At 70.0% G+C, this 42282-nt stretch carries 36 protein-coding genes; 15 read left to right on the forward strand and 21 right to left on the reverse strand.

The features are described from left to right. Window positions 1-37: 37 nt before the first annotated feature. Genes gatB through gatC form a run of 3 tightly spaced genes read right to left on the reverse strand, consistent with a single transcriptional unit; the run spans window position 38 to window position 3317 of the window. Window positions 38-1531, reverse strand: coding sequence for an Asp-tRNA(Asn)/Glu-tRNA(Gln) amidotransferase subunit GatB (gatB, locus tag ACFVDI_RS22515; RefSeq protein ID WP_378910481.1), 1494 nt, complete (start codon window positions 1529-1531; stop codon window positions 38-40). After that, window positions 1528-3021 carry an Asp-tRNA(Asn)/Glu-tRNA(Gln) amidotransferase subunit GatA gene (gene gatA, locus ACFVDI_RS22520; RefSeq protein ID WP_378910487.1) on the reverse strand — a complete coding sequence of 498 codons (1494 nt, stop codon included), beginning with the start codon at window positions 3019-3021 and terminating at the stop codon, window positions 1528-1530. Before gatA ends, gatB begins: the two co-directional genes overlap by 4 nt. Continuing rightward, window positions 3018-3317: an Asp-tRNA(Asn)/Glu-tRNA(Gln) amidotransferase subunit GatC gene (gene gatC / locus ACFVDI_RS22525; RefSeq protein WP_008358461.1), complete on the reverse strand. Its 300-nt coding sequence runs from the start codon at window positions 3315-3317 to the stop codon at window positions 3018-3020. The genes gatA and gatC overlap by 4 nt, the downstream gene beginning before the upstream one ends. 142 nt (window positions 3318-3459) lie before the next feature. Here gatC and ACFVDI_RS22530 point away from each other — a divergent pair, with 142 nt between their 5' ends. Further along, window positions 3460-3969 (forward strand): SigE family RNA polymerase sigma factor, encoded by a 510-nt coding sequence (locus ACFVDI_RS22530; RefSeq protein ID WP_378910491.1) that lies wholly within the window; start codon window positions 3460-3462, stop codon window positions 3967-3969. Next, a complete protein-coding gene (locus tag ACFVDI_RS22535; RefSeq protein WP_378910493.1) occupies window positions 3966-5084 on the forward strand; it encodes a hypothetical protein in 1119 nt (372 codons plus the stop codon). Before ACFVDI_RS22530 ends, ACFVDI_RS22535 begins: the two co-directional genes overlap by 4 nt. 12 nt (window positions 5085-5096) lie before the next feature. Here ACFVDI_RS22535 and ACFVDI_RS22540 read toward each other — a convergent pair whose 3' ends face one another. Together ACFVDI_RS22540 and ligA are read right to left on the reverse strand one after the other, a co-directional pair. Beyond that, on the reverse strand, window positions 5097-7373 hold the full coding sequence (locus tag ACFVDI_RS22540) for a glycosyltransferase (protein WP_378910496.1): 2277 nt from the start codon (window positions 7371-7373) through the stop codon (window positions 5097-5099). 25 nt (window positions 7374-7398) lie between these two features. Next, the gene (ligA, locus tag ACFVDI_RS22545) at window positions 7399-9516 is read right to left on the reverse strand and encodes an NAD-dependent DNA ligase LigA (protein ID WP_378910582.1); all 2118 of its coding nucleotides are present in this window, start codon (window positions 9514-9516) and stop codon (window positions 7399-7401) included. A 241-nt stretch (window positions 9517-9757) separates the two neighbouring features. On the opposite strand from ligA, the gene ACFVDI_RS22550 reads away from it, so the two are divergent. Continuing rightward, window positions 9758-11245: a hypothetical protein gene (locus tag ACFVDI_RS22550; RefSeq protein ID WP_378910499.1), complete on the forward strand. Its 1488-nt coding sequence runs from the start codon at window positions 9758-9760 to the stop codon at window positions 11243-11245. On the opposite strand, the gene ACFVDI_RS22555 is transcribed toward ACFVDI_RS22550, so the two are convergent. Genes ACFVDI_RS22555 through ACFVDI_RS22570 form a run of 4 tightly spaced genes read right to left on the reverse strand, consistent with a single transcriptional unit; the run spans window position 11224 to window position 15682 of the window. Beyond that, window positions 11224-12351: a hypothetical protein gene (locus ACFVDI_RS22555; protein ID WP_378910501.1), complete on the reverse strand. Its 1128-nt coding sequence runs from the start codon at window positions 12349-12351 to the stop codon at window positions 11224-11226. The two genes, ACFVDI_RS22550 and ACFVDI_RS22555, sit on opposite strands and share 22 nt — an antisense overlap. A gap of 9 nt (window positions 12352-12360) precedes the next feature. Then, window positions 12361-13359 carry a methionine synthase gene (locus ACFVDI_RS22560; protein WP_378910503.1) on the reverse strand — a complete coding sequence of 333 codons (999 nt, stop codon included), beginning with the start codon at window positions 13357-13359 and terminating at the stop codon, window positions 12361-12363. Next, window positions 13356-14483, reverse strand: a complete 1128-nt coding sequence (gene mnmA / locus ACFVDI_RS22565) for a tRNA 2-thiouridine(34) synthase MnmA (protein WP_378910586.1) — start codon at window positions 14481-14483, stop codon at window positions 13356-13358. The genes ACFVDI_RS22560 and mnmA overlap by 4 nt, the downstream gene beginning before the upstream one ends. Before the next feature lie 5 nt (window positions 14484-14488). Further along, the gene (locus tag ACFVDI_RS22570; protein ID WP_378910505.1) at window positions 14489-15682 is read right to left on the reverse strand and encodes a cysteine desulfurase family protein; all 1194 of its coding nucleotides are present in this window, start codon (window positions 15680-15682) and stop codon (window positions 14489-14491) included. Window positions 15683-15762: 80 nt separating this feature from the next. On the opposite strand from ACFVDI_RS22570, the gene ppk2 reads away from it, so the two are divergent. After that, window positions 15763-16653: a polyphosphate kinase 2 gene (gene ppk2 / locus ACFVDI_RS22575; RefSeq protein WP_378910508.1), complete on the forward strand. Its 891-nt coding sequence runs from the start codon at window positions 15763-15765 to the stop codon at window positions 16651-16653. A 7-nt stretch (window positions 16654-16660) separates the two neighbouring features. Here the strand turns inward: ppk2 and ACFVDI_RS22580 are convergent, their stop codons facing one another. Next, window positions 16661-17479 (reverse strand): phosphotransferase enzyme family protein, encoded by an 819-nt coding sequence (locus tag ACFVDI_RS22580; RefSeq protein ID WP_378910511.1) that lies wholly within the window; start codon window positions 17477-17479, stop codon window positions 16661-16663. Window positions 17480-17544: 65 nt separating this feature from the next. Continuing rightward, window positions 17545-18816 carry a DUF222 domain-containing protein gene (locus tag ACFVDI_RS22585; RefSeq protein WP_378910514.1) on the reverse strand — a complete coding sequence of 424 codons (1272 nt, stop codon included), beginning with the start codon at window positions 18814-18816 and terminating at the stop codon, window positions 17545-17547. A 530-nt stretch (window positions 18817-19346) separates the two neighbouring features. Between ACFVDI_RS22585 and ACFVDI_RS22590 the strand changes: the two genes are divergently transcribed. Continuing rightward, window positions 19347-19886, forward strand: coding sequence for a GNAT family N-acetyltransferase (locus ACFVDI_RS22590; RefSeq protein WP_378910518.1), 540 nt, complete (start codon window positions 19347-19349; stop codon window positions 19884-19886). 12 nt (window positions 19887-19898) lie between these two features. Here ACFVDI_RS22590 and ACFVDI_RS22595 read toward each other — a convergent pair whose 3' ends face one another. The 3 genes from ACFVDI_RS22595 to obgE all read right to left on the reverse strand — a co-directional run bounded on the left by ACFVDI_RS22595 (window position 19899) and on the right by obgE (window position 23617). Then, window positions 19899-20873, reverse strand: a complete 975-nt coding sequence (locus ACFVDI_RS22595) for an endonuclease/exonuclease/phosphatase family protein (RefSeq protein ID WP_378910522.1) — start codon at window positions 20871-20873, stop codon at window positions 19899-19901. Further along, a complete protein-coding gene (gene proB / locus ACFVDI_RS22600; protein ID WP_378910525.1) occupies window positions 20870-21982 on the reverse strand; it encodes a glutamate 5-kinase in 1113 nt (370 codons plus the stop codon). Before proB ends, ACFVDI_RS22595 begins: the two co-directional genes overlap by 4 nt. A gap of 72 nt (window positions 21983-22054) precedes the next feature. After that, the gene (gene obgE, locus ACFVDI_RS22605; RefSeq protein WP_378910528.1) at window positions 22055-23617 is read right to left on the reverse strand and encodes a GTPase ObgE; all 1563 of its coding nucleotides are present in this window, start codon (window positions 23615-23617) and stop codon (window positions 22055-22057) included. Between the two features lie 88 nt (window positions 23618-23705). Between obgE and ACFVDI_RS22610 the strand changes: the two genes are divergently transcribed. Next, window positions 23706-24560 carry an LLM class flavin-dependent oxidoreductase gene (locus ACFVDI_RS22610; protein ID WP_378910531.1) on the forward strand — a complete coding sequence of 285 codons (855 nt, stop codon included), beginning with the start codon at window positions 23706-23708 and terminating at the stop codon, window positions 24558-24560. Between the two features lie 153 nt (window positions 24561-24713). Here the strand turns inward: ACFVDI_RS22610 and rpmA are convergent, their stop codons facing one another. Together rpmA and rplU are read right to left on the reverse strand one after the other, a co-directional pair. After that, the gene (gene rpmA / locus ACFVDI_RS22615; RefSeq protein WP_008358497.1) at window positions 24714-24971 is read right to left on the reverse strand and encodes a 50S ribosomal protein L27; all 258 of its coding nucleotides are present in this window, start codon (window positions 24969-24971) and stop codon (window positions 24714-24716) included. 36 nt (window positions 24972-25007) lie between these two features. Further along, entirely contained in the window at window positions 25008-25310 is a 303-nt protein-coding gene (gene rplU / locus ACFVDI_RS22620; RefSeq protein ID WP_008358499.1) for a 50S ribosomal protein L21, read from the reverse strand. Between the two features lie 319 nt (window positions 25311-25629). On the opposite strand from rplU, the gene ACFVDI_RS22625 reads away from it, so the two are divergent. The 5 genes from ACFVDI_RS22625 (at window position 25630) to ACFVDI_RS22645 (ending at window position 31186) form a co-directional block, all read left to right on the forward strand. Continuing rightward, a complete protein-coding gene (locus ACFVDI_RS22625) occupies window positions 25630-26412 on the forward strand; it encodes a DeoR/GlpR family DNA-binding transcription regulator (RefSeq protein ID WP_378910535.1) in 783 nt (260 codons plus the stop codon). A 178-nt stretch (window positions 26413-26590) separates the two neighbouring features. Further along, a complete protein-coding gene (locus ACFVDI_RS22630; RefSeq protein WP_378910539.1) occupies window positions 26591-27910 on the forward strand; it encodes an ABC transporter substrate-binding protein in 1320 nt (439 codons plus the stop codon). Next, a complete protein-coding gene (locus ACFVDI_RS22635; RefSeq protein WP_378910546.1) occupies window positions 27910-28860 on the forward strand; it encodes a carbohydrate ABC transporter permease in 951 nt (316 codons plus the stop codon). Before ACFVDI_RS22630 ends, ACFVDI_RS22635 begins: the two co-directional genes overlap by 1 nt. Further along, the gene (locus ACFVDI_RS22640) at window positions 28860-29696 is read left to right on the forward strand and encodes a carbohydrate ABC transporter permease (RefSeq protein WP_378910552.1); all 837 of its coding nucleotides are present in this window, start codon (window positions 28860-28862) and stop codon (window positions 29694-29696) included. The genes ACFVDI_RS22635 and ACFVDI_RS22640 overlap by 1 nt, the downstream gene beginning before the upstream one ends. A gap of 14 nt (window positions 29697-29710) precedes the next feature. After that, window positions 29711-31186, forward strand: a complete 1476-nt coding sequence (locus tag ACFVDI_RS22645) for a mannitol dehydrogenase family protein (RefSeq protein WP_378910556.1) — start codon at window positions 29711-29713, stop codon at window positions 31184-31186. 66 nt (window positions 31187-31252) lie between these two features. On the opposite strand, the gene ACFVDI_RS22650 is transcribed toward ACFVDI_RS22645, so the two are convergent. The 3 genes from ACFVDI_RS22650 to ACFVDI_RS22660 form a co-directional block, all read right to left on the reverse strand. Continuing rightward, a complete protein-coding gene (locus tag ACFVDI_RS22650; protein WP_378910590.1) occupies window positions 31253-34777 on the reverse strand; it encodes an Rne/Rng family ribonuclease in 3525 nt (1174 codons plus the stop codon). Window positions 34778-35188: 411 nt separating this feature from the next. Beyond that, a complete protein-coding gene (locus ACFVDI_RS22655; RefSeq protein WP_378910558.1) occupies window positions 35189-36385 on the reverse strand; it encodes a winged helix DNA-binding domain-containing protein in 1197 nt (398 codons plus the stop codon). Window positions 36386-36409: 24 nt separating this feature from the next. Then, window positions 36410-37150 carry a TIGR03936 family radical SAM-associated protein gene (locus tag ACFVDI_RS22660; protein WP_378910593.1) on the reverse strand — a complete coding sequence of 247 codons (741 nt, stop codon included), beginning with the start codon at window positions 37148-37150 and terminating at the stop codon, window positions 36410-36412. 88 nt (window positions 37151-37238) lie between these two features. On the opposite strand from ACFVDI_RS22660, the gene ACFVDI_RS22665 reads away from it, so the two are divergent. Then, window positions 37239-38237 carry an endonuclease/exonuclease/phosphatase family protein gene (locus ACFVDI_RS22665; protein WP_378910562.1) on the forward strand — a complete coding sequence of 333 codons (999 nt, stop codon included), beginning with the start codon at window positions 37239-37241 and terminating at the stop codon, window positions 38235-38237. Window position 38238: 1 nt separating this feature from the next. Here the strand turns inward: ACFVDI_RS22665 and ACFVDI_RS22670 are convergent, their stop codons facing one another. Continuing rightward, window positions 38239-38607 carry a nuclear transport factor 2 family protein gene (locus ACFVDI_RS22670; protein WP_378910564.1) on the reverse strand — a complete coding sequence of 123 codons (369 nt, stop codon included), beginning with the start codon at window positions 38605-38607 and terminating at the stop codon, window positions 38239-38241. A gap of 48 nt (window positions 38608-38655) precedes the next feature. Here ACFVDI_RS22670 and ACFVDI_RS22675 point away from each other — a divergent pair, with 48 nt between their 5' ends. Genes ACFVDI_RS22675 through ACFVDI_RS22685 form a run of 3 tightly spaced genes read left to right on the forward strand, consistent with a single transcriptional unit; the run spans window position 38656 to window position 40001 of the window. Continuing rightward, a complete protein-coding gene (locus ACFVDI_RS22675; RefSeq protein ID WP_378910567.1) occupies window positions 38656-39078 on the forward strand; it encodes a GNAT family N-acetyltransferase in 423 nt (140 codons plus the stop codon). Between the two features lie 46 nt (window positions 39079-39124). Continuing rightward, on the forward strand, window positions 39125-39508 hold the full coding sequence (locus ACFVDI_RS22680) for a RidA family protein (RefSeq protein ID WP_378910572.1): 384 nt from the start codon (window positions 39125-39127) through the stop codon (window positions 39506-39508). Between the two features lie 55 nt (window positions 39509-39563). Further along, complete coding sequence (locus ACFVDI_RS22685; protein WP_378910575.1) at window positions 39564-40001, forward strand: GNAT family N-acetyltransferase; 438 nt, start codon at window positions 39564-39566, stop codon at window positions 39999-40001. Between the two features lie 4 nt (window positions 40002-40005). Here ACFVDI_RS22685 and ACFVDI_RS22690 read toward each other — a convergent pair whose 3' ends face one another. Further along, entirely contained in the window at window positions 40006-41976 is a 1971-nt protein-coding gene (locus tag ACFVDI_RS22690) for a TIGR03960 family B12-binding radical SAM protein (protein WP_378910578.1), read from the reverse strand. Window positions 41977-42282: the final 306 nt, after the last annotated feature.

Raw genomic sequence — 42282 nt, forward strand, 5'->3', positions numbered from 1 at the left:
GGGTTCAGGTGTCAAGACGGACCGACTCGGCAACGCCTCAGGCGAGCTTCTCCAGGATCAGCTCGCGCACACGCTTGGCGTCGGCCTTGCCGCCGGTCGCCTTCATGACGGCGCCGATGAGGGCGCCGGCGGCGGCCTGGTTGCCACCGCGGATCTTCTCGGCCACGGCGGGCTGGGCGGCGATGGCCTCGTCGACGGCCGCACCGAGCGCACCGTCGTCGGAGACCACGGCGAGACCGCGGGCGTCGATGATCTCGGAGACCGTGCCCTCACCTGCGAGCAGACCCTCGAACACCTGGCGAGCGAGCTTGTCGGTCAGCGAGCCGCCGTCGACCAGCTTCTGCACCTCCGCGACCTGGGCCGGGGTGACCCCGACCTCGGCCAGCTCGACACCCCGGTCGTTGGCGGCCCGGGAGAGCTCTGCCATCCACCACTTGCGCGCGGCCTGGGCGGAGGCGCCCTCGGCGACGGTCGCCTCGATCAGCGTCATCGCGCCGGCGGCCCAGACATCACGCATCTCCAGGTCGGAGTAGCCCCACTCGGCCTGCAGCCGCGCCCGCTTCTCGGCCGGCGGCTCGGGGAGCGTGCCACGCAGCTCCTCGACCCACTCGCGGCTCGGAGCGACGGGGACGAGATCGGGCTCGGGGAAGTAGCGGTAGTCGTCGGCGTCCGACTTCGGCCGTCCGGCCGAGGTGGTGCCGGTGTCCTCGTGGAAGTGGCGGGTCTCCTGGAAGATCGCCTCCCCCGCGTCGAGGATCCCGGCGTGGCGCGACATCTCGAAACGTACGGCCCGCTCGACCGAGCGCAGCGAGTTCACGTTCTTCGTCTCGGTCCGCGTCCCCAGCATTCCAGAGCCCTTCGGGGACAGCGACAGGTTGACGTCGCAGCGCATGGAGCCCTGGTCCATGCGTACGTCCGAGACACCCAGACCCAGCAGGATCTCGCGCAGCGCGGCGACGTAGGCCTTCGCCACCAGCGGTGCCTTGGCACCGGCGCCGAGGATCGGTCGGGTGACGATCTCGATCAGGGGGATGCCCGCGCGGTTGTAGTCGACCAGCGAGTAGTCGGCGCCGTGGATGCGGCCGGTGGAGCCACCGATGTGGGTGGTCTTGCCGGTGTCCTCCTCCATGTGGGCGCGCTCGATCTCGACCCGGAAGGTCTCCCCCTCGACCTCGACGTCGAGGTAGCCGTCGTAGACGATCGGCTCGTCGTACTGCGAGGTCTGGAAGTTCTTCGGCATGTCCGGGTAGAAGTAGTTCTTCCGGGCGAACCGGCACCACTCCGCGATCTTCCCGTTCAGGGCCAGCCCGATCCGGATCGCCGACTCCACGGCCTTGGCGTTCACGACCGGCATCGAGCCGGGCAGGCCGAGGCAGGTCGGGCAGACCTGCGAGTTCGGCTCGCCGCCGAAGGTCGCCGGGCAGCCGCAGAACATCTTGGTGTTGGTGTTGAGCTCGACGTGGACCTCCAGGCCCATCGCCGGGTCGTAGCGCTCCAGCACCTCGTCGAACGCGACAAGAGTCTCGCTCATCGGGCCACCTCCAGCTTGTCGATCGAGAGCACCGGACCGATGGCGCCCTCGAGCGCGGCACCGACACGGTAGAGACGAGCGTCCTCCAGGACCGGCGCCAGCAGCTGTACGCCGACGGGCAGCCCGTCCGCGTCGGAGACCCCGGCCGGGATGGAGATGCCGGGCGTGCCGGCCAGGTTGGCCGGGATGGTGGCCAGGTCCTGCATGTACATCGCGAGCGGGTCGTCGAGCTTCGCGCCCAGCGGGAACGCGGTCGACGGCGAGGTCGGCGAGACCAGCACGTCGACCTGCTCGAAGGCCTTCTTGAAGTCCTCGATGATCAGCGTGCGGATCTTCTGCGCCTGGCCGTAGTAGGCGTCGTAGTAGCCGCTGCTCAGGGCGTAGGTGCCGAGGATGATGCGGCGCTTGACCTCGTCGCCGAACCCGGCGTCACGCGAGGCCTTCATCACGTCCTCGGCGCTCGGGTCGCCGTCGGGGGTGACCCGCAGGCCGTAGCGCATCGCGTCGAACTTGGCCAGGTTGGAGGAGCACTCCGCCGGCAGGATCAGGTAGTAGGCCGCCATCGCGTGCTCGAAGCTCGGGGTGGAGACCTCGACGACGTCGGCACCCAGCTTGGTGAGCAGGTCGACCGACTCGTTGAACTTGGCCATGACGTCCGGGGCCCAGCCCTCGCCGGCCAGCTCCTTGATGACCCCGACCTTGACGCCCTTGAGGTCGCCGGTCGCGCCCGCACGGGCGGCGTCGACGAGCCCGGTCACCGGGGTGGTGGTCGAGGTGGAGTCGAGCGGGTCGTGACCGCCGATCAGCTCGTGGAGCAGGGCGCTGTCGAGGACCGTGCGGGTCACCGGACCGACCTGGTCCAGCGAGTTGGCCAGGGCGACCAGGCCGTAGCGCGAGACCGAGCCGTAGGTCGGCTTCACGCCGACGGTGCCGGTGACGGCACCCGGCTGGCGGATCGAGCCACCGGTGTCGGTGCCGAGCGCGAGCGGCGCCTCGAAGGCGGCGACGGCCGCGGCCGAGCCACCGCCGGAGCCGCCGGGGATCCGGTCGAGCTTCCACGGGTTCTTCGTCGGACCGTAGGCCGAGTGCTCGGTGGAGGAGCCCATCGCGAACTCGTCCATGTTGGTCTTGCCCAGGATCGGCAGACCGGCGGCCTTGATCTTCTTGACCACGGTCGCGTCGTAGGGCGGGATCCAGCCCTCGAGGATCTTGGAACCGCAGGTCGTCGGCAGGCCGGTGGTGGTCAGCACGTCCTTGACCGCGATCGGTACGCCGTCGAGAGCATGCAGCGCGTCGCCGTTGGCCCGGCGCGCGTCGGAGGCGGCGGCCTGGGACAGCGCACCCTCGGCGTCGATGTGCAGGAAGGCGTGGACGTCGCCGTCGACCGCCGCGATGCGGTCGAGGTGGGCCTGGGTCAGCTCGACCGAGGTGGTCTCGCCCGCGGCGAGCGCGTCGATCAGCTCGGCGGCGGTCTTCTCGATGAGAGTCACTGCTCGTCCCCCAGGATCCTCGGCACGGCGAAGCGCTGCTCCTCGACACTCGGCGCACCGGAGAGCGCCTGCTCCGGCGTCAGGCCGGGCACGACGACGTCCTCACGGAAGACGTTGGTCAGCGGAAGCGGGTGGGAGGTGGCAGGCACGTCGTCGCCGGCAAGCCCCTGGATCGAGGCGACGGACTCGAGGATCACCTGCAGCTGTGGGGCAAGGTGATCGAGCTCGGCGTCGCTGAGGTCGATGCGGGCGAGGTCGGCCAGGTGCGCGACCTCGTCGCGGGTGATTTCTGGCATGCCGCACATCCTAGGCGGCCGAAGCCTCAACTCTCACCTCGGTGAGGCCCGCGCCGGACCGGAGTTCGACGCACATACAACCGATCGGTGGCCCCACCGCGTCCTCAACCCTGACAATCGGCTCGAGAGATCGGATGGATCGATGGCGAGACCCCCAACCCAGGAGCAGTTCGACGAGTTCGCCCAGGTGGCCTGGCCGCGGCTCTATCGTTCGGCCTACCTGCTCGTCGGGGACCATGCCAGTGCGGAGGACCTGGTCCAGACGGCGCTGGCGAAGACCTACGGCAACTGGGGCCGGGTACGCACGCTCGAAGCCGCCCCCGCCTATGCCCGGCAGGTCCTGTTCAACACCGCGATGAGCTGGTTCCGGAAGGCGTCGTGGAACCGCGAGCAGCCCACCGAGGTCCTTCCGGACCTCGCTCACGAGAACGATCCGACCACCCGCTCGGTGCTGCTCGACGCGGTCGCCGCGCTGCCTCCGCGCCAGCGCGCCGTCGTGGTCCTCCGCTTCTACGAGGATCTCGACGTACGCCGGACCGCCGACCTCCTCGGCTGTTCGGAGGGCACGGTGAAGAGCCAGACCTCCTTCGCCCTCGACAAGCTCCGCACCATCCTCGGCGACCCGACTCTCACCCTGGAGGTGACCCAGTGACCGACAACGACCTGCGTACGCTGCTCCGCGACGCCGCCGACGAGGTCGTCGTGCCTCGTCTGGCCACCGACGAGCTCCACCTCCGCGCCCGCGCCGTCCGCCGGCACCGGCGCACCCGCTGGGTCGCCGGTGTGGCAGCCCTGGCGATGGCCGGCGCGCTCGGGACGTACGTCCTGGGCGGGACGCTCGGCGACGACGGTCCCCACATCGCCGCGGCCGAGGGGGATCCCCGGGGCTGGGCGGTCGCGGAGGGCAACAGCGTCCACTTCGGTGACGGGAGCGTGGTGACGTACGGCGGCCGCGTGAACGACCTGCGCTACACCTCCGTCGGCCTGCTCGCCAGGAGCACGGATACGAACGCTCGCCTCTCGCTGATCACGACGGCCGGCGTCCAACCGCTCGACCTCGGTGACGTGAGCGACCGGCTGATCGGCACCGACCCCGACTCGCCCTATGTGTCCTGGACCGTCGAGGACGGTGACGGCTGGCTGGTGCGCGTCGTCGACCTCGGCACCGGCGAGAAGGTCGCCGACGTCCCGATCTCCGGGAAGTACACCTGGGCCGGCTGGACGACTCCGCCGGTCGCGGTCGACGGCGAGCACGCCTACATCGCCCTCGACGACCGCACCCTCGACGTCGCCTGGCGTTCCGGGCAGGTCTCGACCTCGAAGGGGCTCCCGGGCGGCTACACCACCGAGGTGATCGACGGCCGCGCGGTGACCCAGGATGCGACCGGCGAGACCCAGAGAGTGGTCGAGGTGGCCACGGGCCGGGTGCTCCTGACCACTCGCTCCTCCGACTACCCCGACGACCTGATCAGGCTCGAGCTCTCGCCCGACAGCAACCACGCCCTGGCGGCTCCCTACGCGATGTGCGACGAGAACGACAACTGCCGCTATGACACCCCTACCGCGCCGATCCACGACCTCGGCCAGGGCACCGAGACCGCCGTCGAGCTCGGCGACCACCTCGGCTGGACCCCTGAGGGGCAGCTGATCCGGGCGTCAGGGACGAAGGTGGAGATATGCGACGAGGTCGGCCAAGGGTGCGCCGATACGCCGGTCACCTTGAAGAAGCGCGCCGACACGATCAGCGGGACGATGAACCAGTCCTGACCCCTCGCGGGCCTACTGCGCCTTGTTCGGGCCGCCGCCGTTGGACGGTTTGTCGGTGGGTCTGCCGCCCGAGCCGGGTTGGGTGGGCGCCGCCTGGGTCGGGTCGGCCGCTCGGGTGGGGGCGGTGGAGGGCGTCGGGTCGGTGGCCTGGGTGGGCCGGGTGCTGGCGGTCGCGCCCGCCTGGCTGGGCGTGGTCTCCGGAGCCCGGGTCGGGTCGGTGGCCGGGTCCTCCTCCGCCTCAGGTCCCGGGCTCCGTTCGCCCGACGGCTCGGGGTCCTCGCCCTGCGACTTCTTCTCGAGCGCTCCGGGGACATCGCCGACCTCGGGTACGTCCGGGCTGCCCACCGGCGCCGCGATGGCGACCAGCCCGGCAAGCATCACCGAGCTGAAGGCCAGCACCAGTCCACCGCGCCGAGCCGCGGGCGCAGCGGCCGCGCTCCACGCCCAGAGCCGCTCCCGGCGGCGGCGCAGGTCGGCGGGCAGGTCGCTGCGGATCGCCGCCCAGCTGTTGATCGGGGCCAGCGCGTAGCCGAACCCCTGGAAGCCGAGCAGCGCCGCGAGGGCGATCCCCGTCGCCCCTCCGCTCACCGCGACCGCGAGCGCCAGGACCAGGCAGACGGCTGCCGCGACGGTCTCGACCAGGTTGCCCCGCACCACGTCCCGCACCCGCGGGCGCCCCTTGATCTTCGGCGTACGCAGGAACGTGCCCTCACGCGAGACCAGCCCGAGCCAGGAGGCACGTGCGACGGTGACCCCGAGCGCCAGCCAGAGCCCGAAGGCACCGAGCGCATCGCGCCAGGACGCCCCACCCCGGAGCCGGACGAGCGCGATCGAGCGGGCCGCACCGAAGAGCACCAGGGCGACGGTGGCGAACAGCAGGAGGCCGGAGAGGCGGCGTACGACCAGTCCCCCACCCAGCATCAGGTCGAGCGCGCCCGAGACGAGGAAGAAGGTGAACAGCGCGCCCGCGAGGTCGCCGAACCACTGCAGCCCGCCGACGAGGTAGGCCCAGCGCTGCGCCAGGGTCATCTGGTTGTCCTCGGTGCGGCGACCGGGCAGCAGCGAGCGCCAGTGCATCCGGAGGATCTGGACGCCGCCGAAGCACCACCGGAACCGCTGCTTCTTGAGCGTCTCGAAGGTCAGCGGCATCACGCCGCGGCCGTAGGAGCGGTCGACGTGCATGCCGTTGTAGCCCATCTTCAGCAGCCGCAGCGACAGCTCGGCGTCCTCGGTGATGCACCACTCGTCCCAGCCGCCGGACCGGACCAGCGCGGAGGCCCGGATCAGGCCCATGGTGCCGCCGAAGATGGCCCCGTTGCGCTCGTTGCGCGAGACCTGGCTGACGTCGAAGAAGTAGCCGTAGGAGTGGTAGAGGCGGCGGAAGTAGGGCGAGACGTCCCAGTCCCGGTAGTCCTGCGGCGTCTGCACGAAGGCGACCGACTCGTCGGTGAACAGCGGGGCGTTGTGGGCCAGGAAGTCGGGGGCGACGTGGTAGTCTGCATCGACGACTCCGACGACCTCGGTCAGCGGGTTCATCCTGGTCAGCGCGTAGTTGAGGGCCCCGGACTTGAACCCGGGCCAGTTGGTCAGATGGATGAAGGTGAGCCCGTCGTACTGCTCGCAGAAGTCCTGCACCGGCCGCCACAGCGCGGGATCGTCGGTGTTGTTGTCGATGACCAGGATCTCGTAGGCGTCGTAGTCCAGCTTCAGCATCCGCTCGAGCGTCTCGATGACCATCTCAGGCGGCTCGTTGTGGGTGGGCACGTGCAGGCTCACGAACGGCCGGCGCCAGCCCGGGTGGTACTCACCGCGTGTCGGCCACCCGCGCCAGCGTCGCCGGGCGAGCACGTCGACCATCTCCCACAGGTAGCCCACGCCGATCACGAAGACGAAGACCTCGAGCAGCCACAGCAGGCCCGACAGCGTCGTCGTCCACGCTCCGGGGTGGACGGTGACCGTCCACAGACCCACGTAGGTCAGGTAGAGCAGGCCGACGTCGATGGTGAGGGCCCAGGCCACCAGACCGCGTACGTCCCAGTCCCGCGCCGCGGGCAGCCAGGCCAGCAGGGAGGCACCGAGGACAGCGCCCCCGATCGCCGCCGGGACGGCGTCCTGGCCGAGCAGCATGCCGACCACCAGCGCAGCCAGAGCGGTGAGGGTCGCCGCGAGGACCGCCGTGCCCGCGGAGAGCGAGCCGGTGCGCGGCGTACGGATCAGGAAGAGCAGCACGGTCGCCGGGACCAGCAGGATCGCGGCGACCGTGAGGAGTGGGGGAAGGGCGTCGAGCACGGCCCCACACTATGGGGGGTATTTCCTAGCCGAGTCCAGTCGGCCCGGCCTCCAGCAGCACCTTGAACCCCGCCTCGTCCAGGATCGGCAGACCCAGCTCCTCTGCTTTGGCCGCCTTGGAGCCGGCGTTGTCGCCGACCACGACGTAGTCGGTCTTCTTGGAGACCGAGCCCGCCGCCTTGCCGCCGCGACTGATGATCGCCTCCTTGGCACCATCGCGGGAGAACTCCTCGAGCGAGCCGGTGACCACGACGGTCAGGCCCTCGAGGGTGCGAGCGACGGACTCGTCGCGCTCGTCGGCGAGGGAGACCCCGGCCGCGCGCCACTTGTCCACGATCTCCTGGTGCCAGTCGACCTGGCGCCACTCGACGATCGCCTCGGCGATGATCCCACCGACACCCTCGGTGGCGGCGAGCTCCTCCTGGGAGGCTGCCCAGATGGCATCGAGCGAGCCGAACTCCGTGGCCAGCGCACGAGCCGCGGACGGGCCGACATGACGGATGGACAGCGCCACCAGCACCCGCCACAGCGGGACCTGCTTGCGCTCCTCCAGGTTGCGGAGCAGACCGACCGCATTGGCGTTGAGGACGCGGTCTCCGGCACCGGCCTCCTTCTCGGCCTTCTTGGCGGCACGGGTGAAGAACGTCGTCGTGGCGAGGCCGGCCTCGTCGAGCGCGAAGATGTCGCCCTCGTTGGTGATCACCTCGGCGGCGAGCAGCGCGTCGGCGGCCTCGTAGCCCATCCCCTCGATGTCGAAGGCGCCCCGGCCGGAGGCGAAGAAGACCCGCTCGCGCACCTGCGCCGGGCAGCCGCGGTGGTTGGGACAGCGCAGGTCCTTGTCACCCTCCTTCTGCTCGGCGAGCGTGGTGCCGCAGGCAGGGCACTCGGTGGGCATCACCCACTCGGGCAGCCCCTCGGGACGCAGCGGCAGCACCGGGCCGAGGATCTCCGGGATGACGTCGCCGGCCTTGCGCAGGATCACGGTGTCGCCGGGGCGTACGTCCTTCCGCTTCACCTCGTGGGCGTTGTGCAGCGTCGCGCGCTCGACGGTCGAACCCGCGACCTTGGTCGGCTCCATGACCCCGAAGGGGGTGACCCGGCCGGTGCGGCCGACGCCGACGTCGATCGCGAGCAGCTTGGCGTTGACCTCCTCCGGCGGATACTTGTAGGCGATCGCCCATCGCGGCGCGCGGCTCGTGGAGCCGAGACGGCGCTGCAGCGAGATGTCGTCGACCTTGATCACGACACCGTCGATCTCGTGCTCGGTGACGTCGTGGCGGTGCTCGCCGAAGTAGGCGATGAACTCCTCGACCTCCTCGAGGCTCTTGAGCACCTTGACCCGGTTGGAGGTCGGCAGCCCCCAGGCCTCGAGTGCGTCGTACGCATGCGACTGGGCCACCGGTTGGAAGCCCTCCCGGGCCCCGATGCCGTGACAGACCATCCCGAGCTCGCGGGTCGCGGTCACCCGCGGGTCCTTCTGGCGCAGCGACCCGGCGGCGGAGTTGCGCGGATTGGCGAACATCGGCTTGCCCGCGTCGACCAGGGAGGCGTTGAGCTTGTCGAAGGCCTCGATGGACAGGAACACCTCGCCACGCACCTCGACCAGGTCGGGCACCGGGAACTCCTCGGTGCCACTGAGCCGGTGCGGGATCGACTTGATGGTGCGCACGTTCGGGGTGACGTCCTCGCCCGTGCGACCGTCGCCACGGGTCAGCGCCCGGACCAGGCGGCCCTTCTCGTAGAGCAGATTGATCGCGAGGCCGTCGACCTTGAGCTCGCACAGCAGCTCGGCCTGGCCGGCGCCGTCCTTGGCGATCCGGGCGTGCCAACCGGCGAGCTCTTGATAAGAGAAGGCGTTGTCGAGCGACTCCATCCGCTGCAGGTGGTCGACCGCGGTGAACTCCGTCGAGAACGTGCCGCCGACCTTCTGGGTCGGCGAGTCGGGTGTGCGCAGCTCGGGAAACTGCTCCTCGAGCTCGTTGATGCGGCGCCACTTCTGGTCGAAGTCGGCGTCGGAGAGCGTCGGGTCGTCGAGCACGTAGTAGCGGTAGCGAGCGTCCTCGATCTGCTCGGCGAGCTCCTGGTGCTCGGTCTTCTGCTCAGGGCCCGCGTCGGCAGTCACGTCATCGTTCACGGGCACCATCTTGCCCGGTCCCACCGACAATTTCTGACCACATACCCACCCGGGCGTCTTCGGCGTTTCATCGGCCCAAACGACACTCAACGCCCTCAATATCGACGCAACCGATCAACACCTGGGTGACGGGGGTCACCAGAAGAGGGTAAATCGGGCTAACTTCCTCCCGCGTCGGGAGAGGCGGGCCGACACCAATCCCCCATACAACCGCCTTGTGAGGTCTGCAGTGGTTTCTCGGCTCGTGACGATGCTGTTGACAGTGCTCGCGCTCACACTGGCCCCGCTCGGCGCGACGTACGCGCTCGGTCTGGGCAGCGTCTTCTCCGACGCCGAGGTCGAGGTGTCGATCCTCGAGCAGTCCAAGGACGGCGTGGCCCTCAGCGTCCACGGCACCGACTACAGCGGCAAGGATCCGGGCATCGAGATCGCACTCAACCCGGTCGGCTACCGCGGGTCGGGCACGCGAAGCACCTTCATCAAGTCGGTCGTGATCAACCCCGACGACCCCGAGGACTGGACGATCACCTTCACCCTCGACGCCGCACAGGTCGCCCGGCTCGACCCCGGCACCGACTACCAGATCATGACGATGCGTGCCGGTGATCGTGACCTCTACGACTCCGCCGATTCGCGGGCTGTGGGCGTCCCCTTCGACTTCGACGCGCTCGCCGAGCCCAGCAGCTCACCGACCCCCGACGAGCCCACGGACGACACCGGATCCTCGGACGGCTCGGGCTCGGGCACGGGCCCCGGCGATGGTACGTCCTCCGGTCGGCCCTCAGCCGGCGGCGACTCCGAGGGCGCCGGTGCCGGTTCGGGCGAGCGGCGGAAGGGCAAGGCCTCGAAGAAGCCGTGGACCGCCCCCGAGGAGCCGCCGACGGCGAGGGGCCTGACCCTCACCGGTCTCGACGACGTCTCGGTCGACGCCGACGACGTGATCCACGCCCAGGCCTCCGGCTTCAAGCCCAACGAGACCGGCATCCGGGTCGTCGTCTACTCCACACCGCTGGTCCTCTCGACCAGCGTCAAGGCCAACGGTCGCGGCGTCGCGAAGTGGTCGGGGCGGCTTCCCAAGGACATCGGTCTCGGCAAGCACACCCTCACCTTCCAGGGGTCGGTGAACCGTGGCATCAGGTTCGTCGTGACCGGGACTCCCAGCGACGGCGAGTGCGTCCAGAGCGGCTGCGCCCCGGCGTCCGGCGCCGTCAAGAAGGCCGCATCGGCCGAGGACGGCGGGGTCGGCCCGCTGACCTTCATCATCGTCGCCACGATGATCGTCCTCGCCCTCGTGGGCGCCGCCGTCGCCATGCTCACCGGACGCCGCAAGCGTGATCATGAGTGGGACGATCCGAGCTACGCCCAGGCACCGCCTCGCTATCCCTCGGACCCGCGACCGGCAGCGGGCCCCTACCCGGCGCCTCCTCACCAGCAGCCCCACTTCGAGGCCCCGCTCCCGCGCAGGCTCCCCGCGGACCAGCAGCCGATCCGTCGTCAGCCGGGCCCGCGGCAGCCGAGCCACCGCCAACCGGCGCCCCAGCACCTCCAGCCGCACCGGGAGGCCCAGCACCTGGAACCCCAGCACCGCGAACCCCAGCACCGCGAGCCGCAGCACCGCGAGCCGCAGCACGCGTCTCCGCAGCAGGCCGCCGAGCGCCGGCCGCGCCCGCCGGAGTCGTTCGCTCCGCCGAGCCAGCGGGCCGAGGCCTACCAGGGTCAGCGGATCGCCGGACGCTGACGGCGGTCAGAGCAGCGACTCACCCCGGCGCGCGGTGTCGGCCGAAACCGTCGGCCACAGAGTCTCCAGGCCTGCCTCGAGACCCGTGAGAACCGGGTCGAGGTCGTCCCCCGGGAACGGGGCAGGTGCCTGCTGGCGTACGACCGCGCAGAAGGCGTGGCTCTTCCCCTCGGCCTCGTGGCAGCGCACGGTCTCGGCAGACCCGTCGGTCCAGCCGTCGTAGCCGTCGGTGTCGCCCTCGAGCAGGTGAGGCTCTTCGGGCACTTCCGTAGCCCGGCGGGCAGGTTCGGGGCGTGGACCGCGGTGACGGTGCTGCCGTCGGGACGGGTGCCGACGACGCCGAAGGCGCCCTGGCCGTAGGTCGAGACATCGGCCTTCTCGAAGGAGTCGATGTCGGCGTACGCCTTGGTCTCGAGCAGTCCGGCCGCGATCGCCCCGGCAGTCAGCGCGACCTCGCCGACGCCGTTGGCGCCTTCGGACGGGAAGCCATCGACCTGTGCCTTGGTCATCTTCACCGTCGTCCTGGTGCCGAGGCGCGGGTCGGTGACGAGGGCGACCAGGGCGTCCACGCTCACCTCGAGATCGAGCTCACGCGGGTCCTCGGTGATCTTCTCACCCACGTAGGCGGCCCGGCGCTCCTCTCCCCCGGCCTTGTGGGAGACCATCAGCTGGCCAGGCGTGCCGTCGTCGGTGGCCAGGTCCCAGGCGACGGTGGCGGTGCCGGTCGCGCCCGTCATCTCGACACAGCCGGACATCCCGTCGTGGCACCAGGTCGAGAGCAGGTCGTCGTCGACCGGACCTGCCTTGACCTCGAGCGAGTGGTCGGCTCCCCACCGCAGCACGGTGCCGACCTCGTCCTGCTCGAAGTAGAGGTCACCGCCGTCGAAGGCCTCCGGCACGACGCGTACGTGCTGGAGCGTGATCGCCGCGAGCGCCTCCGGAGTCGCCGGCTGGTTGCCGGGCTTCAGGTCGGCCGGGTCGATGCTCGCCGAGGGCGCGACCGTGGGCCTCTCGCTGGGCTCGTCGTCCGCCTCGGTCGCGCTGCTGCCGCAGCCGGTGACCAGAAGAGCCGCAGCAGCCAGCAGTGCCGTCCCCCGTCGTCGCATGAGGGGAATCTACGCCAGATGACGCGCGCTTTCGGTGAGGATTCGCAGCGCCGTGCGGGCCCATCGCCAGCCGGCACCGGCGAGACCGCACGAGGGCGTCAGCACGATGTCGTACGCAGCGTCCAGCCCGAGCATGTCGAGCCAGCGCTCCACGGTCTCGGTGACCGTCTTGTCGGTGGGCGTGGTGCCGGCCGGCGCGATCGGGGGGACCACGCCGAGGGCGACCGTGTCGCCGGCCTCCAAGGCGGTGGCCAGATCGTCGTGATCGGCGGCGGTGAGCTGGGTCAGGTCGACGCTGATCCCCTTCGCCCCGGCCTTGCGGAGCAGGCCGAGCGGGGTGCCGGGCGCGCAGGAGTGCACCCACGGGACCGCGCCCTCCTCGGCGATCGCGCCGAGCACCCACTCGAGCGACTGGGAGGCCTCGGGGAGGTCGATGCTGCGGTGCTTGCCGAAGCCCGAGCCGGTCGGTACCTGGGCGTTGAGCACGGCGCTCAGCGCGGGCTCGTCGACCTGGACGACCAGGGTGTCCGCGCCGGGGAGGCGGCGGCGTACGTCTCGGATGTGGCTGCGTACCCCCTCGGCGAGCGCCTGCGCCAGATCGCGCCGGGCACCGTGGTCGGCGAGGAGCTTGTCGCCGCGCGGCCGCTCGACGGTGGCGGCCAGCGTCCACGGCCCGGCGACCTGGATCTTGAAGGCGCCGCCGCCGGAGGTGAGCGGAGAGTCCTGGACCAGCTCCTCGACCGTGTCGAGGTCCTGGGCGAGCAGGCTCCGGGCGCGCCGGTGGTCGACGCCGGCGGAGCCGGAGGTGCCGGTCAGCCGCCAGCCCGCGGGCTGCAGGTCGGCGTCGAGCCCGTCGAGGACGGCCAGCGTCCGGCCGGTCATGTTCGCGATCGCGCCGCGCGCCGGAAGCTCGGGCAGGTGCGGCAGGTCGGTCAGCTCACCGAGCACGATCCGGCAGGCCTCCGCGTAGTCCTCTCCCGGCAGCGACCCGACTCCGGTCGCCCTCACGCGAGCGCCGCCCGGCGGGTCGTGGAGATGGTGGCCGAGCCGACGACGCGGGTGCCGTCGTAGATGACCGCGGCCTGGCCCGGCGCGATGCCGTAGGCCGGGTCGAGCAGCTCGATCTCGACCTCCGCGTCGGTGGTCGAGCCCGTCGAGTCTGTCGAGACCACGGTCACCCGCGCCCGGTGCTCGTCACCGTGCGCGCGCAGCTGGACGGTGCCCTCCAGGACGCCCTCGGGCGCACGCCCGGCCCAGCGCGGCCGGATCCCGGAGAGCCCGTCGACGGCCAGGTGCTCCCTGGGGCCGACGGTGACGGTGCCGGAGACCGGCTCGATGTCCAGCACGAACCGGGGCTTCCCGTCGGGCGCGGGCTTGCCGAGGCGGAGGCCCTTGCGCTGCCCGATCGTGTAGGCGTACGTCCCCTGGTGCTCCCCCAGGACCTCGCCGCTCTCGTCGACGATCGGCCCGGACTCGTTGGGTGCCCGGTCGCCCAGCTTCTCGCGCAGCCAGCCGGCGTTGTCGCCGTCGGCGACGAAGCAGATGTCGTGGGAGTCGGGCTTGTCGGCGACGAGCAGGCCGCGGCGGGCCGCCTCCTCGCGTACCAACGGCTTGGGGGTGTCGCCGAGCGGGAACAGCGAGTGGCGCAGCTGGTCCTGGTCGAGCACCCCGAGCACGTAGGACTGGTCCTTGCCGCCGTCGACGGCACGGTGCAGCTCGACCAACCCGTCGGCGTCCTCACGAAGCGTCGCGTAGTGACCGGTCGCGACCGCGTCGAAGCCGAGCGCGAGCGCGCGGTCCAGCACGGCGGCGAACTTGATCTTCTCGTTGCAGCGCAGGCACGGGTTGGGGGTGCGCCCCTCGGCGTACTCCGACATGAAGTCCTCGACCACGTCCTCGTGGAAGCGGTCGGAGAGGTCCCAGACGTAGAACGGGATGCCGATCACGTCGGCTGCGCGGCGGGCGTCGTTGGCGTCCTCGATCGTGCAGCACCCGCGTGCGCCGGTGCGATAGGACGCCGGGTTGCGGGAGAGCGCCAGGTGGACGCCGGTGACGTCGTGGCCCGCCTCCTTCGCGCGTGCGGCGGCGACGGCGGAGTCCACTCCCCCGGACATGGCGGCGACGACTCTCATGCCCATCAGCGGTTCAGTCCTGCCGCGCGACCGCGCTCGACGGCCGGCCCGATCGCCGCGACGAGCCGGTCCACGTCCTCGGCGGTGGTGGTGTGGCCGAGCGAGAAGCGCAGCGAGGAGCGCGCCTCCTCGTCGGACTGACCCATGGCCAGGAGCACATGGGAGGCCTGAGGTACGCCGGCAGAGCATGCCGCACCGGTCGAGCACTCCACCCCGGCGGCGTCGAGCAGCATCAGCAGCGAGTCGCCCTCGCACCCCGGGAACGCGATCTGGGCGTTGTTGGGCAGCCGGTGGCGACCCAGCGGCTCCAGCGGCGGGCCGTTGAGGTGGGAGTCCGGCACGACCGCCAGCACCTGCTCGACGAGCCGGTCGCGCAGCGCACCGACCCTGGTCGCGTACGCCTCCTGCTCCTTGACCGCGAGCTCGACCGCCGCCGCGAAGCCGGCGATGGCCGCGGTCGCGTGGGTGCCGCTGCGTACGTCTCGCTCCTGGCCGCCGCCGTGGACGAGCGCGGTCAGCTCGAGCTCGCGGCGGACGACGAGGGCGCCGGCACCCACCGGACCGCCGAGCTTGTGGCCGGTCAGGGAGAGCGCGTCGACGCCGCTGGTGGCGAAGTCGACCGGCACCGCACCGACCGCCTGGACGGCGTCGGTGTGGACCGGGATGCCGTGCTCGGCGGCGATCGCGGCGATCTCGGGGATCGGCTGCAGCGTGCCGACCTCGTTGTTGGCCCACATCACCGAGACGAGGGCGACCGAGGCGGGGTCCCGCTCGATGGCCTCCTTCATCGCGGCGAGGTCGACCCGGCCGGTCGCGTCGCACGGGATCAGCTCGACGTGAGCGCCCTCGGTCGTCTCCAGCCACTGCAGCGGGTCGAGCACCGCGTGGTGCTCGACGGTGGTGGTGAGGATCCGGGTGCGTGCGGGGTCCTGGCCGCGGCGTGCCCAGTAGGCACCCTTGAGCGCCAGGTTGTCGGCCTCGGTGCCACCGGAGGTGAAGACGACCTCTCCGGGGCGAGAGCCGAGCACTGCGGCGATCCGTTCTCGGGACTCTTCCAGCACTCTGCGGGCGCGGCGACCCGATGCGTGCAGCGAGCTCGCGTTGCCGACCAGAGCCAGCTCCGCGGTCATCGCCTCGATCGCCGCCGAAGCCATGGGCGTGGTGGCGGCGTGGTCCAGATAGACGGTCCGGGGGTTCATCGTCTACCAAGGTTACGGCCCGATGGCGATGCTTGCTGAAACGTCGCCGCCCGTTCACCTCATCTCCCTAGGGTCGTGGCATGTCCCAGGGATTTCGCGAGTACATCGACAACCTGATCACCGAAGGTCACACGATCGGCGAGGATCACGATGACGACCCGGTGCTCCTGGACCCTGCCGGCAGGGCCGTCGACACCTGGCGGGAGAACTATCCCTACTCCGAGCGGATCGCCCGCGAGGTCTACGACGAGCAGAAGTACCTCCTCCAGGTCGAGCTGCTGAAGTTCCAGCGCTGGAACGACCGCGTCGGCGGCAAGCACGTGCTGCTCTTCGAGGGCCGCGACGCGGCCGGGAAGGGCGGCACGATCAAGCGGTTCATGGAGCACCTCAACCCGCGCTACGCCCGGACGGTCGCGCTGTCCAAGCCCTCGGACCGGGAGTCCCAGCAGTGGTTCTTCCAGCGCTACGTCCAGCATCTGCCCACCGCCGGCGAGATGGTCCTGTTCGACCGCTCCTGGTACAACCGCGCCGGCGTCGAGCGGGTCATGGGCTTCGTCACCGACGATCAGTACGAGCAGTTCATGCACCAGGTGCCACTCTTCGAGCAGATGCTCGTCGACTCCGGGATCACGCTCACGAAGTTCTGGTTCTCGGTGGGCCGCTCCGAGCAGCGCACCCGATTCATCATCCGCCAGATCGACCCGGTGCGACAGTGGAAGCTCTCCCCCATCGACGTCCAGTCGCTGGACAAGTGGGACTCCTACACCGCCGCCAAGGAGGAGATGTTCCGCCGCACCGACACCGACTGGGCACCATGGACCACGATCCGCTCCAACGACAAGAAGCGCGCCCGCCTCAACGCCATGCGCCACTTCCTCGCCAACCACGACTACGACGAGAAGGACCCCGACGTGGTCGGCACCCCCGACCCTCTCATCGTCCAGCGCGGCATCGACGCCGTCGGCGACTGACTCACGATCACCCCGGCCAGGGGATGCGCCTCGAGCACGCCTCGATGGCATCCTCTAGCGTGCCGGCGTCGTCCTCTCCCAACGGAACCACCGAGGCGTACGCAGCGACGAATGCCCCACGTACGTCGGCCGGCGACGGGCGCCAGTCGTGATAGCGCGTGCCGAGGAGGACGGCCGCCTGCGCGAGATCGTCCAACCGACGCCGGTAGGTGGTCTCCTCCAGGTCCAGGACGGCCGCGATCCTCCCGTCCGCCCAGAGGATGTTGGCCGATCTGAAGTCATTGCCGACCAGCTGGGTACCCGGTGTCCGCGGCTCGCCGGCGGGGACCTGCTCCGGGTAATCGGCCATCGCCAGATGCATCAGCGCGAGCATCTTTCCCGCAGCCCGGACCTGCACCGGGTCGGTGATGTCCAACAGCTCGCCCTCGACAACGCGCTGGAGCCCGAGCGAGAACCCATCGACCTCCACCTGGACCCTGCCGTCCCGAGCCGCCTGCGGCAGCGAGACAGGTATCCCCTGCTCCCCCAGCCACGCCGTGAGCCGGGCGACCGCGGCAAGACGCGCGAACATCCTCTGACGCATCGACCACTTCGCGATCATCCGACAGCCGTCGACGGTGATCCACGCCAGGCAGTTGGCATCACTGATCACCAGCCGTTCGCAGGACCCGACTCTGAGCCCCCAGTGCTCCGCCAGCACGCCGCCCAACCAGCCGACAGCATCGGCGGCGGATGCAAAGCCGAACCGCTCGGCCAGAGCCACGCCCGGATCTGCTGACTCCCAGAGCATGCTGATCGGCGTACTCACCTCTTCGGCTGCAGTCATGGGCGCAGTCAAGCAGGTGACGTAGGAGGGTCGTGGCAGCGACAGGGGTGCGAGCAGGTTCCGGATCAGCCCGTCCGGCCGCGTCGGGTGAACCGGATCCGTCCGTTCGGGAGCCGTTCGTGCCCGTAGGTGGGGTCGTGGATGCGGCGATGGTCGCTGGGGCAGAGCAGGACCAGGTTTTCGAGGGAGGTTCTTCCGCCTTGGGACCAGGGTTTGAGGTGGTGGGCTTCGGTCCAGGCGGCGGGTGCGTCGCAGTCTTCGGCTTGGCAGCCTTGGTCTCGTAGCCGGAGTGCTCGGTGTTGGATCGGGTGGGCCAGCCGGGCGGTGCGGCCGAGGTCGAGGATCTCGGAGTCGGTGCCGAGGACGACGGGGATGAGGTCGGCGTTGCAGGCCATCCGGCGGGCTTCGGCGGCGGTGATCTTGTCGCCGTCGAACCCGAGGGCTGCGGTGCCGAGGTCGGCACGGAGCTGGTCGAGGGTCATGGTGATGAACACCGTGGTGCCGTGGCCGCCATGCCTGGGGAGCTGGTCGACGTCGTAGGTCTCGACCACGCGGGCGAAGGCCTGGCCGAGGAGTCGGTCGTAGGGCGCTTTGATGCCCATGTCCTGAGCCGACCACTTTCGGGGCTGGGCCAGGGAGTCCAGGATCGTGCGCAGCCGGAGACCGACCGCACGGGAGACCCGGGCCTGGATGTCGATGGTGCCGTCGCCGTTGTCGCGGGAGGTGAAGAAGGTGCGTCGTGCGGCGAGCTCTTCCTCTCGGTGGAGAGCTGCGGCTTCAGCCTGCTCGAAGCGTTCCGGGTCTATCTCCGAAAGGATCCGTTTGCCGACGATCTTGAGCTCGTTCGCAGTGAGCCGGGTGGCGTGGTCGACCAGCAGTTTCTCGGCCAGCACCAGGTCCTCGGCGCTGGCGGCGGGGTCGGTCGCGATGGCGGCGAGGGCCTTGGTGATCACCCGGGCCTTGTCCTGCGAGACCACACCCTCGGCCAAGCCCGCATCGACCAGGTCGTACTTCGCCACCCCGACGGCGAGCTTGATCTGGGACCGGGCGATCGCCTTGTCGACCAGCAGCTCGGTCCGCATCCATCCCGAGGCGTCCTTCACCCCGGTCTCCTCGGCGATGTCGCCGGCCGAGGCGAGCACTCGGAGCTTCAGCGCGGCCTGTTGGGCCTGGAGCTTCTCGAGTCGTGCGAGCAGGTCCTTCTTCTGATCGGTCCGCCAATAGACGGGGGCACTGGAGAGCAGGTCGCGGAGGGAGGATTCGATGGCGCTCAGGGCGACGTCGATCGCGTCGCCGGGGTGGGTTCCCCAGTGGTCGATCTCGCGCCCGAGACTCATCACCGATCCTCCCTTCAGAGGTGTGCCGTGATGGGTCTGATTCTACTCCTCGAGGGCCGCTAGAGCCACCCATTTGCCCAGTTCAAAGCACGTTTTGTGGCCAGCGGACGCCGTCGCTCCTGTGGATGGTAAGTGGCCCGAAGGGCCACCCTTCCACCGCCTCGACACCGACCCAGACAGGCAAGAATCTCGCTGCGCCACACCCGGGCCGCCGCCCCGATAGCCAGCCAAATCTTTTCTCGATCTGGTCCGGAGTCCAGGACCGCGAAGCGGCCGGCGAAGCCGGCGGGCCGAAGGCCCGTCCTTGACGCCGGACCAGATCGAGAAGACCCTCAGGAAAGGGTCGGCGGCCCAGACCAGCCCCGAAGAAACGGTTACGGGACGCGTGGTCTCGACAAGCTCGACCACCGAAGCAACACGAGGTCTCGACAAGCTCGACCACCGAAGCATCACAAGCTCGACCAACAGCACAGCCCCACGTACGACCAAAAGCCCCAGACCACCCCGAAAACCAGTTACCGTCCACCACCATGAAACCCCTCGGAGACGTCCCCTGGCCCCCGGACCCGATCGTCACCGAGCGCCTGATACTCCGCCACCCCAAGCCGGAGGACAGGAAAGGCCTGGCAGTCCTGCTCTCCGACGAGACCGCGCAGGCCTACCTCGGCGGCCCGACGCACACCCGGGAGGAACTGGAGGACCTCATCCCGGGCGACCCGAACACCAGGCCCGGAATCTTTGCGGTCGAGCAGGCCGGCGCGTTCATCGGGAGGATCACGGTCCAGCGCCGTGACAGATCCTGGGCCCACCACGTACGCGACGAGGGCGACGAGGTCGAGATCGGCTACGAGTTCCTGCCGACCGCATGGGGGCGAGGCATCGCCACCGAAGCCACCCGAGCCGCGCTGGACTGGATCGAGCGGACGCTCCCGGGTGAGCCGGTCGTCCTCACCACCCAGGTGGCCAACGAGCGCTCCCTGCGCCTGGCCCAGAGGCTCGGGTTCGTCGAGGTCGAACGGTTCGAAGCCTACGGAGCCGAGCAGTGGTTCGGGGTGCTCAAGACCGGCTAGGAAGTCGAGGGGTCATTCCTCGGGAGTGCCGAGATAGGCGACCAGCGCCAGGTGGTCGGACTCCGGCACCTCGACGGTCTCGGTCGCCAGCGCGACCAGGGCATCACCGAGAAGCACATGGTCGATCGCGGCCGAAGGCGGAAGAGGTACGCCGGCGAACCCCTCGGTCGGCCACGTCGGCTGCCATCCGGCGTTGCTGGCGCGGGCCGCGTCCGTCAGGTCTGCGTCGTCGAGCAGCCGCCGGACGGTGTGGTGGTCGAGCGAGGCGTTCAGGTCACCCAGCACGAGATCGGGCTTCTCGGCGGCCGCTGCCTCGATGATCAGCTCCTGCTCGGCCGGCCAGGACGCGAGCGTCGGTGGGGCCGGATGCGCGACGACGACCCGCCACTCCCCCACGTCGGCCACCCACGACCCCATGGACGTCTCGAGACGACGGGCCTTGGTGATCGGCTGGTCGGCGAAGAGCATCGTGCCGGCGGTGCCGGGAGCGGTCTCGCCGATCTGGTAGGGAAGCTGGCCGCGCAGCGTGCTCGACAGCTTCGCGAACGCCTCGGGGGTGATCTCCTGCACGGCGAGCACGTCGACCTTGTGCGCGCGTACCGCCTCGACGACCGTGTCGATGTCACCTTTGCCCTCGAAGAGGTTGGTGGTCATCACCGTCAGCGGCTCACCGGCGCTGGTCTCGCGAGACCCGGCGTAGAGCGGCGCCTGCCAGACGAGATGCACCGCGAGCAGCATGGCGACGACGCCGGCGCCGACCGCGAGCCGGGTCCGCCCGGGACCTGCGGCCAGCCACACCAGCACCAGGATCGCGACCAGGCACAGCGCGTACAGCCCGATGCCGAACGGCGCGAACGCCGCCAGCCGCACCGCCCGCAGGTCCGTGCTCGCGAGCGCCCGGGAGAGCGTGATCGCCAGGGCAGGCAGTCCACACACGACCAGCACACCCCACGCCAGAGCCAGCGGCACCCACCGAGCTCTGCTCACAGGACGACCAGATCGTCGCGGTGGATGACCTCCCGAGCGTACGCAGCCCCCAGGTTGGCCTCGAGATAGCCGGAGGAGCGTCCGGCCAGCCGCGGGATCTCATCGGCGTCGTAGTTCACCAGCCCACGCGCGACGGCGACGCCCGACGGGTCGAGGACATCGACCGGATCCCCTGCCTGGAACGATCCGGAGGAACCGGTGACACCCGCCGCCAGCAACGAGGCGCCGCGCTTCCTGATCGCGGCCACCGCGCCGGCGTCGACCGTGATCGAGCCGACCGCCTCGGTGGCGTGCTGCAGCCACAGCAGCCGCGCCGGGCGCCGCCTGCCGACGGCGTGGAACAGGGTGCCGACCGCCTCGCCCGCGAGCGCGGACGCGGCCTGGGCGGCCGAGGTCAGCACGACCGGGACGCCGTCCTCGACGGCGATCCTGGCGGCCTCCAGCTTGGTCACCATCCCTCCGGTGCCCACGCCCGCGGCACCGGCCTTGCCGATCGTCACCCCGGCGAGATCGGCCAGCGAAGTGACCTCGTCGATCCGTCGTGAGCCCGGCTGTGACGGCGGTGCGTCGTAGAGCGCGTCGACGTCGCTGAGCAGCACCAGCAGGTCAGCCTTGACCAGGTGGGCCACCAGCGCCGCGAGCCGGTCGTTGTCGCCGAACCGGATCTCGGAGGTGGCCACGGTGTCGTTCTCGTTGACGATCGGGAGCACACCGAGGTCGAGCAGCTTCGACAGCGTCGCATCGGCGTTGCGGTAGTGCGCGCGCCGGTTCAGGTCGTCGACCGTGAGCAGCACCTGCCCGGCGATGATGCCGTGCCGGGCCAGCTCGTCGGTGTAGCGGTGAACCAGCAGTCCCTGACCGACGCTCGCAGCGGCCTGCTGCTTGGCCAGCGCCCGGGGACGCTTGGCCAGGCCCAACGGGGACAGTCCGGCCGCGATCGCTCCGGAGGAGACCAGCACGACCTCCTGTCCGGCGGCCCGTGTCTTGGCGAGCACGTCGACCAGACCGCTCACCCGAGCGGGGTCGATGCCACCGGCCGCCGTCGTCAGCGACGACGACCCGACCTTGACCACGACCCGGCGTGCCCCGGTCACGACCTCGCGCTGCACCGATCCCCCTCGTACGTCAGCCTGTGCTCTCCGCTGCGCCGGATCCTACCGGCGACCGAGCCGGCCGAGCCGTCAGTTTCCGCTGGTCGAGCGGGTCGACCCGTCCGGGTCGTCCTCGGCCCAGTCGCTGTCCGGGTCGTCCTCGCCACCGATCTCGTACGCCACCGGGCCGGCCCCGTCGCGCAGCCGTCGGGCGACGTCGGCCCGGGCCTCGTACTCTTCCTTGGTCTCCATCCCGGCGTCGATCTCGCGCCGCCGGGCGGCGGCGGGCCGCTCCTCGTAGAACCGCTGGTCCTCGCCCCGGCGGCCGAGCATCTCGGCGCCGGTCTCGATCGAGGGGCGGAAGTCGAAGACGACCGCGTTGGCCGGGTCGCCGATGATGACGGTGTCGCCCTCCTGGGCCCCGAGCTCGACCAGGCGCATCTCGACACCGAGCCGGTTGAGTCGGTCGGCGAGGTAGCCGACGGCTTCCTCGTTCTCGAAGTCGGTCTGACGCACCCAGCGCTCGGGCTGCGGGCCACGGACGAGGTATTCACCGTTCTTCGAGACCTTGACGGTGAAGCCGTTCTTGCCCTCGGCACCGGCGGGGCGCAGCACGATCCGGGTCGGGGCGGCGACCGGCGTCTCCTTGCGCGAGGCTGCCACCAGCTCGGCCATCGCGTAGATCAGCTGCTGGGTGCCCTCGCCGGAGGCCGCGGAGATCTCGAAGACCTTCAGGCCACGCTTCTCGAACTCGCCGATGGTCATCTCGGCGATCTCGCGGCCGTCGGGGACGTCGACCTTGTTCAGCGCGACCAGCCGCGGCCGGTCCTCGAGGCCGCCGTGGCGGGAGAGCTCGTTCTCGATGATGTCGAGGTCGTCGATCGGGTTGCGCCCCGGCTCGATGCTCGCGGTGTCGATGACGTGGACGAGCGCGGCGCAGCGCTCGATGTGGCGCAGGAACTCGTGACCGAGGCCGCGGCCGTCGGCGGCGCCCTCGATCAGGCCCGGCACGTCGGCGACGGTGAAGGTGATCTCGCCACCCTTGACGACCCCGAGGTTGGGCACCAGCGTGGTGAACGGGTAGTCGGCGATCTTCGGCCGCGCTCGCGAGATGGCCGCGATCAGCGACGACTTGCCGGCGCTCGGGAAGCCGACCAGGCCGATGTCGGCGACGACCTTGAGCTCCAGGCCGATCTCGCGCGCCTCGCCCGGCTCGCCGAGGAGGGCGAAGCCTGGGGCCTTGCGCTTGGAGGAGGCCAGCGCGGCGTTGCCGAGCCCGCCACGGCCGCCCTCGGCGATGACCAGCTCGGAGCCGGGGCCGACCAGGTCGGCGAGGACGTTGCCGTGCATGTCGGTGACCACGGTGCCGTCGGGGACGGGAAGCACCAGGTCCTCGCCGTGGGCGCCGTTCTTGTGGTCACCGGCCCCCTGACCGCCGTTGGCCGCCTTGCGCTTGGGACTGTGGTGGTAGTCGATCAGCGTGGTCACGTCGGGGTCGACGCGCAGGATGATCGATCCGCCCGGTCCGCCGTTGCCCCCGTCGGGGCCGCCCAGCGGCTTGAACTTCTCGCGGTGCACCGACGCCACCCCGTGTCCGCCGCGACCGGCCTCGACGTGGAGGGTGACGCGGTCGACGAAGGTGGGTACAGCCATGGCTCCAGCCTACCGACGGCACGCCCTGGAGTTGCTATCCGCGATCGACCCGCCCGCGGGCCTGCCGACTCGGCACTAAGTTGAGCCCATGCGAGTAGGAACTGTGATGTGGCCGATCGAGGACTGGCCGGCGATGGGCGAGCGTTGGGCCCAGGCCGAGCAGCTCGGGTTCGAGACGGCGTGGGTCTATGACCACCTGGCCTGGCGTGGCCACAGCCCGTGGGAAGAGGCGTTCACGTCGATGGCGGCGGCGGCCGCCCTCACCTCCACGATCCGGCTCGGCACGCTGGTGACCACCCCCAACTTCCGTACGCCGATCCCGACCGCCGCGGCCATCCGCAGCCTCGACCGCATCTCCGGCGGGCGCATCACGATCGGTATCGGGGCAGGCGGCGACGACCACACCTCGGACGGCGACGTGCTCGGGCGCGAGTTCACGCCCCGCGAGCGCGCCGACCGCTTCGCCGAGTGGACGCGCACCGTCGACCGGCTGCTGCGGGAGTCGCCGGTCACGATCGACGGCGAACACTGGCAGACCCGCGAGGTCACCGTCTCCCCCGGCCAGGTGCAGCAGCCGCGTACGCCGCTGTGGCTGGCCGGCAACGGCCCCCGCGGGATCCGGCTCACCGCCGAGGTCGGCGACGGCTGGATCGCCAACCCTCACGGTGACGACCCGAAGGGCTTCGTCGCCCAGCGGCTCGAGATGCTTCGCGAGGCGTGCGAGAAGAACGGCCGTGACTACGACAGCATCCCGAAGCTGTTCATGTCCGGCTTCACCGACGAGCCCTGGACCGAGTCGGCCGACGCGTTCGAGGACCTGGTCGGCGCCTACGCCGAGATCGGGATCACCGACATCGCGATCCACTGGCCGCGTGCCGGGACGCGCTGGGAGGTCCCGTGGGAGACCTTCGAGGCGATCGCGGCCCGCGCGGCGTACGTCTGAATGTTCGTCTAGGTATGTAGCCCAACCGCCACTTCCCCGTTGGAGTTCCACGTGGGAAGTGAGTGTTCGGCTGCATACCTAGACGAACCGCCACCCCACCCGACGACACCAAAGGGCCCTCTCCTTGCGGAGAGGGCCCTTTGAAAGCGTTGCTCAGGCGTCGCCCGGGACGATGTTGATCACCCGGCGGCCGCGGCGCTTGCCGAACTCGACCGCGCCCGGCTGCAGGGCGAACAGGGTGTCGTCGCCGCCACGACCGACGTTGGTGCCGGGGTGGAAGTGCGTGCCGCGCTGGCGGACGATGATCTCACCGGCGTTGACGAGCTGACCGCCGAAGCGCTTCACGCCGAGGCGCTGGGCGTTGGAGTCGCGACCGTTCTTGGTGCTTGCCGCACCCTTCTTGTGTGCCATCTTCTCAGTCCTTCAAGTATCTCTGGAACGCCGGAATCAGGCGTTGATCGCGGTGACCTTGACCTGGGTGTACTTCTGGCGGTGACCCTGGCGCTTCTTGTAGCCGGTCTTGTTCTTGTACTTCTGGATGATGATCTTCGGGCCCTTGGAGGCACCGACGATCTCAGCCGCAACCGAAGCCTTGTCGAGGCCGGTCGTGGTGACGTTCTCACCGTCGACGAGCATGACGACCGGCAGCGTGACCGCAGCACCGGCCTCGCCGTCGAGGCGGTCGATCTCGATGACGTCGCCGACAACGACCTTCTGCTGCTTGCTGCCAGCCTTCACGATCGCGTACACCGCGGTCTCCTTCATGCTCCGAACTCAAAGTCTTGTGTCTACCCGCGGCAGCTGTGCACGTAAGTGATCACTGGACCCCGAAGCGATAGGTGCCAGCGGTTGCCTGCAGGAACGGCGCACTGCGCACGCCGAGGGTCAATATTACGTACGCGACCAGGTAGCCGCAAAACGCCGCGACACCATCCGCCCGGACGCTGTCAGGACACCGTTGGGTGGCCGCAGGGACATGGTGCACCCGGGACCTCGATCCGGGCGACCGGGCGCCCGGTTCGGCCCCGTCCACTGCAAACCGGGCACGATTCCGGGCATGATGGCGCCCATGACGTCGACCGAACCGTCGCACGCGAGCGAGTCCCGGCAGGAGGAGATCCTGGCGCGCGCACGTACGACCGGACGGGTCTCGGTCACCGACCTGGCGCCCGATCTCGGGGTGAGCGTGGAGACGATCCGGCGCGACCTCAAGGTCCTGGCCGACCGTGGCGTGGTGGAGCGCGTCTACGGCGGCGCGGTCGCACTGGAGAGCGGCAGCTTCGAGACCTCGCTCGAGTTCCGGGCCGGGCGCGACGTCGACGAGAAGCACCGGATCGCCCGGGCCGCGCTGCAGCACCGGCACGGCGCGGAGACGATCTACATCGACGAGGGCACGATGCCGCAGTTCCTGGCCGAGGAGCTCTTCGGCCACGGGCCGGCGACGGTCATCACCCCCTCGCTCCCGGTGGCCACCCGCCTCTCCGCCGACCCCGACCTCACCGTGATCGTCCTGGGCGGGCGCGTACGCACCATCACCCGCGGCGTCGTGGACCAGTGGGCGACCCGGATGCTGAACGACCTGGTGATCGACCTGGCCTACATCGGCGCCAACGGGATCTCGCGCGAGCAGGGCCTGACCACCCAGGACCCGTCAGTCGCGGCGGTGAAGCGCACCGCCATCGAGCGCTCCCGGCGCCGGATCTTCTTCGGCGCCCACACCAAGTTCGGCGCCTCCAGCCTGTGCCGCTTCGCGGGCGTACGCGACTTCGAGCTGCTCATCACCGGCATCGAGCTCCCGGCCGCCGAGGCCCGCCGGTTCGCAGCGCTCGGACCCCGGGTCGTCCGAGCCTGACCAGCGGCCCGAGAACGGGCAGCAACCGGGCAACTCGGGCGCCGTGACCGGGCTAGGGGGTCTAGCCCGAATTACGCCATCGTGGTCGTGACGACAGTCACACTGCGAGGAGGCAGATCGAATGCGGGCACGGAGACGGACCTCCGCAGCGCTGACAGCGCTATCACTGGCGACGGTGATGTTGACGGCATGCGGCACCGGCGGCCTGGGCGCCGGCGGGACCAGCGCGGGTGAGCACAGCATCACGGTGCTGATGGTCAACAACCCCCAGATGCTCGAGCTCCAGGAGCTCACCGCGGAGCACTTCACCGAGGAGACCGGGATCGAGGTGAACTTCGTGGTCAAGGTCGAGCAGGACATGCGCGACACCGCGAGCACCGAGTTCGCCAACCAGTCCGGGATCTATGACGTGGCGACGCTGTCCAACTTCGAGATCCCCTACTACGCCGAAGCCGGCTGGATCTCGGACATGGAGAGCATCGCGAACGACCCCGAGTTCGACCAGGACGACATCCTGCCGCCGATGACCGAGGCGCTCTCGGCCAACGGAAAGGTCTACGGTCAGCCGTTCTACGGCGAGTCGTCGTTCCTGATGTACCGCAAGGATCTGTTCGAGAAGCACGGCATCGAGATGCCGGCCGAACCGACCTGGGAGGAGGTCGCCGGCTTCGCCGCCAAGATCAACGAGGCCGAACCGGACATGCGCGGCATCTGCCTGCGCGGCCTGGCCGGCTGGGGTGACAACCTCGCCTCGATCACGACCGTGGTCAACACCATGGGCGGCACCTGGTTCGACGAGGACTGGAACGCCCAGGTCAACAAGGGCGGCTTCAAGAAGGCGGCCAACTTCTACGTCGATCTGGTCCGCGAGCACGGCGAGGCGGGAGCGGCGACGTTCAGCTTCCCGCAGTGCCTCAACGCCATGCAGCAGGGCAAGGTCGCGATGTGGTACGACGCCACCTCCGGCGCCGGGTCGCTCGAAGCGGCCGAGTCGCCGGTCAAGGGCAAGGTCGGCTACGTCGCCGCCCCGCACGACCAGACCCAGAACGCCGGCTGGCTCTACACCTGGGCCTGGGCGATCCAGAAGGCCTCGCGCCACCAGGAGGACGCCAAGAGGTTCGTCGCCTGGGCCTCCAGCAAGGAGTACGAGGAGCTGGTGATGGCCGACACCGAGCACGACACCGGCGGGCCGACCAACGTCCCCGCCGGCAAGCGGGCCTCGACCTATGAGAACTCCGAGTACCTCGAGGTGGCCGGGTCCTTCGCGACTCCGACCATGAACGCGATCAAGAACGCCCAGGCCGACAACCCCGGCGTCCAGAAGCGGCCCTACAACGGCATCCAGTTCGTCGGGGTCCCGAGCTTCACCGACTTCGGCACCGAGTGCGCCAAGCAGCTGAGCAGCGCCATCTCGGGCTCGAAGACCACCGACGCGGCACTCGACCGCTGTCAGTCGCTCGCCCAGGAGTACGGCGACGTCCAGAAGGAGAAGCAGTGATGGCCACCGTGACCGCACCGCTCCGCGAAACGACCGAGCCGACGGCGACCCGGCCGCCCGAGGCGTACAAGAAATGGGGCCGGGAGTCGTGGAAGCTGCGCGCGCCGCTGCTGCCCGCGCTGATCTTCTTGATCGTGGTGACGCAGCTGCCGTTCGTGGCGACGCTGGTGATGTCGTTCATGAACTGGAGCGCCCAGCCCGACGCACCGGGCCGCAGCTTCGCCGGCCTCGACAACTTCAAGACCGTGTTCACGACGCCGGCCTACCGGACGGCGGTCCTCAACACGATCGAGATGACCGTGGTCGTCGTCGGGGTCAGCGCCCTGCTCGCCCTCGGGATCGCGCTGCTGCTCAACCACGCGTTCATCGGGCGCGGCGTCGTGCGCACGATGATGATCGCGCCGTTCCTGATCGTGCCGATCGCGGCCGCCGTCTTCTGGGGCAACGGCATCCTGATGACCGGATTCGGCCTGGTCGACGGCGTGCTCGGGCAGCTCGGGGTGCCGGGCGCCCAGGACATCGCCTTCCTGACCGACCATCCCAAGCTCGCCATCGAGATCGAGCTGATCTGGCAGTGGACACCGTTCATGATGCTGATCCTGCTCGCCGGCCTGCAGTCGCAGGATCCTGAGGTGCTGGAGGCGGCGAGCATCGACGGCTGCAACGGATGGCAGACGTTCGTGCACATGACGCTCCCCCACGTACGCCGCTATCTCGAGCTCTCGATCGTGCTCGGCACGATCTTCATCGTCCAGAACTTCGACTCGGTCCTGGGCATGACCGGCGGGCTCAACTCCACCAACATCCCGTTCGCCGTCTACGAGACGTTCTACTCCGCCAAGGACTACGGGGTCGCCTCGGCACTGGGCGTCGTCGTGGTCATCGGCTCACTGATCATCGCGACCTTCGCACTCCGCGTGGTGTCGTCCCTGCTCGAGGAGGAGAGCTGATGAGGACCTGGAACCGGCAGCGGGTGGCGAAGATCGTCATCCCGATCACAGCGTGGCTGGTCGGCATCATCTTCGTGATCCCGATCCTCTACATGGTGCTGACCTCGCTGCACGCGCCGCAGGACGCCCAGACCTATCCGCCGAGCTGGGGCGCTCCGCTGACGCTGGGCAACTACAGCGGCCTGTTCACCTCGGCGAATCCGATCACCCCGGCGCTGATCAACTCGGTGATCACCAGCGTGATCTCGACCCTGCTCGTGCTCGCCCTGGCCATTCCCGCGGCGTACGCCCTGGCGATCAGGCCGGTGCGGAAGTGGTCGGACGTCATGTTCTTCTTCCTGTCGACCAAGATGCTGCCGATGGTCGCGGGCATCCTGCCGCTCTACCTGTTCACGACGAAGGTCATCAACATGCCCGACAACGTGATCGTCCTGATGCTGATCTACACCGCGATGAACCTGCCGATCGCGGTCTGGATGATGCGCTCGTTCCTGGCCGAGGTGCCGCCCGCGATCATCGAGGCGGCCTCCATCGACGGCGCGTCGACGCTCAGGATCCTGACCCGCATCGTGGCCCCGATCGCCATGCCCGGCGTCGCCGCGACCTCGCTGATCTGCTTCATCTTCGCGTGGAACGAGCAGCTCTACGCCAAGGTGCTCACCTCGGTGGCCGCGCAGACCGGTCCGGTCTACGTGAACACGCTGATCCAGACCGAGCACGCCTACCTGGCCGAGCTGGCAGCCGGCGCGACCCTGATCTCGCTGCCCGTCCTCATCGCCGGCTTCGCCGCTCAGGACAAGCTGGTGCAGGGGCTCTCCCTCGGGGCGGTCAAGTGAGCGAGCGCCATCCAGTGACCTACCCGAGACTCACGACGGCTCGGCTCGGCGACCTGTCCGCGTCCGTCGCCGTCCCCGCCTACGACCGATCCGCCGTCACCCCCGGGATCGTGCATCTCGGGGTCGGTGGCTTCCACCGCGCCCACCAGGCGCGGTATGTCGACGACCTGCTCGCCTCGGGCATCACCGACTGGGGCATCGTCGGGGTGGGGCTGATGCCCCAGGACGTACGCATGCGGGACGCTCTCGCCGCCCAGGACCATCTCTACACGCTCATGGAGCGGGCACCGGACGGCGGCGTGCACGGACGGGTGATCGGCTCGATCATCGACTACCTGTTCGCCCCCGACTCCCCTACGGACGTGCTGGCCCTGCTCACCGACCCGCGGATCCGGATCGTGTCGTTGACCATCACCGAGGGCGGTTACCACGTCAATCAGGCGACCGGCGGCTTCGACGCCTCCGAGCCGGGCATCCAGGCGGACCTGGCGCCGGGGGCGGTGCCATCGACCGCGTTCGGCTATGTCGTGGAGGCGCTGGCTCGCCGCCGCGCCGCCGGCGTGGCTCCGTTCACGGTGATGTCGTGCGACAACATCGCCGGCAACGGCGAGGTCGCCCGCGCGATGATGTCGGCGTTCGCGTCCCTGCGCGACCCGGAGCTGGGGGACTGGATCGCGTCCGAGGTGGCCTTCCCGAGCTCGATGGTGGACCGGATCACGCCAGCGACCACCGATGCCGACGTCGAGGAGGTCGGCTGGCGGTTCGGGATCCAGGACGCCTGGCCGGTGGTCAGCGAACCGTTCTCCCAGTGGGTGCTCGAGGACCACTTCCCGCAGGGGCGGCCACCGTTCGAGCGGGCCGGGGTCGAGATGGTGCCCGACGTCGAGCCGTACGAGCTGATGAAGCTGCGGCTCCTCAACGCCAGCCACCAGGCGCTGTGCTACCTCGGCTATCTCTCGGGATACCGGTATGCCCACGAGGTCTGCGCCGACCCGCTCTTCGTCGACTTCCTGCTGGGCTACATGACCCAGGAGGGCACCCCGACCCTGCCGCAGGTGCCCGGCGTGGACCTGGAGGGCTACCGGCGCGAGCTGATCTCCCGCTTCGCCAATCCCCACATCCGCGACACCCTGGCCCGGCTGTGCGCGGAGAGCTCCGACCGGATCCCGAAGTGGCTGGTGCCGGTCATCTCGGCTCAGCTCGCCTCCGGAGGCTCGGTGCGCCGTTCGGCACTCGTCGTCGCCTCCTGGGCCCGCTACGCCGAGGGCGTCGACGAGCAGGGCACGCCGATCGACATCGTCGACCGGCGCCGGGCCGAGGTGATGGCCCGGGCGATCGCCCAGCGCGAGGACCCGCTCGCTTTCCTCCGCGACCCCGACCTCTTCGGCGACCTCGTCGACCTCCCTGAGTTCACCGAGCCGTACGCCGAGGCGCTGGCGTCGTTGCACGCCATCGGAGCACGCAAGACCCTCGAGATCTGGGAGGGCTGAGCAGGCTGAGCGGGCAGCACGACGCCCCGGTGACCACGAGGGGGGTCACCGGGGCGTCGTGGTTGGTCAGCTGTCCTGGGACGGCGTGGTGTCGCGGCTGGCGCCACCACGGGTGCGGGTCACGACCTTCGGCGCCGGGGTGGACGCGGTGCCGTTGCTGGTCACCGGCGTCTCGGTCTTGGACGCGGTCATCACCGCACCCTCGCCGGTGCTCACGACCTCGCGACGGGCGCCGCGGCGCTGCCGGGTGACCACCTTCGGCTTGGAGTCGACCGCCTCGGCCGCGACCGGCTCGGGCGCGGCGACCGCAGGCTCGGTGGCCTCTGGCTCGGTCGTCTCCGGCTCGACTGCCTCGGGCTCGGCCGCCTCGGGCTCGACCGGCGGGGCCACCGGTGCGGGCTTCTCCGCGGCCGGCTTCGGCTCGGTGGTCGAGCTGCCGACGACCGCGGCCAGGACCGGGCGGCCGGTCGTCGCGGCGCGGCGGGTGCGGGTGCGCGTGGTGACCTTCGGAGCCTCCGGCTCGGCGGGTTCCGCCGCGGGGGCCTCGGCGACCGTCTCGGCCGGGGTCTCGGCCTCGACCGGCTCAGGCGCCGGGGTCGACGCCTTCGACCGGCGTGAACGCGTACGCGTCGTCACCTTCGGCGCCTCGACCTGCTCGGGCGCAGTCTCGGCGGCCTCGACGGGCTCGGCGGGCTCTGCCGTCTCGGCGGACTCGGTAACCGAGGGCTCTTCGGGGGTCGTAGCTCTCGACCGGCGAGAGCGGGTGCGGGTCGTGACCTTCGGGGTCTCGACGGTCTCGGGCTCGCTCGGAGCCACCGCCTCCGCGGGAGTCTCGACGGACTCGGCCGCCGGGGCCGGCTCGTCGGTCTTCTCCGCCTGTCCGGCCATCGCCGCGAACTCGGCCGGCGACGGTGTCTTGGCCGACTCCTCGGCAGGCTCGGTGCGCTGCTCGCCACCGACCTCGTCGCGGCCCTTGCCGCGGCTACCGCGACCGCCACGACGGCGCGAACGCGGCTCGTCGGGGGCGACACCGGAGGACTTGCCGGCCTCGACCGGGTGCTCGTGGATCACCAGACCGCGACCGCCACAGGCGTCGCAGTTCTCGGAGAACGCCTCGAGCAGGCCGGTGCCGATCCGCTTACGGGTCATCTGCACCAGGCCCAGCGAAGTGACCTCGGCGACCTGGTGACGGGTCCGGTCGCGGCCCAGGCACTCGACCAGGCGGCGCAGCACCAGGTCACGGTTGGACTCGAGGACCATGTCGATGAAGTCGACGACGATGATGCCGCCGATGTCGCGCAGCCGGAGCTGGCGCACGATCTCCTCGGCCGCCTCGAGGTTGTTCTTGGTGACCGTCTCCTCCAGGTTGCCACCGGAGCCGGTGAACTTGCCGGTGTTGACGTCGACGACGGTCATCGCCTCGGTGCGGTCGATGATCAGCGAGCCGCCGGAGGGCAGCCAGACCTTGCGGTCGAGGCCCTTCGCGATCTGCTCGTCGATGCGGTACGCGGCGAAGGCGTCGGCCTCACCGTCGTACTTCTCCACACGCTCCTCGAGGTCGGGGGCCATCGACTGGACGTAGTCCTTCACGGTCTCCCACGACGAGTCGCCGGAGATGACCAGCTTGGCGAAGTCCTCGGTGAACAGGTCGCGGACGACCTTCAGGGTGAGGTCGGGCTCGCCGTAGAGCAGCTGCGGTGCGTTGCCGCCCGCACGCTTCTCGATGTCCTCCCAGCGGGCCTTGAGGCGCTCGACGTCGCGGGTCAGCTCATCCTCGGCGGCGCCCTCCGCGGCGGTGCGTACGATCACGCCGGCCGTGTCGGGGACGATCTCCTTCAGGAGGGTCTTGAGGCGGTTGCGCTCGGTGTCGGGCAGCTTGCGCGAGATGCCGGAGGTGGTGCCGTCGGGCACGTAGACCAGGAATCGGCCGGCCAGCGAGATCTGCGAGGTCAGGCGGGCGCCCTTGTGACCGATCGGGTCCTTCGTCACCTGGACGAGCACCTTCTGGCCGGAGGTCAGCACCGACTCGATCTTGCGGGGCTGGCCCTCCTTCCAGCCGAGCGAGGCCCAGTTGACCTCACCGGCGTAGAGGACCGCGTTGCGGCCCTTGCCGATGTCGATGAACGCGGCCTCCATCGAGGGGAGCACGTTCTGGACGCGGCCGAGGTAGACGTTGCCGATCAGGCTGGTCTGGCTCTCGCGGGCGACGTAGTGCTCCACGAGCACCTTGTCCTCGAGCACCGCGATCTGGGTGAGGTCCTCACGCTCGCGAATCACCATGACGCGCTCGACCGACTCGCGGCGGGCCAGGAACTCGGCCTCGCTCACGATCGGGGCGCGACGGCGACCGGCCTCGCGGCCCTCGCGGCGGCGCTGCTTCTTGGCCTCCAGGCGGGTCGAGCCCGACAGCGCGGTGATCTGGTCCTCGCCGGTGCGGCTCTGGCGGACCTTGGTGACGGTGTTCTCCGGGTCGTCGCCGGCCTCGCCCGAGGCCTCGCCCGCGCGGCGGCGACGGCGGCGACGACGCGAGGAGCTGCCGCCCTCGCCCTGCTGCTCGCCGTCGGCGTCCTTCTCTTCACCCTCGGCCTCGGACTCCTCGGACCTGTCCTCGGCGTCGGTCGAGTCGGAGCCCTCGGCGTCGCCGTTGGCACCCTTGCGACGGCGGCGGCCACCACGGCGGCGACGACGACGGCCGTTGCCGCCACCCTCACCGTCGTCGGCCGAGCTCTCGTCGGACTCGGTGTCGGCGCTGGTGTCGGTGTCGGACTCGACGTCGGTGGCCTCGACCTCGGTCGGCTCCTCCTCGGTCGGCTTCTCCTCGGCCGGGGCGGCGTTGCGTACGTTGCGCCTGCGGGTCCGGGCCGGAGCCTCTTCCTTGGCGGCCTCAGCGGCGGGCTCGGCGGCCTGCGGCGTGTCCTCGGCGGGCGCCTCGGCGGCGGCCTCGACCGGCTCCTCGACCGGCTTGGGCTCGGTCGTCTTGCGGGTGCGCCGGCGGGTGGTGGTCTTGGTCGGCGCCTGGAACAGGACCGCGGGGGCCGTCGGACCGGCCTGCTCGGCCTCGGTCTGCTCGACGGTCTCGTCGGCGACCTCCTCCGCGGGGGTCTCCACAGGCGCGGGGGCCTCGACGACCGGTGCGGCAGCCTTCTTGGCAGCCGTCTTCCTCGCCGTGGTCTTCTTGGCGGTGGTCTTCTTCGCGGCCGTCTTCTTGGCCGGGGCCTCGACGGCCTCGGCGGGGGCCTCGGCCGGAGTCTCGGTGGTCTCGGTGACGTCGGTGGTCTCGACCTCGGCCGGCGCCGCGGCGGCAGCCTTCTTGGTCGTACGCTTCCGGGTGGTCTTCTTCGCGGCCGTCTTCTTGGCGGGGGCCTCCGCGGCCTCGCCCGTCTCGGCGGACTCCTCGGCGGGGGCCTCGGTGCCCTCCGTCGCGGCCGCAGCAGCCTTCTTGGTCGTACGCTTGCGCGTGGTCTTCTTCGCCGCGGTCTTCTTCGCGGGAGCGGATTCCGCGGTGGTTTCCGCGGCTTTCGTGTCGGTCACCGGAGTCTGCGGCGTTTCAGCGCCGTTCTCGGTGTTCTCGACAGTGGTCTCGTCGGCCATGCCGTTCTCCTCATCCAGGACCTTCACAGGTGCTGGATAGTCAGGTGCCGGGAAACGGGCGCTGCGCAGTATCGAACTTTTTCCACGTAGCAGCCGCGTCGCGGCGCAAAGCTTGTCAGGGCGGCGGCATCCTCCGCAGCGGTGCGTCACAGGCTGCGGTTCGTCACCTGCCGCGGTCGCTCGGCCGTCCGGGACCTTCCCGGGCGAGTCGCTCTCACTGACCTGCTAGGCCTGCGTCGCGGTCTGGTGACGACCTACCTCCTGTGTGCCGGAGTGCGGCCCCGGAGGGCCCACGCCGGCGAGGCGTCGTCGGACTGTCCATTCCTCGGGTCGGGCCCGATTGTTTGAGCAGTCGTCTCGGAGTATCGCATACACCCTGTCAACAGACCGATATCCGGACACCAACGAAACTCAGGGAAGGGTCGCTTCCTTGATCTGGCGCGACTTGTAGACGTTCACGATCACGACCCCGTCGAGCCACTCGGTGAGCCGCTCGGCCTCGGTCGCCAGCGCCGCCCGGCCGGCATCGCCGATGTCGTGGCGCACGATCGGGTGCACCCGGCCGTCGTCGTCCTGCGCCCAGGCCCCGACGATCCGGCCGTCCCACCAGGCGGTGTTGCCGGCGTTGCCGTTGGAGTCGAAGAGGTACGCCACGTCCTCCGCGTCCAGGTAGAACCCGCGTTCCCGCCAGCCCATGACGGTCGGGTCGAGGGTCGGCAGCAGCGCTGCCCACGGCTCGACCTCGGGCTCCGGCGAGACGACGATCGGGTCGTCGGGCAGCACCCAGCCGATGCCCCCGCTCTCCAGCCCGACCTCGACCGCCTCCACGGCGGCGAGCGCCGCCCGCACCGCCGACTTCGTGGACCCGAGCCACCAGACCAGGTCGGCCTCGGTGCCGGGCCCGAAGGTCCACAGCCAGCGACGGACGAGCTCGGCATAGCCCTCCGCCGGAGTGAGCGGAGCGGGCACCGCGTCGAGCCACGACTCGGTGAGCGTCCACGTCGGCTTGTTCAGCCGCCAGTGGCCGAGGTTGGTCGCCCGCATCAGTCGTCCCTGCGCGGCGAGGGTGCCGATCACCCACCGCCCGATGGCGAACTCACCGCCCCACTTCTTACCGGGAGCGCCCATCCGGAAGCGGACGTCCAGCTCGGGGACCAGCTCACGCAGCTGCGTCGTGGTCCGCGGCTCACCGTCGGCCAGCGCCGCGAGCGTGGCCGCGAACGCCTTCTCGATCCAGCCGTCCTGGTCCTCGTCGATGCCGCCCGCGGTCAGCCACTTGTGGAGGTTCTTCTCCTCCTGGGCGGCGACCCGGGCCGAGGCGCTCCCCCAGGCCGCGGCGACCAGGTCGCGCGGGAAGGCGAAGAGGGTGCGCCGCATCGCCAGCTGCTTGACCAGCGACCGCTCCTCGTAGAGCGCTCGCTCGACGTCCTCGACGTGGAGGTCGCGGACCCGCGCGTGCAGCGCGAGGTGGACGGTCGCCGACTCGGTCGCATGCCAGGCGGTCATCGCCTCCGTCGCGGAGGCCACGTCGGCGTACCTGTGGTCGGAGGCGAGCCCGTGCCGCCTGCCCAGCCTCGCCCGGCGCTCACGGTCGCTGACTGTTCTCATCGGCAGCGCCTCACCGGTCGAACACTAGTGCAGCGGGTCGCCGATCGTGCCGGATTCCTCGTCGAAGATGCCCTGGGTGAGCCGGGTCAGGAGCGGCAGTCCGCCATGGTCGGGACCGACCTTCAGCCCACCGATGCGCTCCAGCCCGGTGACGACGTCGTCGGGACGTACGGACGGGGTGCCGTGCTTGAGCAGCAGCTCCAGGCGCGAGCCGCCTTCGCGCGGCGCCGAGGAGAGGCGTACGACCGCGCCTCGGGCGTCGAACTCGCGCATGCCCTTCTTGGTCATCCGCTCCACGATGACCTCCTCGGCGCCGAGGAACGCCTCGACCGCCGCGGCCGCGTCCCCGGGCGACGTCGGGAGGTCGATGATCCACTCGCTGCCGGTGAGCAGGTCGGCCAGCGCGCCCTTGGGCGAGGTGGCGGTGTCGACGACGTCGAGCAGGTCGAGGCCGTCGGGCATGACCTCGTCCAGGGCACCCTTGGTGGCAGCCGGGTCGACGACCTCGCGCAGCGCGAGCTCGACGTACTCGGCCTCGCTCGCCGCCCCCGTCGGAGCCGCGCCCGCGTAGGAGATCCGCGGATGCGGGTTGAATCCCGAGGAGTAGGCCACCGGGATCCGGGCACGGGCGACCGCGCGCTCGAAGGCGCGGCTGAAGTCGCGGTGGCTGGTGAACCGGAGCCTGCCGCGCTTGGCGTAGCGGATGCGGAGGCGCTGGACCGGCGGGGCCTGCTGTTCGGGCTGTTGACGCACGGAGTCGATTATGTCGGTCCTGCGGCGCGATCACCCATCCGGCGAATGGAAGGCGAACGGTCTGTAACGGTCTGGGCACGAAAAATGGGAGACTCGCGCGGTGAGCCACCACAGAAGAAGGACGATCTCGGTACGCCTCAAGGAGCTGTTGCCGATCCTCGCGGTCGTTCTCACCGTCGGTGCCATCGCCGCCCTGACCGTCCTGGCGCCCCGGCTGGGCGACGCGAGACAGGCCTCCGCGGATGCCTCCTCGTCGCCGAGCGCCGACACCCTCGAGGCCTCCCCGTCGGCCCCGGCATCCGCCTCGGCTTCGTCGGAGCCGCTGCCGGAGTTCACCACGCTGGAGGCGCCTCCGGCGCTCGACAAGGTCCCGAAGAAGCCGAAGATCGACCCCTGCGCCGTCCCGCGCAAGCTGACCGTGATGACCTTCAACATCAAGGGCGGCCGGGTCTCCCCCGGTGAGCTCGACGGGATCGCCGGCGTGATCCGCGCGTCGGGCGCCGACGTCGTACTCCTCCAGGAGGTCGACCGGAACCGCCGCCGCTCGGGCAACGTCGACCAGCCCGCGATCATCGCCTCCCACCTGGGGATGCAGTCGGTCTTCGGCGCCAACGACTACATCACCGACCGCGGCGGCTACGGCAACGCGATCCTGTCGCGCTTCCCCATCGCAGAGTCCGGCAACACCCACCTGCCCAACAGCGACGGCAAGGAGCAGCGCGGAGTGCTGCGGGCGAACGTCCTCGTCGAGGGCCAGCGCCTGGTCGTCTTCAACACCCACCTCGACCACACCTCCGACTCGCTGCGGCAGGCGCAGATCGGTGCGGTCATGTCCAAGGTGAACGCCTACGACGGCGCCCGGCTCCTCGGCGGCGACCTCAACGCCGGCTCCGGCTCCGGCGTCCTCGGCACCGCGCTGGCCTCGTTGACCGACGCCGGTGCTTCCTTGGGTGCCAGTCACGACGGCGGCGGCCGCGTCGACTACCTGCTCCCCAACTCCTGGCTCGCCGCCGGCGACGGCCGGGTCACCCCGACCGGCCTGTCGGACCACCACGCGGTCAGCATCGACTTCGCCATGCGCGGTGCGGCGGACTGCTGAGTCAGTAGCGCTCGACCGACACAGCCCGCTCGGGCGGGTCGTACGCCTCCGGCCAGAAGTCCGTGACGCGCGTGATCCGTCCGGCGTCGACCTCGAGGAACGACTGCGACTCGCCCGATTCGTCCCCCATCCTCCAGTTGAACCAGACCACGGCGCGCTCGTCGTCGGCGATCACCACCTTCGGGGTGAGATGCCACTCTCCCGGGTAGGTCTGGTTGAACTCGAGGAACGCCTCGCGCCCGACGATCATCTCGCGGGTCTGCGGCATGTCGTAGACGACGTCGTCGTCCAGCAGCGCCGTCCAGGCGTCCCAGTCCCGCGCCTCGAGAAGCTCGAGATACCTACGTCCCAGCGCGCTGTTGTCCGTCATGGGCGCAACCTATCGGGGACCGGGTGACCGCGTGGGACACTTCGGGCCGTGATCGAGCTACGCCCTGCCGTTGTCGCTGACGTCCCCGCCCTGATGGCCCTGTGGGAGGTGGCTGCGGAGAACGACTCGCGGCCGACCGACTCCCCCGCGAAGGTCGAGGCGCTGATCGCGCGCGACCCCGAAGCGTGCACGGTCGCGGTCACCCCGGACGGCCGGATCGTCGGCTCCCTGATCTCCGGCTGGGATGGCTGGCGCGCCCACCTCTACCGGTTGGCGGTCCACCCCGACGTACGCCGCCAGCGGCTCGCCCGCCGCCTGCTGTCCCATGCCGAGGACCGCCTCGTGGCCCTGGGCACGAGCCGGATCGACGCGATGGTGCTGGAGGGCAACGACCTCGGGCAGTCGCTGTGGAAGAGCTCGGGGTACGAGTCGCAGTCGGAGTGGCGGCGCTGGGTCCGCCCCGTCGGCTGAGCGGTAATCGTTCGCCTGGATCGCGGGTCCGGTCTACCTTCGGCGAGTGGAATTCCTGACCCCCGAAGACCTTCCCGCACCCGCCGGCTACAGCCATGCGGTGATCACCGACCCCGGCGCCCGGCTGGTCGTGACCTCGGGACAGGTCGGCATCACCGCCGACGGCGCCGTGGCCGACGGCTGGGAGGCGCAGACCCGGCAGACCTTCGTCAACCTCGGCATCGCCCTGGCTGCCGCGGGCGCGACCTGGGCGGATGTCGTGAAGCTGACCTACTTCGTCGTCGCCACCGACGAGCTCCCGCTGATCCGGTCCGTGCGCGACGAGTTCGTCGCCGTGGAGCGCCCACCGGCGAGCTCGCTGGTCCAGGTCGCCGGCCTCTTCCGCGCCGACGTACTCATCGAGATCGAGGCGACCGCAGCGATCCGCTGATCGGACTACGCTCGCCGTTGTGGTTCCTCAACCTTCGTTCGCGGTTCGTCGCGCGGTGGATTCCGATGCCGCCACTCTGCGCGCGATCGCCGTCGAAGCGTACGAGGGCTATCTCCCGCGGATGCGGGATCAACGGCCGGGGCCGATGGATGCCGACTACGACGAACTCGTGACGTCAGCCGAGGTGTGGGTCGTGACCGACGGAACTGCCGACATCAAGGGATTCGTCGTGCTGCTGCCGTCGCCTGACGACTTCGTGCTGGACAACGTCGCGGTCCGCCCCGAGAACCATGGTCAGGGATATGGCCGACACCTGCTCGCGCTCGCCGAGAATCGAGCGATCGCCGTGGGCGCCAAGGCCATCCGCCTCTACACCCACGAGACGATGGTGGAGAACCAGCGTCTCTACGAGCGCATCGGCTATGTCGAGACGTCCCGGCGCGACGATCGCGGATTCGGTCGCGTCTTCTTCGAGAAGCGGATCGAACCCTGACCGATCAGACGACGGACAGCGGGAGCAGCTTCTGACCCGTGGGCCCGATCTGGATCTCGGTGTTCATCTCCGGGCAGACGCCGCAGTCGTAGCAAGGGGTCCAGCGGCAGTCCTCGACCTCGATGTCCTCGCCGTCGGCGACGGCGAGGGCGTCCTCCCAGTCGGCCCAGAGCCAGTCCTTGTCGAGGCCGGAGTCGAGGTGGTCCCAGGGAAGGATCTCGTCGTACTCACGCTCGCGGGTGGTGTACCAGTCGAGGTCGACGCCCGTGCCGGCGAGACCTGTCTCGGCGGCGTTCATCCAGCGGTCGTAGGAGAAGTGCTCGCTCCAGCCGTCGAAGCGGCCGCCGTCGCGCCAGACCTGCTCGATGATGCGGCCGACGCGACGGTCGCCGCGGGACAGCAGGCCCTCGACGATGCCGGGCTTGCCGTCGTGGTAGCGGAAGCCGATCGCGCGACCGAACTTCTTGTCGGAGCGGACCACGTCGCGCAGCTTCTGCAGGCGCTCGTCGGTGGTCTGGTGGTCGAGCTGGGAGGCCCACTGGAAGGGGGTGTGGGGCTTGGGTACGAAGCCACCGATCGAGACGGTGCAGCGGATGTCGTTGCGACCGGAGACCTCGCGGCCCTTCGCGATCACCTTCTTCGCCAGCTCGGCGATCTGCAGGACGTCCTCGTCGGTCTCGGTGGGGAGGCCGCACATGAAGTAGAGCTTCACCTGGCGCCAGCCGTGGCTGTAGGCGGCACCGACGGTGCGGATCAGGTCCTCCTCGGTCACCATCTTGTTGATGACCTTCCGCATCCGCTCGGACCCGCCCTCCGGGGCGAAGGTCAGGCCGGAGCGACGGCCGTTGCGGGAGAACTCGTTGGCCAGGGTGATGTTGAAGGCGTCGACGCGGGTCGAGGGCAGCGAGAGGGACACGTTGGTGCCCTCGTAGCGATCGGCCAGACCGGTCGCTACGTCACCGATCTCGGTGTGGTCGGCGGAGGACAGGGACAGCAGCCCGACCTCCTCGAAACCGGACTTCCGGATGCCGTTCTCGACCATGTCGCCGATGGTGGTGATGGACCGCTCGCGCACCGGGCGGGTGATCATCCCGGCCTGGCAGAAGCGACAGCCTCGGGTGCACCCGCGGAAGATCTCCACCGAGAACCGCTCGTGGACGGTCTCGGCCAGGGGCACCAAGGGATTGCGCGGGTAGGGCCACGCGTCGAGGTCCATCAGGGTGTGCTTGCGGACCCGCCACGGGATGTCGGGGCGGTTGGGGACGACGGCCTCGATCTGGCCGTCGGCGGCGTAGTTGACGTCGTAGAACTTCGGGACGTAGACGGCCCCGGAGACGGCCAGGCGGCGCAGCAGCTCGTCGCGGCCGCCGGGGCGTCCGTCCTGCTTCCACTCGCGCACGACCTCGGAGATCTTGAGCACGACCTCCTCACCGTCGCCGAGCACCGCGGCGTCGAGGAAGTCGGCGATCGGCTCGGGGTTGAACGCGGCGTGGCCGCCGGCGAGCACGATCGGGTCGTCGTCACCACGGTCGACCGCGTGCAACGGGATCTGGGCCAGCGAGAGCGCGTTGAGCATGTTGGTGTAGCCGAGCTCGGTGGAGAAGCTGAGCCCGAAGACGTCGAACGCCTTCACCGGACGGTGGGCGTCGACGGTGAACTGCGGGATCGGACCCTGCTCGTCGCCCTCGCGCATGATCTTCTCGAGGTCGGGCCAGACCGCATAGGTGCGCTCGGCCGCGATCCAGTCGCGCTCGTTGAGCACCTCGTAGAGGATCTGGACACCCTGGTTGGGCAGGCCGACCTCGTAGGCGTCGGGGTACATCAGCGCCCACCGCACCTCGACGTCGTTCCACTCCTTGACGGTCGAGTTGAGCTCCCCACCGACGTACTGGATCGGCTTGGACACCAGCGCCAGGCGCGGCTCCAGCCGAGGGAAGACGGACTCAGGAACGAGGTCGCTCTGGGCGACGGTCACGATGGGCACCTCAAAGCTCGGGAACGATCAACCCCAAGCGTACGCCGCTTCCCGACCCTGCCACCAAACCTGGCGCCGCGAGAACACGATGCCGGGTATGGCTTCGCGTCGTCTCGCTGGTCGAGTCGCCGGAGCCGCTGGGCGAAGGCGTGTCGAGCGGTGTAGCGAGCCTGTCGAGATGACCGCGAAATAGACGTTGGGGCCGCCCCTCCGGCGGATTCTAGGGGTCCTTGCAACACCTGATGACCTAAGTGGCTGTCAGTAGATCACGCAGACGCTCGGCTGGGGTATCCCAGTCGAGCGTTT

It is taken from the genome of Nocardioides sp. NPDC057767 (genome assembly GCF_042798275.1).
Lineage (GTDB): Bacteria > Actinomycetota > Actinomycetes > Propionibacteriales > Nocardioidaceae > Nocardioides.

Excerpts from the sequence above, each read along its gene's own strand:
- gatC (WP_008358461.1), bottom strand. The coding sequence starts at position 3,317 with ATGCCAGAAATCACCCGCGACGAGGTCGCGCACCTGGCCGACCTCGCC.
- ACFVDI_RS22635 (WP_378910546.1), top strand. The coding sequence starts at position 27,910 with ATGGCCACCGTGACCGCACCGCTCCGCGAAACGACCGAGCCGACGGCG.
- ACFVDI_RS22580 (WP_378910511.1), bottom strand. The coding sequence starts at position 17,479 with ATGACTGCAGCCGAAGAGGTGAGTACGCCGATCAGCATGCTCTGGGAG.
- ACFVDI_RS22670 (WP_378910564.1), bottom strand. The coding sequence starts at position 38,607 with ATGACGGACAACAGCGCGCTGGGACGTAGGTATCTCGAGCTTCTCGAG.
- mnmA (WP_378910586.1), bottom strand. The coding sequence starts at position 14,483 with ATGAGAGTCGTCGCCGCCATGTCCGGGGGAGTGGACTCCGCCGTCGCC.
- ACFVDI_RS22640 (WP_378910552.1), top strand. The coding sequence starts at position 28,860 with ATGAGGACCTGGAACCGGCAGCGGGTGGCGAAGATCGTCATCCCGATC.
- ppk2 (WP_378910508.1), top strand. The coding sequence starts at position 15,763 with ATGTCCCAGGGATTTCGCGAGTACATCGACAACCTGATCACCGAAGGT.
- ACFVDI_RS22625 (WP_378910535.1), top strand. The coding sequence starts at position 25,630 with ATGACGTCGACCGAACCGTCGCACGCGAGCGAGTCCCGGCAGGAGGAG.
- ACFVDI_RS22590 (WP_378910518.1), top strand. The coding sequence starts at position 19,347 with ATGAAACCCCTCGGAGACGTCCCCTGGCCCCCGGACCCGATCGTCACC.
- gatB (WP_378910481.1), bottom strand. The coding sequence starts at position 1,531 with ATGAGCGAGACTCTTGTCGCGTTCGACGAGGTGCTGGAGCGCTACGAC.
- ACFVDI_RS22550 (WP_378910499.1), top strand. The coding sequence starts at position 9,758 with ATGCTGTTGACAGTGCTCGCGCTCACACTGGCCCCGCTCGGCGCGACG.
- ACFVDI_RS22585 (WP_378910514.1), bottom strand. The coding sequence starts at position 18,816 with ATGAGTCTCGGGCGCGAGATCGACCACTGGGGAACCCACCCCGGCGAC.
- ACFVDI_RS22610 (WP_378910531.1), top strand. The coding sequence starts at position 23,706 with ATGCGAGTAGGAACTGTGATGTGGCCGATCGAGGACTGGCCGGCGATG.
- rpmA (WP_008358497.1), bottom strand. The coding sequence starts at position 24,971 with ATGGCACACAAGAAGGGTGCGGCAAGCACCAAGAACGGTCGCGACTCC.
- obgE (WP_378910528.1), bottom strand. The coding sequence starts at position 23,617 with ATGGCTGTACCCACCTTCGTCGACCGCGTCACCCTCCACGTCGAGGCC.
- ACFVDI_RS22650 (WP_378910590.1), bottom strand. The coding sequence starts at position 34,777 with ATGGCCGACGAGACCACTGTCGAGAACACCGAGAACGGCGCTGAAACG.
- ACFVDI_RS22630 (WP_378910539.1), top strand. The coding sequence starts at position 26,591 with ATGTTGACGGCATGCGGCACCGGCGGCCTGGGCGCCGGCGGGACCAGC.
- ACFVDI_RS22655 (WP_378910558.1), bottom strand. The coding sequence starts at position 36,385 with ATGAGAACAGTCAGCGACCGTGAGCGCCGGGCGAGGCTGGGCAGGCGG.
- ACFVDI_RS22570 (WP_378910505.1), bottom strand. The coding sequence starts at position 15,682 with ATGAACCCCCGGACCGTCTATCTGGACCACGCCGCCACCACGCCCATG.
- ACFVDI_RS22555 (WP_378910501.1), bottom strand. The coding sequence starts at position 12,351 with ATGCGACGACGGGGGACGGCACTGCTGGCTGCTGCGGCTCTTCTGGTC.
- ligA (WP_378910582.1), bottom strand. The coding sequence starts at position 9,516 with ATGGTGCCCGTGAACGATGACGTGACTGCCGACGCGGGCCCTGAGCAG.
- ACFVDI_RS22530 (WP_378910491.1), top strand. The coding sequence starts at position 3,460 with ATGGCGAGACCCCCAACCCAGGAGCAGTTCGACGAGTTCGCCCAGGTG.